Source organism: Acidithiobacillus sp. HP-11 (assembly GCF_015100075.1).
Classification (GTDB): Bacteria; Pseudomonadota; Gammaproteobacteria; order Acidithiobacillales; family Acidithiobacillaceae; genus Acidithiobacillus; species Acidithiobacillus thiooxidans.
Window position 1 is genome coordinate 1 of the sequence record NZ_JACKYY010000011.1, and the last position, 57,671, is coordinate 57,671.

The following is a 57,671-nucleotide window of genomic DNA, read 5'->3' on the forward strand; positions in this document are numbered from 1 at the left end:
GAACCAACCCCAACGCCAAGGTAAACAGCTTGTCTTCGTCCATCATTAACCTTCCCTAGATCAGCAATGCCCTAAGACTACCGTACCCTCGTATCCACTCCAAGTAGCGAGGAGCCGATAAAGAGCATTGGCTACATCTCCGTTATCCAGCGCCAGTTTTGCCTGGCGTGCCAGATGATGTATTTTTTCATGGCGCTGCAAAATCTGTAAAAACTCGGACTGTTCGCCAAAACGCAGAGATCCGTCCCCCTTAAGCCAGCGACCCAGATGGCATTTTTCTTCGGCATCCTGTTCCAATACATGTTGCGGGATGGATTTTTGCTCGCGCATGGCCAGCAGAAAATTCTCGGTCCGTTGTCCATGACCTTCCAGCAAAGTCGGCAAAATATCAATGGAAGCATGGCTGAGCACACTCAAATTCAGATTCTTGAACTGCCGCAACCAGAGGGGAATATCTTCTCCGGGCATGGGCTTGGCAAACAAATATCCCTGCAAGTGACCGCAACCCATTTTCGCCAATAATTTAGCATGGGCTTCTGTTTCCACCCCTTCCGCTATCACATCCAGACCCAACATACGACTGGCAGTAATAACGGCTGCTACAATAGCCAGGTCCTTGGGGTCGTTGATCATGTCGCGGACAAAGCTTTGATCCAGCTTGACGGACTGGGCGGGGAGCTGCTGAAGATAGGTCAATGAAGCGTTCCCCGTTCCAAAGTCATCCAGCGCCACCCGTACTCCCAGATCATTGCAGGCAGCCAGACGCTCCTGAGCATGCAGCAGATCGTTCAGTGGTGCCGATTCGGTAATTTCGATTTCGATCTGCTCAGCAGGTAAATCGGGATATTTTCGTAGAGCTTTTTCCAGATCGTCCAGGAAACGTGCATCCAGTAAATGATGGGCACTGATATTAACGGAAACGCGCAAGGCAAGTCCTTGTTGCTGCCAGATTTGCCCTTGCCGAAAGGCAGCATCCATCACAAAAATACCCACATCCCGGGCATAGCGATGATGATCCAGACCGGCCCAGAAAGCTGCGGGACCCAGCAAACCCCGTTCAGGATCAAGAATCCGAAGTAAAGACTCAACCCCCGATACGCCACCAAAACTGTTGACGATTGGCTGGTAATACAACAGCAACTGATGATTTTTAAGTCCCCTTTCGAGCAGCAGTCGCATATTGGCCGCATTTTGTGCGGCCTCATCCAGAGTCAGACTATACAGGCTGAGCTGATCCCCTCCCTGTTTTTTTGCCGCATATAATGCCATATCCGCATGCGCCAGAAGGGTTTCTACGGATACTTCATCCAGAGGATATAACGTCACGCCCAGACTGGCACTCACATGAATCCACTCGCCATCGATTTCCACGGGCGTACGCACGGTTTCCAAAATCCGGCCACAAATGAAGTCCAGGTCGTCTGTGGAACTCAGCGACGGAAAAAGCAGCCCGAATTCGTCCCCTCCCAACCTTCCCAAGGTATCGCCAGAACGCAAACATTGCCGAATCCGCTGGGTGACAGAAAGCAGCAAACGATCACCGGCACCATGTCCAAAACGGTCATTAACCGGCTTGAAACCATCCAGATCCAGCAGCACCACCCCCAGTAAAGTCTCCTCTCGACTGGCCTGCCGGCGGGCGATTTCCAGGCGATCCATAAATAAAAGGCGGTTGGGTACCTGAGTCAAGGGATCCCGGAGCATGCGATTACGTAATTGCAAAACGATCTCGCCGAGATGGGCAAACGCCTCAAAATAATCTGACCCGATTCTGTTGAAATATCCTTTTGCCCGAGCGCCAATAAAACCTAAACCTTGCAAGTCACCCGACGAAAAGGGCAGAAACACCATCTCCTGAACGCGGGGTCGCAATTTCCGGATCCACTCCGGTGCTGCAGGATCATCACTTGAGTAAACCAGGACCTGGTTTTGTTGCAAGGCCTGCCAACAGGGATCTTCTGCAGAATAAGGGAGATAGGGCATGGACAAGCGCAAACCGGCCGAAGCTTCCAGAGTCAATAGATCATTGACTCTACTGGAGCACAGAAAATAGCCAGCCAGGGTGATATAACGACTTTTACGCGGCAAGCGCTCACATAACACCTGTAAAAGACTGGTGTTATCCGTATCTTTTTCAATACGGGTGCTTGCCAGGGTATCGAGCAATACATCAAAAACGGCGCTTCGCTCACCATCCGTTTCCCGCGCTGCCCGGGCGTAGCCGCTTAACTGACTCATCAAGTCACCCATCAGCAGGCTGATGAGAATTTGTCCCAGACGTGAATGGTGTTCGGTTGGGACGTGCTTTTCCAAAATCGGCTGCCAATGCCGCCAGTAGATGGTGTAGCCACCGGCCAGCCAGGCAGGATCAATGCCTAAATGGTGATGCTTGGCACCCAGTTGCTGCATGGCAATCTGCCAGGATGGGTTCAGTTGGTTGTTCAGAAGACCATATCCATGCTCTGCCTGACGCTGAACCAGGGCTTCAATTTGTGCTTCTGAAAAGTTTCTGAAAGCTGCGGCGGTAGCCGGATGTGAAAACAGATAGTTATAAAAATCCCGGGCCAGCTGTTCTGCACTTTGGGCAAATAAACCCCAATACTGGTCTAGTAAAGTGAAATCTTCACTATCCAGTCCCAAAAAACTGACCAGACTATCAGGCTTTTTAAAGGAGCTATTCATCGCTGCAAAAAGCCGTACAACTCCCCTGTTTAGACAGAACCGCATCCAGCACCAGGCTTTCCAGTGTTTCCGTCGGGCTTACCCCATAGAAAACACTCAGCTCCTTGAGCATTACCCATGCCCACTCTGAGAGTGCCACTTGTTTTATTACCGCCGCTTTTTGCCCGATCTGATCATTATCAGGTTTTATAGTAGACATAAATTTTACTTCAACCTCACTCATTTATTCTGATGACTATTATATTTTTTCCAGAAAACCAGCCTGGACTTGTAACGAAAATGATACAGCTTCTGGGAGGGAAGAGCAAACAGAGAACCCAAGGTTTTTCTTATATATCAAAAATGTAACGATAAGTAACAGCGACACATAATAATATCATTATTTTCTTAATAAAATATTTAAAGAATTCTCAGAAAATATTAAGCACTCAAAATTTTTTATTAAAAAATGCGTGTGTTTCTGGAATATTCCGGTCGCTTCTGAATTTCCTCGGCCTTTTTACATAAATACAAGTGCTCGGCACGTTTTTTTTGATCGCGGGTGAGAGACATCCGGATTCCGACCAGACATTGACCTGCTGGAGCCCCTTCTTCTTGAACGCGAACAACTGTAACCACCGTTTCACAGGTTCCGCAGTCCGCAATGGTAAACTCAGCAAGCACATTATCACCGGGCTTGTATGAATCTCTGGGCGCATAAAAGCTGGCACCGCTGGGACTGAAATCGTGCAGTTGTCCCACCATCTCAGCACCACCCGCCTTGCGTAAGGTAATAGCGCCTTCCAGTCGTACCCGTTTGGCTCTGCGCGAGGCTCTGCGGTAGATCATACGCGGCACATCAAAATAATAGCGACCTTCAAACAAGTATTTCAGATCCGAAAAAAACATAAAAATAAAGTCACCCAATTCAACAAAAATCAGGGCTTTCTTATAGTCTTCCCGAGCCAGGACACCCTTCAAGCGGAAAAGCAGACTCTCCGATTCACAGCCATCAAAATAAAAGTGTGCGCCAGAATCATTACTGTCAGCCGAAAAAATTACGGCGTCTCCCAGCCCCTCCGCAGACCGCTCAGAACAGAGCATCGCCGGGATATTTTCAAAGACAGCTTCACCGAACTCCTCCACTAGAGTTTGCTGATATTCTGCAATACTGAGCCCGCTTCTCAGCGGCAGCATCATACCCAACTCCGTATCGTCAGAAGTCAGTCCCATATACCCTCCAGAAACAAATGGATAGGCCCCATGATCCGGATGAGCAAACACCAGGGCAATCCAGAAAAATCCAATGAAAATTTACGCTAAAAAATTTAGACAGTTTCTTATCAAAAATGTTACACCTAATGTGCTTAGGGAACAAACACCCCAGCTAAAGCAACCTGTCGGGGGGTGTCCACAAGTTCCCTGGTCTGCGCTACACTGCCCCGCAATCAACCCACCACGCTCCCGGATGGAACCCGCCATGGCCCAATATGTATTTACCATGAATCACCTGAGTAAAATCGTACCGCCCAAGCGTGCGCTGCTCAAAGACATCTCTCTGTCTTTTTTCCCCGGAGCGAAAATCGGGGTTTTGGGGCTGAATGGCTCGGGGAAATCCACCTTGATGAAAATCATGGCCGGCGTGGATCGGGAGTTTGAGGGCGAAGCCCTGCCCATGCCGGACCTGAAAATTGGCTATCTGCCTCAGGAGCCCGATGTCGATCCCAACAAGACCGTGCGTCAGGTGGTGGAGGAAGGACTCGGCGAAATCATCGATGCGCAGCAACAGCTCGAAGCTGTCTATGCCGCTTATGCCGAACCGGACGCCGATTTTGATGCCCTGGCCGCCGAGCAGGGACGACTGGAAGCCATTGTCGCCGCCAGTGACGGGCACCAGGCAGAACTGCAGATGGAAGTAGCCGCTGATGCTTTGCGCCTGGCCCCCTGGGATGCGTTGGTGGGCCCGCTTTCCGGTGGGGAAAAGCGCCGTATTGCCCTGTGCCGCCTGCTGATCAGCCGTCCCGACATGCTTCTCCTCGACGAGCCCACCAACCATCTGGATGCCGAGTCAGTCGATTGGCTGGAACAGTATCTGCAGCGCTTCAGCGGGACAGTGGTGGCGGTCACCCATGACCGCTATTTCCTGGACAACGCTGCCGAATGGATTCTGGAGCTGGATCGCGGCCGTGGCTTTCCCTATAAAGGTAATTACTCAGCCTGGCTGGAGCAGAAAGAAAAACGTCTGGAACAGGAAGCACGCAGCGAAGCTTCGCGCCTCAAAGCCATGCAACAGGAACTGGAATGGGTGCGTCAGAATGCCAAGGGCCGGCAAAGCAAGAGCAAGGCGCGCCTGGCCCGATTTGAAGAACTCAGCTCCTACGAATACCAGACGCGCAATGAAACTTCGGAAATTTTCATTCCCGTTGCCGAGCGACTGGGTAATGAAGTCATTGAATTCAAGGAGGTCAGCAAAGGCTTCGGCGACAAGCTCCTGTTTGAGAATCTCAGCTTCAAGATTCCTCCGGGTGCCATCGTCGGCGTGATCGGTCCGAATGGCGCCGGCAAGTCTACTTTTTTCCGGATGATCATCGGTCAGGAACAGGCTGACAGCGGTGAAGTAAGCATCGGCTCTACCGTCAAACTGGCTTACGTGGATCAGTCCCGCGATGCCCTGGCAGCCAAAAACAATGTCTGGGAAGAAATTTCGGGAGGCCTGGATATTCTCACCGTTGGTAAATTCGAGATCCAGTCCCGCGCCTATTGTGGTCGCTTCAATTTCAAGGGGAACGACCAGCAGAAACTGGTGGGCCAGTTGTCGGGTGGGGAGCGCGGTCGCCTGCATCTTGCGAAAACGCTGATTGCCGGTGGCAACGTGCTGCTGCTGGACGAACCGTCTAATGATCTGGATGTGGAAACCTTGCGGGCCCTGGAAGATGCCCTGCTGGAATTTGCCGGTAGCGTCCTGGTCATTTCTCATGATCGCTGGTTTCTGGATCGCATCGCCACCCATATCATCGCCTTTGAGGGCGATGGTCATGTCGAATTTTTTGCCGGCAACTACCATGAATACGAAGCCGACAAAAAGCGTCGCCTGGGTGAAGAGGGGGCCAAACCCCATCGCTTGCGCTTCAAGCCGATTGTTCGCTGAATGGCAGGCTAGACCCAAAGCGCATACAAGCTTCTCAGCGAAGTCTGAGGGCCACATCCCGGAACGAAGCCAATGCGGCTTCCAGATGGTCGATGATCTCCTGCTGCAATACATCCGGCGGTGGCAGTTCGGCCAGGTCGTCCAGGCTGTCGTCCTTCAACCAGAAGATGTCCAGGCTGGCCTTGTCGCGGGCCATCAACTCGTCGTAGCAGAAAAATCTGAACCGCTCTGTGGCAACTCGCTCATGGCGGTTTTCTGGATGGTAGCAAGTGATGAAATCCTGCAAATCTTCCAGCTTCAAGGTGCGGGTTTTCAGGGTGAAATGCTTGTTGGTGCGTAGGTCGTAGAACCACACGCCCTGGGTATGTACCTTACCGTCCTTGGGTTTGGCGTCGAAAAACACCACGTTGGCCTTCACGCCCTGCGCGTAGAAAATGCCCGTCGGCAGGCGCAGGATGGTGTGCACATCGCAGGTTTCCAGCAGCTTGCGACGGATTTTTTCGCCCGCGCCGCCCTCGAACAGCACATTGTCGGGCAGCACTACGGCGGCCTTGCCGTCCAGCTTCAGCATGCTGACGATGTGCTGCAAAAAATTGAGCTGCTTGTTCGAGGTGGTTTCCCAGAAATCCTGGCGCTCGTAGGTCAGTGCGTCGCGGTCCTCCTCGCCTTCCTCGTTGGTGATGGTCATGCTGCTCTTCTTGCCGAAGGGCGGATTGGCCAGCACATAGTCCACCGTGCGCCTGGGCTCGGAAATCAGCGCATCCGAACGCTCCACCAGCGGCTCGCCATCCAGCTCGCCAATGCTGTGCAAGAACAGATTCATCAGGCACATGCGGCGCGTATTGGGCACGATCTCGTTGCCGTGAAAGGTCTGGTCGCGCAGAAACTCTTTTTGCGCCTTGTTCAGTTGCGCGCCCGGGCGCGTCAGCCAGTTGTAGGCACCCAGAAAAAAACCGCCGGTGCCACAGGCCGGGTCGGCAATGGTCTTCATTGGCTCGGGGCGCACGCAGGCCACCATGGCCTCGATCAGCGCACGCGGCGTGAAATACTGCCCCGCACCACTTTTGGTGTCTTCCGCGTTCTTTTGCAGCAACCCTTCGTACAGGTCGCCCTTGGTGTCGGTGTCCAGACTGATCCAGTTTTCCGCGTCGATCATCTGCACCAGGCGTGACAGCTTGGCCGGGTCCTGAATCTTGTTTTGCGCCTTGAAAAAGATCGCACCCAACATACCCGGCTCCTGCCCCAGCTTGTGCAGGGTGGCGAGGTAATGCGCCTCCAGCGGCTCACCCGTCTTGCTGCGCAGGCTGGCCCAGTCGAACCCCGGCGGAATCTGCGTGTCGCGGTTATAAGGCTCTTGCGCGTACTCGTGCGCCAGCTTGAGGAACAGCAGGTAGGTGAGCTGTTCGAGGTAATCGCCATAGCCCACCCCGTCGTCGCGCAGGGTGTGGCAGAAGTTCCAGACTTTCTGGACAAGTGTGGAGGTGTTCATGGTAGAAAGGCCTGTGCAATAGACTTGACTTGTTGATCAAACAACGCAGCTTGCGAGCAATGGGATATAACTTGTGTCCACTGCGCTGTTACTACTCCAGCCAGCTTTCTGTATTGGCGAACACTCTTGCGAATTCTCTGCCCACTGGATAACTGGGCAAGCTGAGTTTCAAGATGCAGATTGCAATCCAGTCCAGTCAGCAACGCGTGATTCGCAGGAAGTGTAGCTGCAGAAAGCCAAGCTTCAGTAGCTTTCGATGGAATGCAAAACAAGCTCTTCGACCCAGTCGCTGAAATGCCCAGCCAACTCCGCAGCACAGCCTCCACTGCAAGCACAGTATCTGAGGGTGGAGGACAAGGCTGAGCGCAGGGCAATGGTTGAAGCGCGAGTGCCGCCTGCACAACGGCATCTCCACAATCCGCATAGCTTTTGTCGGCCACATCTGCATCCAAATGCACCATCACGAGATCAAAATTGCTCAGGGTTGGGTCAGATTCGATGTGTGCCGCACCGCGCTGGCGAAACTCTTGACACCATTTGAAAACGCCGCACCAGCCACCGCCCATTTCTGGCCTTGTTGGTTCCGGCTGTAACTGATTGAGCACAAAGGGGCGTTGCAAAATGGCTTTTAGCGCCGCCTCAATCACGATGAAGTCGGTTGATCCTTCCGCCACCAGCGCAATTCGGGGATCAGACATTCGGCATGGCCCCCAAATTACCCATCAGCCACAATCGTGATAAAGGATATTGCTCATTCATCGCCCGCAATTCGGCACTGATTTCAATTCGGCGCACGACCGTGTACCCCTCACTGTTGCGCTCCACTGCAAACAATCTGATTTCGGAGTCAGTCAAATCCAAACCGTCGAGCACGGCTGGATTGTGCGCGGTGAACAACAATTGCCTCTGCGCATCGCCTCGCGCCAACCAACCGGAAAGCTTGGCCGTCAAACGCCCAACCAGCCGGGGGTTCAATGCCTGATCCAGATTATCGATAGCAAACAATTTGGGGGCATGGGGCGACAGGCACAGAATGGCGCAGAACAACACATATAGCGCCCCCTCACTCGCATCATAAGCCGTCAAAGTATTGCGACTTTTGCGCATGAATCGGTCGGTGAACTTCAGCACCTCCTTGGTGCGTGCCACAGAGGGCGACAAGAGTGATCCGGCAGATGAAGTGGTTTGAATATCGGCGACCCAATCCACCAGTTCGAAGACGCTATCCAATAACTCATCGTCACTGTCGAGCACCGACTTACGAAACTCGGCAAATCCCTCGGCCAAGCGTCCGCCCGCCAGTCCCACTGGATTGCGCGATTGCGGATCGCTTACCATCGCCCGCAAGGTCGGCGTATTAGGCGAGTAAATTGAGAAGTTCTGCAGCCGCTGCATCAATTCGGCAGCTGGACTGTCGGTCGGCACCTCCACCAGTTTCAACGCAGCTAATCCTGCTGTGGGCGTCAGGTTGCGCCTGTTACGCACGCCATCGGAGACAATTTCATCATTCCCGCTGGTCAGTCGCTCAGTTTTGAACGACCAAGCGGGCTCCGGATTATCCAGCGGGTTCAGCAGCGAAACCCGATAGCTGGCCGTATTGGCGTTGCTACCACTTTCCGCACTCAAACCGATATGCACCGGGACGCTCGCCGATTCAAAAGAAGTCTTGTAGAGCCGTGGGACACCTGGGCGAACCCCGCGACGCAGCAGGGATTCATCGTCCACTTTGCCGCTAGCGGCCGCGCCGAGCACACCAATTGCCTCCAGGATATTACTTTTCCCCACCCCATTGGCACCGATAAAACAGTTCACCCGCCCCAGTTCTATGGTTTGCGACACGATGGATTTGAAACCATCAATCTGAACGCTGCGGATCATAGAATTCCTCCGAATGGCAGCTGAGTCTTTGTTGTGTAAAAAATATACCCATCAAAATTTGTATTCACGCTGGCTCCTTCGCCTTGCTTCTGCGTGGCGTTTTCAATGTATCACGCTCCGCCCGCTCGGCGCGGATGCGAGCCAGCAGCACGCTGGCGGGTTCGTCGGCCGGGTCTTGCGGGACGAGTTGGCCAGCAAAGGCGGCGCGGAGGATGTTCTGGCGTTGGGCGGCGGATTGTTTGAGACCTGTCTCCATCGCTGACTCCATTGCCGCGAGTTGCTCAAACTGCTGTGCAAGTGCTTGTCGGATTAGCACCTGTTCAGCGAGTCCCGGCACGGGAACTGTGGCGCTGACGATGTCTGGCTGGGCGATCTTGTAGATGCCCGCCGAAGTTCTGGCACGGCGCTCTAAGTGGCTTCGCACTACATGTGAATCCCAAACCAGACCAATCCAAGCGGGGCTGACCACCGCCTCCACAACTCGCAACCGAATCATGGTGTCCGGATAGGCCACTTGCTCATCGACAGACCCCACGAGCCCTGCGCGGCCAACCAAAGTGAGCGAGCCATTGCCACGCACGATCAGCAAATCCCCTTCACTCACAGCGAACGGAGCAGCTTCCTCCGAAGACCAAGCGCCCAGCTTGTGTTCATGCAGGTCAACCGCACCTGCCTTGATCGCAGTCAGTCTCAGCACCTTCGCGCCATTCTCTGCCGTCGGGACTGATCGCCCGTTAGCCAAGTCATCCGGTGACAACTGATCCACACTCGCCCACACCCACCCCTGCGGCAGTTCCGGCAAACCGCTGGTGTCGGGTTGCACCGGTTCGGGGTATTTTTTTTGCCAGTCTTTGGGCGGGGTTTTGTCTTGTTCCTTGAACTTGGCGAGTTGCTTGGCTTCCCAGCGGGCGCGGCGTTCGGTGAGGATGCGTTGCAGCAGTTGCGCGCCCGTCTCGGTGGGCAGGTGCTGTTGCCGCCACTCGGCGGTGAGCGCGCCTCCCTCGGCGGCCTTGAGCAGCGACTGGCGGTATTGCGCCAGCTTCTTCTGCGCGGCCTTGAGTTCGGCCATGCCGGCATCGAGTTCGGAGAGCAGTTCTTCGAGTTTTTCGACGATGCGGGTTTGCTCTTGGAACGGAGGCAGTGAAATTTCCCATGACTTGACGATGCCCTGCGATATGTTGGGTTGTGCCCCGCCCTTCCCAGCATCAACAAACGCCTTACTTTGGGAGACTAGAAAGTAGTAGAGAAACTTGGTCTTGACTGCATCGGGGATGCCTACCGCACACGCTTGGTTCGTCGCTGCATCGATCCCAAGCATTGAAGCTTTTCCGATAGTTGCGCCATACATCGCAACCGCGACGGATCCCTTCGGAAAAACCTTAGCGCTTGAGTTTGCAACTGCCTCTTCAGAAATGCTCTCTTCAGTTTGAACCACGATTGGCGGCCCAAGCTCGCCGGTTTTCAGCCAGGGAATCGTGCCTGCGTAGTAGCTGGGATTGGACCTCGATGGAGTACCGCCGGAAGACCACTTGGCGACATCTTCTAGGGCTGCAGTTACCCATCCAACCGGCAACTCACTCACGCCACCAACTCCCGATTCATCTCATCCATCAGTCCATCCAGTTCGCTGCCGAACACCTGCCACACGCGCTGCAGCCCGCCTTTGTCGGCCATTTCGGCGTAATCAAAATCGTCGCGGGCGATGCTGCAACTGCTGGCGATGTGGTCTTTCATCAGGCGCAGCCAGTCGGTTTGTTCGGGCGTGAAGGCGGTGGCGCGCTGGGCGTTGTGGCGGAAGATCCAGGTCTGGAAGCGCTTGTCCACCTCGTCGGCGAAGGGTTTGAGTTCGCCGTCCAGCCCGAGGGCAAAGCGCACCAGGCTGATGAGGTCGGTGAGCTGGCGGCGCGATTCGCTGCCCTTCACCTGCCCGGCCTGCACGCGGGCGTAGGCGCTCCACAGGCGTTCGGTGGTGAGCATCAGCGGCGGCTTGCTCAGGCGCTCGTGCAGGTCTTCGATCATGGCGAAGGTGAGGGCGCGGCGCTGGTAGGGCTGCTGGTAGAAAAAATCGAGCGCGGCGATTTCGTCCTTGTGCTGCCGGATGTAGTCGGCAAAGCGTTGAATGACCGCGCGGGCTTCGCCTTCGGCCTGCTCGGAAAAGCCGGAGAAGGTGACTTGATCGAGGTTGATGTGGTCGATGAGCTGCTCGCGCTCGCGGCGGGCGTTGTCGATGGCATCGCGCAGTTCGGGGCGGTCGAAGGGCGCACAGGCGGCGGCCACGCGCTGGGCGCGGGCAGCGTCGATTTCTGCGGGCAGCAGGCTGTCTTCGCTGGCGGTTTTGCCCTGGGCCTGGGCGGTGGCCAGCGCGGTTTGCACGATGGCGTCGGGATCAAGCGCGGCGATCAGTCCTTTGCCGAGTGCGGCCACGGAAGCGCCGCCGCTGGCTTGTTCGATGCGCGCCTGCGCCTTGTCGTCGAGCTGCTTGGCCAGGCGCACGAGGCGGTTGGCGAGGCTGAGCACGGTGTCGTCGTCGCGGCTGCCCATGGCCACGCCTTGCAGCAGGTCTTTGAGCGCCACGCCGGGCTTTTTCTCCAGTGGGCGGCTTTCGGTTTTCAGCGACTTCTCCACGCCCACGGCGTCGATCAGCACAAAGCGGGTTTTGGCACCGTCCGCGCTGTTGCTGACGCGCTTGAGACTGTCGCCGTCGAGGCTGCGCACGCCACGGCCTTTCATCTGTTCGTAATAGCCCTTGCTGCGCACGTCGCGCATGAACAGCAGCACTTCCAGCGGCTTCACATCGGTGCCGGTGGCGATCATGTCCACGGTGACGGCGATGCGCGGGTTGTAGTCGTTGCGAAAGCTGCTGAGGATGCTGTCGGCGTCTTCCTCGGCGCGGTAGGTGACCTTTTTGCAGAAGGCGTTGCCCTGGCCGTAGACCTCGCGCAGGATGTTGATGATGTCGTCGGCGTGACTGTCGGTTTTGGCGAAGATGAGGGTTTTGGGCGTTTCGCGGCGGTTGGGGAAAATCTGCGTTTCCACGGCGGTTTTCATCGCCTGGATGACCTGACGAATCTGGCTCACGTTGACCACCGAACGGTCGAGCTCCTTGCCGGTATAGGCGGTGTCTTCCTCGGTTTCGCTCCAGCGCTTTTTGCGGGTGGCGCGGTCGCGGTGGTCCACCCATTCTTTGGCCTTCAACTCGGCGCCCTTCTGGGTGATGTCGGTTTCGATCTCGTAGACGTCATAGCCGACGTTGACGCCATCGGCCACGGATTGCTCGTAGGTGTATTCGGCGACGATGTTCTCGTTGAAAAAGCCGAAGGTGCGCTTGTCCGGCGTGGCTGTGAGGCCTATGAGGCTGGCGTCGAAGTAGTCGAGCACCTGCTTCCACAGGTTGTAGATGCTGCGGTGGCATTCGTCGATGACGATGAAGTCGAAGGTTTCCACTGGCACGGCGGGGTTGTAGCGCACCAGCTTTTGCTGCGCCGCCGTCTGCTGCACCTCGTTGAGCGACAGGTCTTCGGCGGATTCGTCGATCGGTTCGCCGCTGAGGATGGAATACATACGCTGGATGGTGCTGATGCACACCTGCGCGTGCGGGTCGATGCTGGGGCTGCTGAGACGCTGCACGTTGTACAGCTCGGTGAACTTGCGGCCGTCGTCCGGCGGCGTGTAGGCCATGAATTCCTGATGCGCCTGTTTGCCGAGGTTGCGGGTGTCCACCAGAAACAGGATGCGCTTGGCGCCGCCAAACTTGAGCAACCGATACACGGCGGTGATGGCGGTGAAGGTTTTGCCCGCGCCGGTGGCCATGTGCACCAAGGCGCGGGGCTTGTTCAGCGCCAGCGATTGCTCCAGTCCGGTGACGGCGCTGATCTGGCAATCGCGCAGGTTGCGTTCGGGCAAGACGGGCATGCGCTCGGCCAGGCGGCGGCGCAGGGTTTCCGGCTGACCCAACCATGCGGCGAACGTTTCTGGCTTGAAAAAATGGAAAATTTCCCGAGAACGTGGCGCGGGGTCGGCGTTGTCGGTGAAGCGGATGATCTGGCCGGTAGCCTCGATCAAAAAACGCAGCGGGGTGTTGTCCTTGCGCCATTTGAGGGCGGCGGTGGCATAGCGCTCGGTTTGCTTTTCGGTGACAGTGATATTTTCACCCGCGCTGTCTTTTTTGGCCTCGATGACGCCCACGGCATTACGGTTGACGAACAGCACGTAATCCGCAGGGCCGGTATCGGTAGGGTATTCGCGCACGGCGACACCCACCGCTGCGCCGAGGTTGATCTGCTTCACGTCTTGGATCACCCAACCGGCCTGCTCCAGCTTCTGGTCGATCTGTTGACGTGCCTTAGTTTCTGGAGTCATTGAATTTAGCTGTTTGCCTTTTAAGGTCTAGTGCCCAACTTCTGGTTGAATGCGGATCGTTGTAAAACATATCAATGTGACGCCACGTTAGCCAGCATTAAAGTGCTTAGAGTTCGGCAGCATCTTAAATGGATTTGGTTGAGTTCGACACCTTGACTTTCGGACAGCATCTCCTTATCTTCTCAGCCCTTAGGATTTACTCGCAGGAAGTGTTCCAATGAAGCGTACTTTTCAACCCAGCATTACCCATCGCAAGCGGACTCACGGCTTTCGTGCCCGCATGGCGACCAAGTCCGGGCGTCTTGTTCTGAAACGTCGGCGCGCCAAGGGCCGTCAGCGTCTCTGTCCGTAAGTTTATGCATCCGGCGCAGGCGCATCCTCATCGCTTTACCCGCGAGGATCGCCTCCGTCAGAAAGCGTTGATTCAGCGCACCATTAAACAAGGGCGCAAAAAAGTTTTTCCCGAGTTGGTCATGTATACCCTCCCCAATACTGTTTCTCATCCCCGGCTGGGTTTGGCCGTGAGCCGCAAGGTAGGTAACGCCGTCATTCGTAACCGGGTCAAACGTCGTCTGCGCGAGGCCTTTCGCCTGCAGCAAACGCGCTCGGCAGGACAGGATGTCATGGTGGTTGCCCGGAATGGGGCCAGACAACTCAGTATGCGCGTTATGGGTGGTTATTTCCGGCAACTGCTGGAGAAAGCATGAGCGCGCGCCGCGCAGCCGTGCTGGCGGTTCGTACCTATCAATATGCCATCAGTCCCTTGCTGGGCCATCATTGCCGCTTTTATCCGACCTGCTCCGAATATACCTGTCAGGCCATTGAACGCTATGGCATCGCCAAGGGTTCGTGGCTGGGTATCAAACGCATCGGCCGCTGCCATCCCTGGCACGCGGGCGGTGTTGATCCCGTTCCTTAATACTCTGGGGCTCCATGGAAAATCAGAAAACTTTTCTTGTCATTGCACTTGCCGTGGTTTTTTTTCTGTTGTTTCAGGCCTGGCAGGCGCAAAATGCGCCGAAACCCGTGACGCCCGCAACCAGCACCGTCAGCAAAGCGGTCACTCCCAGGGCCGCTCCCGTCACCGCCCCGACGGTTTCACCCAGTACCATGACAATACCTGCAGCCGTCAGTCAGGCCATGGCTCCGGCGCGCGGTCCCTCCGTGCCTTTCAGCACCAAGGTATTTACCGGTCATATCGGCCTGCATGGTGGAGATATCCAGAATCTTGGCCTGCTTGCCTACCCCGTAGCCACCGATAATCCTGCTCCTTACCCTATTCTGGACACAAGCTCCGCCAAACTGACGACCCAACAAAGCGGGTTTTTGGGAAGCGACGGACAATTACTCATTCCCCAGTTCGCAGAAGAGAAGCCCTCTTCGGATACGGACAGCCCGATCGTACTAAAGGGCAAGGCCGGACCTTTGACGATCACCAAAACCTGGGTTTTCCAGCCCGATAGCTATCTTGCTGAAGAACACATCCAGGTAACCAACAGCGGAACCCAGCCCTGGAACGGCAGCTACTTTGATCAGATTCTGCGCAATGATCGCGCCGAAAGTCACATGTTCATGTCCATTTTTACGGGCGCCGTACTGATGCATGGCGGAAACTTCAGTGAAGTCAGTTTTGGCGACATGCGTGACCACCCCCACACGGAAGCAGGGCCTGGCTGGGCCGGAATGATGGACCATTATTTTCTGGCAGCCGTTCTGCCCGCCGAACAGGCGCAGCATGTGCAGGTTTATGCCCGACCCTCCGGCAGTAATTATGTGGCGGGGGTAAATACGCCTCTACCCACCCTGGCTCCGGGGCAGAGTACCACCATTACTCAGCAGATTTTTCTGGGTCCCAAACAGCAAAGTCGCCTGGCGGCACTGGGTCGGGGTCTGGAGCAGACGGTGGATTATGGCTGGTTTGCCATTATTGCCGAACCCATGCATCTGGTACTCAAATGGTTTCATGGTCTGGTTGGCAACTGGGGTCTGGCCATTATCCTTTTGGTTATTGTCATCAAGGCGATATTTTTCTATCCCTCGGCCATCAGTTACCGGTCTATGGCCAATATGCGCAAGCTTCAGCCCAAACTGGAAAAACTGAAAAAAGAATGTGGTGATGATAAGCAGAAACTGGGCGCGGCCATGATGGAGCTCTACCGTACGGAAAAGGTCAATCCGATGGCGGGTTGTTTGCCGATCCTTCTGCAAATGCCTTTTTTCATTGCCCTTTACTGGGTTCTGGTAGAAAGCGTATCACTCCGCCAGGCACCCTTCATCCTCTGGATTCATGATCTGGCGGTGCCCGATCCTTATTACATCCTGCCGCTGCTCATGGGCATTTCCATGTTTTTTCAGCAGCGTCTCAACCCTGCGCCCGTCGATCCGATGCAGAAAAAAATCATGTCGGCTCTGCCGGTCATTTTTGCGGTGTTTTTCTCTTTTTTCCCGGCAGGTCTGGTACTCTACTGGTTGACCAACAACGTCGTTTCCATTGGTCAGCAATATCTGATCACCCGACACATCATGGCCGCCAAAGACTAGGGCGGCACGGCTTTTCGCAGCCGGGTTGTCTCATCGGTTCCTGAATCGTGGCGAGGTTCTTATAGATGCGCTATCAGCAGGGAGATACCATCGTCGCCATTGCGACGCCGCCCGGAGAGGGGGGCGTCGGCATTTTGCGCCTCTCTGGTCCAGCCGCCCTACGCATTGCCAAGGCCCTCTGCGGACTGGCTCCGGAAAGCCCTCATTGGTCAGCACGACACGCGCATTTCCGGCGTTTTTACGGCCGCGATGGCCAGGGCATAGATCACGGTATTACCCTCTATTTCCCGGCACCGCATAGCTATACCGGTGAAGACGTGGTCGAATTACAGGGACATGGGAGTCCTCTGGCACTGGCCGCCTTAATGCAGGAATCGGTCGCTCATGGCGCCCGTGCAGCGCGGGCAGGTGAGTTTACCGAACGCGCTTTTCTCCATGGCCGTCTGGATCTGGCCCAGGCGGAAGCCGTGGCAGACCTCATTCATGCGCGCAGCGAAGCGCAGGTACGTGCCGCTTCGGCAAGTCTCGAAGGCGCTTTTTCCAAGGCTGTCGACGCCATCTATGGGCAATTATTACAACTTCTTGCCCTGGTGGAGGCCGGGCTGGATTTCAGCGAGGAAGACCTCGGCACTGCGCACGACAGCGCTGTTCATCATGGTCTCGAAACCTTGCAGAAGCAGCTGCTTCACTTGCAACAGCAAGCCCGGCAAGGTGCCCGTCTCGCCCGGGGTGGTCGCGTCATTCTTGCCGGTCGCCCCAATGTTGGCAAATCCAGCCTGATGAATGCGCTGGCCCAACGGGATGCGGCCATTGTTACCCCGGTTCCCGGAACTACCCGTGACCTGCTGCGCGAGGAAATCCTGCTCGACGGCCTGCCCCTAGAACTCATTGATACGGCAGGTCTCAGGGAATCTCAGGATCTGGTTGAGGCAGAAGGTATTTCCCGGGCGCGGCAGATTTTGCAGAGTGCCCAGCTGATATTGCTGGTTGCGGACGCCCACGCTGGCTGGCAAGCAGAAGACCAGGCCATTCTCGATGCCCTGCCATCCATACCCAGATTAATTATCTGGAACAAGCAGGATCTGGTAACCCGCCTCCCCAAAGCACCGGCCCACGAAGCCTGCCTGGCCATTTCTGCGCTGGTCGGAAATGGTTTGGATGCCCTGAAAGCAGAAATCATGCTGCAGATGGGTATGGAAAACAGCGCCTGTGTGTTCAGTGCCCGGCAACGCCACGTGGAGGCACTGGCCGACACGACCGAAAAAGTGGCAGAGGCCGTGCACATGCACCATAGCGCAGCCTCCCCGGAACTGCTGGCTCAGGCGCTGCGGGAAGCGGCCAATGCCCTGGCGCAAATTACCGGAAAAATTGATGTGGAAGATATTCTCGGAGAGATTTTTTCGCGCTTCTGTATCGGTAAATAAATGCAGATCTTCATAATATAAAAAGGGCTGGATAACCCTCCAGCCCTTTTATTTTTTCAACTATTGCTAAACCTCATTCGACGCTGATTTTCCGCCTTTTGGCAGATTCCGCCTTGGGTAAGACCAGCTCCAGAACGCCATCTTTATAGGCTGCCTTACTCTGGCTGGCATCTACATCAACAGGCAACTGTACCGTCCGTGAAAAATCACCATAACGGCGTTCACGATAAATGTACTTACCTTCTTCTTCCGTATTGTTTTCTTCCTTGCTGCCGCTGATATATACCTGGTTACCATGAACCTGGACATCCAGCTTTTCCTTATCCATACCGGGTACTTCGGCGCGAATGACTATTTCGTTATCCCGGTCCAGGACATCAATATGAGCAATATGTGCGCGCACTGAACCATTCTGATTACCGTTATTTACCGGACGAAAAACGCCGGGCAAAAGGGAATCAAAAAACTGCTCTACCGGATCCACCGAACGCACCGACTGTACTGAAGAATTCTTTTCATCAACCATGGAATAATCTCCTTAATTCATCCCGGTGACCTAATCACCATGATCCAGTTAATGGGGCTGAGAAAAACCATTTTCAAGCCCTGAGAGAAATATTGTTGAAGAAATAATTCAGTATGGATAATCCCAGCCCTCCGGCTGATCCTTGAAACGACGATGCACCCACCAGTATTGTTCCGGGGCCTTGCGAATGGCAGTTTCCAGCACGGTATTCATGGCCGTGGCGTCTGCCACCGCTGCACCCGCAGGAAAATTTTCGGGCATGGGCACAAACTCCAGTCGAAATCCCTGACCACGGGGCAGACGGTAGGCAAACAGACCGAATACCGGGCTCTGCCGGCGCAGGGCCAGCCGCCCCAGCAAAGGAGTGGTACAGGCGGGTCGCCCAAAAAAAGGGGCATAGTCTCCTTCCCGGGGATCCACATTCTGGTCCGGCAAAATACCCACCACCTGATGCTGCTGCAAAGTATGCAAAAGAGGACGAATGCCCTCTTCCTTGGACGTCAACCGTGCGCCACTGCGTCCCCGACCTGCAGCCATCAATGCATTTAACGCCGGGTTGCGGGTGTCCATATACAGCACCGTCACCGGCCAGCGATGACCAATATATTGTACGGCCGCTTCCCAGGCCCCCAGGTGGGCGGTAAACAAAATGACACCGCGTCCTTCTGCCAGCGCAGCATCCACCTGTTCCACACCGCGCACCTCACGAATCAGCCGCAAAGCCCGGGGCAGGGGCCAGAACCACAGGGGTCCCAATTCCAAAGCCGCCTGGCCCAATGTGCGAAAATGCTGGCGTTGCAAATCGTGGCGCTGCACCAAAGAAAGATCGGGAAAAGCAATGGCCAGATTTGCGTCAACCACCTGGCGGGGTCGCCGCATAATCCGCCGGGCGACATCGCCGAGCGCAGAACCCAGCACCGCCCGCCATGAACCCGGCAGGATTGCCGCTCCACGCAGTAATGCGACAATAATCCACACCTGCGACTGCTGCCCGAAGCTTCCTTTGGAAGATCCCGTCGATGATTTAGTCACCTGATTCCTGATCTGTTCCGCAAAGCGCACATCATAAACGCGGGACCGGTCTTTTGTCGCTGTCTTCCCCCCACCTCCACCCTTCGTTATATTCGGGGTATGAAGATTTCCACCAACAATGATCTGGTTATTCTGGGGGGGACTTTCGATCCCATCCACTACGGGCATCTGCGCGCCGTAGAGGAAGTCCGTCAGGCCCTCAAGACTGCCGAGGTGATGCTGATTCCTGCAGGTCATCCGCCCCACCGCAAAAGTCCCTGGGCTGCCGCCCAACATCGTCTGGCCATGGCCCGCATTGCCGTCGCCCACCACCCCCGTTTTGCCGTCAGTGATCGGGAGGTGGGACGCGAGGGGCCGTCTTATACTGTGGACACCCTCCGCACTCTGCGTCTGGAACGCCCGGATGCCTTGCTGGCCATGGTCATTGGCATGGATGCCTTTTTGCGTTTTGATACCTGGCGCGACTGGCAACAGATTCTGGAATTAACCCATCTTATCGTCACCGGACGACCGGGCTGGCCAGCTGCCGAGCTCCCCGAAGCCTTGCGGCAAACCCTCTATCAACGGCGTTGCGACGATATCCACCAGCTCCACCAACAACCCGCCGGCTTCATTTTTTTTCAGACCATCACCGCACTGGAAATCTCCGCGACCAGTATTCGCAGCCTGTTGGCCAACGGCCAAAGTCCGCGCTTCCTGTTACCCGACGAAGTATTGGATTATATTGAGAGCAAGGGGCTCTACCAAAGCCCGTAATTCGACACAAAGGATTATTGCACTTGGCGACAGCAGAAAATCTCCGCGACATTATTGTGACTGTTCTTGATGAACACAAAGCCCTCGATATCAAAGCCATCGACGTCCGTAAACAGACCGACATTACGGATTATCTGATTATTGCCTCCGGCACCTCCGACCGTCATCTCAAGGCCCTGGCTGATCATGTCATGGCCCGCATGCGCGAAGAGGGAGTCCGGCCACTAGGAAAAGAAGGGCTCAGCGTGGGTGATTGGGCACTGGTGGATCTCGGCGATGTGGTAGTTCACGTCATGCGCCCTGAGGTGCGCGATTTTTATCAGCTCGAACGGCTCTGGGGAGAACTTCCCCAGATGCGTGGGCAAAACGAACGCCGCTGATTATTGATGCGGCTCCGGATTCTTGCCATCGGCAACAAAATGCCGGCCTGGGTGGAAAGCGGTGTCGCTGAATATGCAGCCAGAATGCCGCCGCAGTGTCGGGTAGAATGGCGCGCCCTGCCAATGGCCAAAAGGGGGCGCAGTGGCGACCCGATCCGGTGGCGGCGTGAAGAAGGCGAGCGAATACGGAGTGCCACGCCTGCAGGGTCCGAGAAAGTCGCTCTGGAAGTGGGTGGCAAAGTTCTGAGCAGTGAAGCCTTGGCGCAGCGGATGGATGCCTGGTTTCTGGGTGGCCGCGACGTCACCTTCTGGATCGGCGGGCCGGATGGACTGGACCCCGAACTACAGGCTGACTGGCAATGGTCACTGTCGGCATTAACCATGGCACATCCTGTTGTGCGGGTAGTTTTAGCGGAACAATTATATCGGGCCTGGAGCATTCAGGCCGGATTACCTTATCATCGTGGCGCAGAGGAGTGACGCTGACGTGAAGCAAATGTGGATAAAACCGGGAGTCATCCGGATAAGTATTGCCCTGACCCTGAGTCTCGGACTGAGCGCCTGTGCGCAAATGGTGGAAGTCAGCCCCCAGCAGAGCAGTTCGGATGCCATTGCCGTGCAGGCAGGGCGGGAGCACATTCTGGCCCTTTCACCCGCCGTCAATGATGCCCAGCTGGCACCGGTTAAAAGCGCATTGACAGCGGCTCAATCCGCGCAGTCCCGGGGCGATTATCTCCTGGCAGAGCGCGAAACCCTGCTGGCGAAAGTATTGCTGGATAATATTCAGGTTCGTCTCAAGAGCTCTCCCGGCAGCAGCCAGCGTCAGGCCCTGCAGAGCCAGATCGCCAATCTGCAAAGCCAGATCGCCGCAACCCACCAGCAAATAGATGCCACCAAGGCACAAATCGCCAAGGAGTCTCAATAATGCGCGCCCACGCTCTGATTGCTGCCGCCCTGTTGTTGTCATTTCCCGCGCTGGCCAGTGCTGATGTCGCAACCACCCGGGTATTACAACAATCCCTGCAACGCCTGCACAATGCCCAGCGCAGCGGCCCGGCCATTCCGCCAGCTACTTTATCGGCCTTGCAGGAATCCCTGCAAATGATGACCCGTGATCAGGTCAATCCGGCAATATTTCAGGTCGACAAAGCCATTTTTGACGCCCGGATGGCGGGCCTGCAGGAACAGCGCCAATCTATTCACCAACAGACCAGCCTGAATAAGCTACAACAGCAGGTGCAGTCCCTGACCAGGCAGCATCAGGCCCTGCAAAATGAATATGCGCAATTGCGCCAGCAATTGGCCAGCAAAACCATGACCGGCGCGCAAACCCAACATTTGCAGGCAGAAATTCAACAACAAAAACAGATGCTACAGGCTGAAGAAAAGCATCTCGCCAGCCTTGCAAAACAAGCGCCAAATTCGCTAAACGGCTTATCTAGCAGTACCGCCATTACCAGCACCACGAGCCTGCCTGCTTATGGCAAGGCTTTGACCGTATATGCCCGGGTACAGGCCACCAGCGATGGGGTGCATGTCTCCATGCCTGCCGATAGTCTTTTTGGCAGCGATAACCGCCTCAGTAGTGATGGTGAACAACGTTTGCAGGCTATTTCCCGCATTCTCAAACAAAGTAATGCCCATGAAATTCTGGTGCGGGTAGCGCCCCAGCCGCTGGGAGCCAATGCGGCCACCCAGCGCGCCGAAGCCATTTTGCGCAATCTGCGGCGTAATGGCGTCCCCGACCAGTCTCTGGCCCTGGCGACGGGTTCCGGCCTGGCAGCGGGAACCGCCGAGCTGCTTCTGGTGAATGCCAGCCCCACTTCGTGAGCAAGCTGATTCTGGCATCGGCTTCTCCCCGGCGACTGGCCCTGCTCCGGCAACTGGGCTATGACCCGCAGGTGCAGGTTGCGGATGTCGATGAAACCGCACAGGCCGGTGAACGCCCGGAAAATCTGGCGCAGCGTCTGGCGCGCAGCAAAGCCACGGCACTGGCCGGAAGTCATCCAGAAAATCTGATCCTTGCCGCCGATACGGTGGTTGCCCTGGCCGGACAAGCATTTGGCAAGGCCCGCGACGCTGCCGACGCCTATGCCATGTACGCGAAACTCGGCGGGAAAGACCATCAGGTACATACGGCAGTTGCCCTGCTGCATGATGGACAGGTCGATGCAATCCTGCACAGCAGCACCGTGCGCCTGCGCAACATGAGCCCCCAGGAAATGGCGGATTACTGGGCCAGCGGGGAACCTGCAGACAAGGCGGGGGCCTATGCCATACAGGGCCTGGGTGCGGTTTTTGTCGAACATCTTCAGGGCTCGTTCAGTGGCGTCATGGGCTTGCCCCTTTTTGAAACGGCCCGGCTTTTAACGCAGTGCGGCTTTCCGCCACCCGCATTTTCAGGATCCACATGAGCGAAGAACTTCTCATCAATGTCACTCCCCAGGAAATCCGCGTCGCCCTGGTAGATAACGGCGTACTCCAGGAACTGCAGGTAGAACGCAGCGGCCATCGCGGACTGGTCGGGAATATATACAAAGGCGTCGTGCGCCGGGTATTACCCGGCATGCAGGCCGCCTTCGTCGATGTCGGACTGGATCGCACCGCCTTTTTGCATGCTGCCGACATTCAGGATGACAGCGAGGAACTGAATGGCGAAACCGACATTGAAACACGCCCCGGTCATCATGAAGTCCGCAATGTCTGTACCCTGTTGCACGAAGGTCAGGAAGTTCTGGTCCAAGTCATCAAGGATCCGGTCGGCAGTAAGGGCGCGCGGCTGACAACGCGGATTACCTTGCCGGGAAGATACCTTGTTTACATGCCCTTTGTGCCCCGTATCGGGGTTTCCACCCGCATTGAGTCGCCGGAAGAACGATCCCGGCTCAAGGACGAACTCAAAGCCGCCATTCCTGCTGATGAAGCCGGTGGCTACATCATCCGTACCCTGGCAGAAGGAGTTGAACATCAGGACTTTGTCGGAGACATTGATTTTCTGCGCCGCCTGTGGAGTTCGATCCGCCGCCAATTGGAAAACAGCAGTGCCCCCTGCCAGATTCACAGTGATTTGAATCTCGCCATGCGCATGATGCGCGATGTCATGTCGGACAACATCGAACGGGTGCGCATTGATTCCCGCGAGACTTATGAGGCGGCAGCGAGTTTTTGCCAGCGCGTCATTCCGGAAGTCGCCGACCGCATGGAGCACTATAGCGGCGAGCGCCCCCTCTTTGATCTCTATAATGTGGAAGATGAAATTGAAAGGGCCTTGCAAAGCCGGGTCACCCTCAAATCCGGCGCTTACCTGATCATTGACCAGACCGAGGCCCTCACAACGGTGGATGTAAATACCGGGGGATTTGTCGGGCGCCGCAATCAGGAAGACACCATTTTCAAAACCAATCTGGAAGCTGCCGCTGCCATTGCCCGACAAATGCGTCTGCGCAATATTGGCGGCATGATCATCATTGATTTCATCGACATGGATGATGAAGAACACAAAAGACGGGTGCAGCGCGCCCTGGAAAAAGCCATTCAGAATGACCGCACCCGCTGCAATATTACCCAGATTTCAGCCTTGGGCCTGGTGGAAATGACCCGCAAGCGCACCCGCGAAAGCCTCCGCCAGACCCTGTGCGAACCCTGCTCTTATTGTCATGGTCGTGGTTTTCTGAAAACGGCAGAAACCATCTGCTACGAAATCCTGCGGGAAATTGTCCGGGAAAGCCGGGCTTATCCTGCCGAGCGCTTTGTCGTATTGGCTTCACCCATGGTTATGGAAAAACTGCTCGACGAAGAAAGCACCAGCCTTGCGGCGCTTGAGGAATTCATCGGCCGCCCCATCAAGGTACAGGCAGAAGCCACCTATACCCAGGAGCAGTACGACATCATTTTGATGTGAATACTAATCCTACCCCCTCAATCTGGACCTTGCGTGATAATCTGTGGCCGCAGGCGGGCAATAATTTTCGGGCTTAATACGGCACCCAGGGCGGCCGGTCCCGGAAAGGGACCATGTGCTTCGCGAAAAGCGACAATGGCCGCAGCACGCTTTTCTCCCACACCTTTCAAACAACGCAACTGTTCAATACCGGCCTGATTGATATTCACTTGGGGTGGACAGTTTTTACCTTTACCCCAGGCCATGTTGACGCCCAGCAAAGTTGTCAGAAACAGCACCAAAACATAGCGCCACAACGACGGCATGCTAGCCTCAGCCCTGTAAGGCCGCCCGAATCTGATCTCCCATGGCAGCCAGCTCCGCTGCCGGCGTATCCGTAGCATGGGCAAAATTCAGGTCCGGAATAGCGTTCATGGGAATCAAATGGACATGGGTATGGGGAACTTCCAGTCCGGCAACCATAATCCCGACCCGTTTGCATCCGGTGACTTTTTCCAGCGCCGGAACCACGCGTTTGGCAAACGGTAATAGTCCGGCGAGGGTCTGATCATCCAGGGTGAAAATATAATCATGCTCCTTTTTGGGAATAACCAGGGTATGTCCGAGACGGACTGGGCGGATATCCAGAAAAGCCAGATAATGTTCGTCTTCCAGCAGCTTCTGGGCAGGGATCTCGCCGGCGATAATACGGGTAAATAAAGTGGTCATGCTTCCTCCTTCAATTGTGCCAAAACCAATTCTGCAGCATCCAGGGTGGCCTTGATTTCAGCATCACCATGCGCCGCAGAAACAAACCCGGCTTCGTAGGCACTGGGTGCCAGATAGACGCCTTGCGCCAAAAGCCCATGAAAAAAACGCGCATAGCGCTGGCTGTCGGCACGCATGACCGCATCAAACCCGCGTACAGGTTCGTCGCTGAAAAACCAGCCAAACATGGCCGGAACCTGATTAATCTGTAACGGAACAGAGGCAGCCTTGGCGCGCTCCGCCAGTCCGTCACATAATTTTCGGGTTTGCACGGCCAGTTTGTCATGAAATCCCGGCTCGCTCAGCAACTGCAAAGTCTTTAGGCCCGCCGCCATCGCCACCGGATTCCCCGACAGGGTCCCCGCCTGATAAACAGGGCCGTTAGGGGCCAGATATTCCATGATTTCCCTGGAACCGCCCAGTGCCCCCACCGGCAATCCGCCGCCGATGATTTTCCCGAAAGTCGTCAAATCCGGGCGCACCCCATAAAGGCTCTGGGCACCTCCCAACGCCACCCGGAAACCGGTCATGACTTCATCAAATATCAGGATCGTTTCATACTGGTCACAAAGCGCTCGTAAGCCTTCCAGAAAACCCGGTTCGGGAGGCACACAACCCATGTTGCCCGCTACCGGCTCGACAATGATGGTGGCCACATCAAAACCATATTGCTGCATCATTTGCTCTACAGCAGACAAATCGTTGTAAGGCAGGACCAGGGTATCCTGACTGACTTCCCGGGGGATCCCGGCACTAGAGGGCTGCCCCAAGGTCAGGGCGCCGGAACCGGCCTTGACCAACAAACTGTCACTATGGCCGTGGTAATTCCCCTCAAACTTGATGATTTTATCCCGGCCGGTATAACCCCGGGCGAGGCGAATAGCCGACATCACAGCTTCGGTGCCACTGGAGGTCATGCGCAGCAACTCAATACCCGGAACCAGACGGCAAACCATTTCGGCCATGTCCACTTCAATAGCGGTGGGGGCACCAAAACCCAAACCCTTGTCCACCTGGGCATGAACGGCGGCCCGGACCTCAGGATGATTATGACCGAGAATCATCGGCCCCCACGAACCTACGTAATCTATATAGCGTTTGCCTTCCACATCCCAAAAATACGCGCCTTCGGAATGGTCCATAAAGATGGGATCTCCGCCCACACCACGAAAAGCCCGTACCGGAGAATTCACACCGCCGGGAATACACTGCCGGGCTGCCTTGAATAAATCGTGAGAAGTCTGGGTCATCATTACTCCTTGGGAATATTCCTGGGATGATCAAATAATACCGCAAAGCGCCGGGCGGCCGCTTCTATCTGTTCCGAGGCAAACACCCCGGAAATCACTGCCAGGGCATCCGCACCTGCAGCAATCAGCGCTCCGCCATTATCCTCGGTAATGCCGCCAATGGCGACCAGTGGAATATTCAGTTCCGCTCGGGCCTTTCGCAAAACCTGCAGATCTACGCGAGGGGCCTGCGGCTTGCTCGGCGAGGCAAAAAAAGCACCAAAAGCCACATAATCCGCCCCTGCCTTCACAGCTTCCCGGGCTTTATCCAGCGAAGCATAGCAGGATACGCCAATGCACAGATCACGACCAAAGGCCTGGCGTAACTCGGCCAAAGGCGCATCTTCCGCGCCGACATGCAGAGCCGGAGCCTGAACCGCTCTCACCAGATCGGGGTCATCATTCACCACAAACAGCGCACCATACTGGGTGCAAAGTTCACGCAAGGCACCCGCCTGCCGTCGTCGCCGCGCATGTTCCTGCCAAGGGTCGCCCTTATCCCGATACTGCAGGATCCTTGCCCCACCCCGTAAAGCGGCTTCGGCTTTGTCCAGGAAAACCGCTTCCGGCATCCAGTGCGGATCGGTAATAGCATATAAACCGGCAATGGCTTTGCGTGTTTTTACAGGCATTTCATGAACTGCTTTCAGGATGATAAAAACGGTTGGGGAAAAACTGGCCACTCCCCAGAGGATAGGCATGCAGCAGCGCGTCATGGGTGAAAGCAAGCGCCGCTTCTATGGCCTGCATCATCTCCTGGCCCTTGGCCAGACCCGCAGCAACCGCTGAAGCCAGGGTACAGCCTGAACCATGATATTGATGCGGGAGGCGTTCCTGAATAACAGTCTGCCGCAAAATGCCCCCCTGAAAAACCAGGTTTTCCAGCTTCGGACCTTCGCCATGCCCCCCGGACAATAAAACCCATTGGGCACCCTGCGCATTGAGCAGGACGGCGGCAGCCCGCACGTCTGCTGCACCCGTCAAAGCCAGCGCCTCAGGACCGTTGGGCGTGATAATGCTGACCTTTGGCAAAAGTTCGCTGCGCATCGCCTCCAGCAATCCTGATCCCGCCAGGGAAGTCCCTCCACCAGCGGCCAGAATCGGGTCCAGCACCACAGGAATCTGCGGGTAAGCATCCAGGAGTCCGGCCAAGGCTCTGACCATCTCAGCGGAGCCCAACATCCCGATCTTGATCACCCGTACAGGAATATCATCCAGAATGACCCGGGCCTGCTGCAGGCATTCCGCCGGGTTCACCAGACTAAAACGCCGAACATTGACTGAGTCCTGAATGGTCAGCGCAGTAATGGCAGTGCAGGCGTGGACACCAAGACGGGCACAAGTTAACAGATCAGCCTGTATGCCTGCGCCAGCACTGGGGTCGGAACCGGCAATACTGAGCACAACGGGAGGTATTTCAGCGCGTTCGGGCATTAATATATTGTGCATGGACAAACCTCAAATCCGGCAGGAAAATTGCTTTCACTTGCCACGCAAATCCTATCCTAACGACATCATTCATGGAGGAAAACCACATGCGGCAATTGCCGGAGTTGAGTCTAGCAGAAAAACTGGTCCATACGGGATTTATTTTCCTGGTGGGGTTGGGCCTTTTGGTCGCAGAAGCCTATGTATACGTTACAGTAGGTGGTAATAATGGCCTTACAGTACATGCTGTTGCCGAACATTATTATGGCAATCGCAGTTCCAGCACGCTGCAAACCGTCCTGCCGCGCATGATGGGTTACGCAGGGATGTCAGCAGCTGATAAACCGAAAATGGTTGCCGCCGTCAATCACTGGATTGCTTCGGGCGAAACCGAGGCGGATTACAATCAGGCCATCAAACCCTTGATCGCCGGAAACTGTTTGAAGTGTCACAGTGTTGCCATGACCAAGGTCCTCCATAACCCGCCTTTGGTTACTTACGGTGACGTCAAAACCGTGGCCAAGGTCGATACGGGCATGAGCCTCAGTACCATGCTGCTGAACGGTATGATTCACCTGACCATGCTCGGCGTAATTTTTTGGGTGGCTGGCTGGATATTCAGCAAATCGCGCTTCCCCAACAGCATCAAATATCCATTAATTGTAATTCCTTTTATTGCCATGCTCGTGGATTTCAGTGGCTGGTTCCTGACCCATCAGAATCCGGCTTTCGTCTGGCTGGTACTGATTGGTGGAGCACTGTCCTGTCCAATTGCCTTGCTGGAAATGCTCCTGAGCCTGATCCAGATGTGGTTTGTGAAGCCGCGACTTCAAGCTGCCTGATCAAATTGTATCCCCCAGAAAGGTCAGCCCCCGCATGGGGGCTTTTTCGTCAGATTGTGCTGTATTTTCTGTGGATAACTTTGTGGATATAAAACATAGAGTCCCGAATTTTCAGGCCTGTTACATTTTTGAAACGGTTTTTCTCCCTTTTTAAATTTATTTTTACATTAAAAACAATATATTAAAAAACATACCGAAAGCATATTAAGAACAAAGCGCCATAAGCTCCTTATAAACACTTTGTGGAAAACTTATTCATCCCGCTGCGGTTTCAGAGTGCCCGCACAGAACTCAAACGCCTTTCGGAGAGCCGCTTTTCCGAGCCTTCCCTGCAACCCGGGCAAACAGGCGGTCATAAAAAGCAATGGGTAAGTGCCGCAAAATCATTCCCACTATCCCCATCTGCCAGGGCACAACCAGCCAGGCCTGACCACGGTCGATGGCCCTGCGCATTCTCTGCGCCGCCTTCTCCGGAGCCATCAGCCAGGGCATGGGATAGTGATTGGCTGCCGTCATCGGGGTGGCAATATAACCTGGAGCGATACAACAGACGCGGATACCCTGAATCCTCAATTCCAGTCGCAGACTTTCCAGATAGGCAATCACCCCCGCCTTGGAGGCACAATAGGCAGCTGCTCCAGGCAGGCCGCGAAACCCGGCGACACTGGCAATTCCGGCAATGCGCCCACCCTGCGCCATATAAGGCAGAAAGGCCGTACAGGTGTTATCCATCCCGAGCAAATTGGTGGTGATGATTTCGGCAAAAACCGGACGATCATTCAGCTCTCTGGCCAGAGTCCCATGACTGATTCCTGCATTGGCAATCAACACCTTGATTTCACCAAATTCATCCGAAAAATTTAACGCGGCCAGATCCAGACTTGTCACATCACCCACATCAACTTTCAGCACCCGCACAATAGCCCCTCGGGACCGCGCCAGAGTCGCCGTAGCTTCGAGGTTCTGCAGACTGCGCCCCAGGAGTAACAGCGGCCGGTCCGGTTCCGCATAAGCCAGTGCCAAGGCCTGTCCGATCCCACTGCCCGCTCCGGTAATTACGACAGATCCCTTCGCCATAAAAATTCTTCCTTTGTAAGATCAGCGAGATACCACAGTTAATGACTTATCCTGTTTCATATGTAAATCGGATCATGAATTATTATTAAAAATATCATAAAAAATTATTTTTATCGCTGTTAATTAATTATATCTTTATAAATCATATAAAACAGAATAAACAAATAAATCATTTAAAAAACATGATGATAAACTATTAATATTGAGCTTTACAGGGATAGATAAAAAAATTTAGCAATGTTCAGTTAACAAATCCCGGCTGGCCAGATTATATACTGGCGCAGATCGTGTCACTTGGCTATACTGCAGCGACTGATTGTCGTGTCCAAACATCACGATTTTACCGCCCAGCACTCGACCAGGTTACGTATGAGCCGTGATTCAAACTTATCCGCGCTGCACAACGGAGATGCCCTTTGGGAAGCGCTCTGCATACAGCTGCAGGAACAGACAACACCTCAGCAGTTCAATACCTGGCTTCGCCCTTTGCGTGGCGAGCTGCATGGTAACGAATTTCATCTGTTTGCCCCCAACCCTTTTGTCATGCAGTGGGTCAGGGAACGGCTGATGGATTTGCTGGAAGCGGTTCTCGCCGAGCTGGCTCCAGGAATGCTGCTCCGCTTCAATCTGGATACGACAGCGGCGGCTCCTGCACCGGAGCCCCAAAGCAGCGCTGCGCCCAGCCCGGTCAGTACAGATCCGCGTAACGGCAATCGCCTCAATCCCGGCTTTTCCTTTCAATCCTACGTTGAGGGCAAGTCCAACCAGCTCGCCGTAGCAGCAGCGCGACAAGTTTCCGAGCATCCGGGTAAATCCTACAATCCCCTGTACATATATGGGGGAGTCGGTCTGGGTAAAACCCATCTCATGCAAGCCGTTGGCAATGCCATCCTCCAGCGCAACGCAGACGCCAAGGTGCTTTATGTCAGCGCCGAAGGTTTCATCATGGACATGGTGCGTTCTCTGCAACATAACACCATCAACGATTTCAAGCAGCGTTATCGCAAACTCGATGCCCTACTTATTGATGATATTCAGTTTTTTGCTGGCAAGGATCGCACCCAGGAAGAATTTTTTCATACCTTCAACGCCCTGTTTGATGGTGGCCGACAAATCATCATTACCTGTGATCGCTACCCCAAGGAAGTCGAACATCTCGAAGAAAGACTCCAGTCGCGTTTCGGTTGGGGTCTCACCGTCGCCATTCAGCCTCATGATCTGGAAACCCGTATGGCGATTGTTCTATGCAAGGCTGAAGAAATTGGCATAGAACTGCCCGAAGAAGTAGCTTTTTTCATTGCCGAAAAAATCCGCTCCCATGTTCGTGAACTGGAAGGGGCGTTAAGGCGGGTCGTCGCCCACGTTAACTTTACCCATAAGCCGTACAATCTGGATACTGCCCGGGAAGCCCTGCGGGATCTCATTGACGTCCAGAAACGCATGGTCAGCCTGGAAAATATCCAGAAAGTAGTTGCCGAATATTTTCATATACGTGGCTCTGACATGCAGTCCAAGCGGCGGAGTCGTAATATTGCCCGCCCCCGCCAAGTCGCCATGTCGCTCACCAAGGAACTCACCAATCACAGCCTGCCGGAAATCGGTGAGGCCTTTGGTGGTCGCGATCACACCACCGTACTGCATGCCTGCCGACAAATTGAAAAACTTCGTCAGGAAGACTCTCAACTCAATGAAGATTATAACAATTTGCTGCGGATACTGGGCGCATGACCGGATTAGGGAACAAGCTGTGGAAAAGCCCATGGAAAAGTACGGTGCTGAGCATGTATGAAAACTACCGCTCATTTTTATCCCCGATCATACCTGCTTATCCACAGCTTGCCGGCGCTTTGTCTAATGCAATAAAAATATGCCTAACAAGGGCTTATATCGGTTTCCCACAGGCCTTCAGGCCCTTAATAATAATAGTAGTTAAAAAGAAGAATATAATTTATTTAGTTAACACCATAAGGAGCATTTCCTGATGAAACTCACCATGGATCGTGAAGACATACTGCCCATTTTGGCGAATATGGCGAATATTGCCGATCGCAGACCCATCCAACCCATTCTTGCCCATGTACTGATCGAAGCTGCCGGACAACATTGCCGTTTCATCGCCACAGATCAGGAAGTACAGCTCAGTGTGGACAAGGATCATCCGGTAGATACTCCCGGAAGCTGCGCGGTTCCTGCCCGTAAACTTTATGATATTTGCCGGGCCTTACCCGAACACACCCCTCTGGAGTTTCACAAGGATGGCGAAAAACTGTTACTGAAAGCAGTTAAAAGCCGCTTTACCCTGCATGTACTCCCCGCTGAACAATTTCCTTATCTCAATATTCACAGCAGTCGCTGCCAGGGTGATTGCGAAGCCACTTTATTTCGGGAAGCACTGGCCGTAACCGCCAACACCATGGCGCAAAATGACGCCCGCATCTTTCTGAATGGGGTGCTTCTCGAAGTACAAGGTCAGGAAATGCGCCTGGTAGCCACGGATGGTCATCGCCTTTCCATGATGACTTTGCCATTTGCCAATAGTCTGGAAGAAGAAAGTTTCCAGTGCATTCTTCCCCGCAAGGCCGTCATGGAATTACTGCGCATTGTCAACGGTGGAAATATTCATCTCTCGCTTTCTGATACCAGTTTTGTACTGGATGATGGTGATCAACAATTTGCCTGTAAACTGATTGATGCCAAGTATCCTGATTATCGGCGGGTTATTCCTCAGGGACATCCTTTTTCCGCAATGCTTGATCGCCAAAACTTCAAAAGCGCCCTGCAACAAAGTGAAGTACTGGTCAGTGATCGTAATCCCACCACCCAGGTCCATCTGGGCAAAAATCTGATGACCTTGAGCAGTCGTAACGAAGAACAGGAAGAAGGAGAAATCGAACTTTCTATAGAATATCAAAATGATGAAATGAACATTGCCTTCAACAGTCGCTATCTCACCGATAGCATCCAGATTTTTTCTCAGGAAAATATTCGCATGCGCATCAAGGACGGCAACAGTGCAGCCGTTTTCACACCGCCGGACTCAGATAATCCGGTTTACATTTTGATGCCGGTGCGGCTCTGATCCAGTCCTGAAAAACCCTGCCTGATGACCCTGGAGACTCTGCAAATTCAGTCGTTGCGTTGTATTCAGAATTTACAACTTTCTACCCATGCCCGGTGGAACTGGTTGATTGGTGCGAACGGCGCAGGAAAAAGTACGGTCCTTGAAGCCCTCCACATTCTGGGTACCGGACAAACCTGGCGGCATGGACCACGCCACGTTCTGCGCGAAGGTGATGCGGAATACCTGCTCACTGCGCGGATGTCTGATCATTTCCTGGCTTTGCGCAGACGTGGCGAAGTGCGGGAAATACGTTATGATGGGGAGTCTGTCCATTCAGCCTGGGAATTGCTGGATATCCTGCCCTTGCAAAGTCTACATGATGATAACAGTCATTTTGTTGCCGGCACGGCGGATGATCGGAGACGGATCATGGATTGGGGAATTTATTATGTGGATCCATACTACGGCACGGTTTTTCGGGAGTATCGTCGAGCCCTGGCACAGCGTAATGCCTGGCTGAAAAAACCCCAAGGCAAAAGTCCCTGGGATTCGGCATTGGCTATGGCCGGAGAAGGTATTCAGCAACGCCGTCAGGATTATCTGACACGCATAGAACCTTATCTGCAGAAACTTTGGACCAGTTGGTCCGGCGCTACTGAGATATTGGGTTTGCATCTGCAGAGCGGCTGGAAAGAAGGATTGGCCTTGCAGGAAAGTTTGCAGCGCGATCTGGGACAGGATCGGGAAATGGGATATACCCATAGTGGACCACACCGGGCCAATCTGGTTTTTCGGGTTCGCCAGAAAATGGCCCTGGATATTCTTTCCCGTGGGCAGTTGCGCATATTGGGTCTTGCCTATCGCATTGCGCAGTTGCTCCTGCTCAGGGAAGCCGGTTTTGCTTTGCCGACCCTATTGATTGATGATTTTGCGGCCGAACTGGATGAATCCGCCAGAAACTGGTGGGTTGAACAACTGAATGTACTGAATGTACAGGTTTTTGCTGCGGTGACTGCAGCCGGACAAATACCGGCAGGTGTTCAAGGCAGTCATTTTTATCTGGCCCAGGGCCAGCTTGAAAAGGAAATAGTAATATGACGCAAAAGTACGATTCTTCCAGTATCCAGGTGTTGAAAGGGCTGGAAGCGGTACGAAAACGCCCGGGCATGTACATTGGCGACACCGATGATGGCAGTGGCTTGCATCATATGGTTTTTGAAGTGGTAGATAATGCCATTGATGAAGCGCTGGGTGGGCATTGCGATACTATTGTGGTCACCATTCATGACGATGATTCGGTCAGTGTCAGTGATAACGGACGGGGTATTCCGGTAGATGTTCATGCCGAAGAAGGTCGTTCCGCCGCTGAAGTCATCATGACCATCCTGCATGCGGGTGGCAAGTTTGACGATAACTCCTACAAAGTCTCGGGTGGATTGCACGGTGTCGGCGTTTCTGTAGTAAATGCCCTGTCCATTTCCCTGCAACTGCGCATTTACCGGGATGGATTTGTCTGGACCCAGTCCTATGCGGATGGCGCCCCTCTGGCGCCTATTGCCCGGGGCGAAGCATCCACCCGGCATGGTACCATCATCCGTTTCAAACCTTCTCCGGAGGTTTTTGCCGATACCCAGTTCCATTTTGAAATTCTCGCCAAGCGCCTGCGCGAACTGGCTTTTCTGAATTCCGGAGTACACATCACGCTCCTGGATGAACGTGTGAACCGGGAAGAAATTTTCCATTACCACGGCGGCATTCGCGCCTTTGTGGAACATCTCAATCGCAGTAAAACCGCCATTCATCCGCATGTAATCAGCCTTGCCGGCGAACGCGACGGGATTGTTGTAGAAGCAGCGCTACAGTGGAATGAGGGCTACAACGAAACGGTGCTGTGCTACACCAACAACATTCCCCAGAACGACGGCGGAACCCATCTGGCTGGATTTCGTGCCGCCCTGACCCGTACCCTCAATCAGTATATGGAAAGAGAAGGAACCCTGGCCAAAGCCAAGGTTTCCGTCACTGGTGACGATGCCCGCGAAGGATTGACGGCGGTACTTTCCGTAAAAGTGCCAGATCCCAAGTTCTCTTCACAAACCAAGGACAAACTGGTTTCCAGTGAAGTGAAACCGGTGGTCGAATCTTCCATGGCCGAGGCCCTCACCATTTTTCTGGATGAACACCCCAAGGAAGCCCAGGCTATTGCTGCGAAAATCGTCGACGCCGCCCGGGCCCGGGAAGCCGCCCGCAAGGCGCGTGAATTGACGCGCCGCAAAGGGGCTCTGGATATTGCCAACCTTCCGGGTAAACTGGCCGATTGTCAGGAAAAAGACCCCAGTCTTTGCGAAATTTATCTGGTGGAAGGAGATTCGGCAGGGGGTTCTGCAAAACAGGGCCGGGATCGTCGTCATCAGGCCATTTTGCCGCTCAAAGGAAAAATTCTGAACGTCGAACGGGCACGTTTCGACAAAATGCTGTCTTCGGATGAAATCGGCACCCTCATTACCGCGCTGGGCACCGGTATCGGCAAGGAAGATTTTAATCTGGCCAAGTTACGTTACCACCGCGTCATCATCATGACCGATGCGGATGTGGATGGTAGTCATATTCGTACCCTGTTGCTGACATTTTTTTACCGGCAGATGCCGGATCTGGTGGATCGTGGTCATGTATATATTGCCCAGCCCCCTTTATACAAGGTTAAAAAAGGTAAAGACGAACGCTATATCAAAGATGATACGGAACTGGCAGCTTATCTGCGTGAAATCGCCATGCATGGTGCTGAATTTCATCTTTCTGCAAATAGTGAAGCCGTCAGTGTGGATCAGCTTGCTGGCATGATGCGGCAATACCAGAATATTGAAGCCCTGGTGCAGCGTCTGGAAAGGCGTTATCCCGCCACCCTGCTCTGGGCGCTGGCAACCTTGCCGCCCATTGCTGCAGAAACCGCCCGTAATGATGACTGGGACCAGTTTGCGGAAGGACTACGAACGGCCCTGAGCGCAACCGCTTTACCCGCAGAACACTATCAAGTCGAGAAAATCGGCGAAGCGGACGGATTACGCCTGGTGGTCCGGCGTGAACATCATGGCAGTCAGGAACTCCGCTTTTTTGACCAGGACTTTTTCGCGGGCGGTGAATACCGGCATCTGGCTGAATATGCCAAAAATATTGAAGGCAGCATGCATCCCGGCGCCGTGATCAAGAGGGGCGAGAAAAATCGCGTGGTTCAGCGTTTCCGGGAGGCGATGGACTGGCTTTTGGCAGATGCCCGCAAGGGCGTGGAAATTCAGCGCTACAAAGGTCTTGGTGAGATGAATCCGGAGCAACTCTGGGAAACCACCATGAATGCGGAAAACCGCAGACTGGTTCGGGTTGATGTGGAAGATGCCATTGCCGCAGATGAAGTATTTTCCATGTTGATGGGGGACGCTGTAGAACCGCGCCGGCGTTTTATAGAAGAAAACGCCCGCTTTGTATCGCGACTGGATATTTAGCCGGTAAACCGGCTTCAGGCGGCGACGTCCTGATCAAAACGCAATGTGATGGGCCAGTGGATAATTTCCATCCGGCCATCCATGTGTTCTACCAGCGCCGTACAGCTTTCCACCCAATCGCCATCATTATAGTAAAGTATGCCCTCAATGCTTTTTTGTTCAGCATGATGAATATGGCCACAAATAACCCCGGCATAACCCCGGCGGGCGGTTTCTTCGGCAAGCAGATGTTCGTAGTCGTTGATAAATTGCACGGCCTTTTTGACCCGGTACTTGATGTAGGCACTCAGGGACCAGTGCCGGCGCAGGCCCAGACGACGGAAGGCGGATTGCAGCAGGCGATTGAGCCAGAGCAACAGGATATAACCATGATCACCGAGATGAATCAGCCAGGTAGCATAACGCATGGCCGCATCAAATTGATCCCCATGAATCACCCAGAGTTTTTTTCCATCGGCGGTTTCATGAACGGTCTCACTGAGAATGGCAATATCGCCCAGGGAAATGCTCTCATCATCCTGACCCTGAACATAATCAGAGAGCAGCTCATAGACGGGGTCATGATTTCCGCGAATATAGCGGACCACGACACCCGAACGCGCCAGACGCAGGATTTTCTGGACGACAGTATTGTGGCTGCGCGGCCAGTACCAGCGTATTTTGAGTCGCCATAAATCAATGATGTCGCCGACCAGATATAATTGCTGGCAGGAATTGTGGCGCAGGAAGTCGAGCAGACTTTCTGCCTGACAGCCTCGGGTCCCGAGGTGGACATCGGACAGGAAAATACTGCGGTAATGAGGCATAGTTTCGTCCTGAAAACGTGACATACGTCTATAATGCCAGCAAAATGTGACAGTTTGATGAAAGTGGATGGCGTGTATGCCTCTGCGCGAATGGGGAGATACGGGTGCTGAATTTGGTTGGTTTTGAATATAAAGAACTTTTTACAGATGAGGGCATTGCGCGCCTAGATCAGGAATTTTTTGCGAGTCTCAATAAATCAGATAGTGCCCTTGCCGAAGCCCTGCATGATTACCGGGCTCAGGGTTTGCTTCCGGCGAGCAAGGCACAAAGCGAATTTCTGCTGCGCCTGGCTCCCCATGTGGAACAGTTTATTACCCGCTTATTCGCCCTGGAAAAAGAAGTGGCCGAACTACAGGCACAAACCCGCAGTCATGATGTGGTCATGGAATTCAAAAAGCATTTTGTGCTGCGTCGCGCCCGGCGTTATCGCGGAGAATTTCCGGAGACTTTTGCGGATTTGGATCAATGGCTGGATAGCCAGATACGCCAACGCGCCTGGCCCGATACGGATCGTGAGTGGGCGATTTCCCGGCTTGGTGAAGATTGGCTCAAGGATGAAAATACCCATGCTGAGGAGATTCAGCGCCTGACCCAATGGTGTGCCCTGATTCTTCAGGACCCCCAGGCAGCTCTGGCGGTTACGGGGTGGTCGAGCTTCCGTTTGCCCCAGCGCGTAGATCATGAGGCCCTCGTGCCACTCAAAAAGCTCGATCAGGTGCCCGGTACGCCATTTGTAGCGCCCGACGGTACCCTGCGTCGCCGCGACAGTTTTCATCTGACGGATTTGCGCATGGACCCGCGCAGTGTGCAGAGCGAAGTCCATTATTGTCTCTATTGTCATGATCATGATGGCGATTTTTGCTCCAGGGGATTCCCCGAGAAAAAAGGGGTACCGGAACTGGGCCTGAAGGTTGATCCTCTGGGCGTGACCCTGACGGGCTGTCCCCTCGAAGAAAAAATTTCGGAAATGCAGATTCTCAAACGGGACGGACTGAATCTGGCGGCATTGGCCATGGCCATGGTCGATAATCCCATGGTTCCCGCTACCGGCCATCGCATCTGCAATGACTGCATGAAAGCCTGTGTGTACCAGAAGCAGGACCCGGTCAACATTCCGCAGGTTGAAACCCGCATTTTGACGGATGTCCTCAACCTCCCCTGGGGGATTGAGCTGTATGATTTGCTGACCCGCTGGAATCCCTTGCGCGCCGTTCAATTTGCGGCACAACCGTATAATGGGCGCAAGGTGCTGGTGGCAGGCATGGGGCCGGCGGGGTTCACCATGGCTCAACACCTGCTGCAGGAAGGCTGTGCGGTAGTGGGTATTGATGGACTGAAAATCGAACCGCTGCCGGAAGCCTGGCTGTCCGCGCCGATTCGTGACTGGAGCACCTTGCAGGAAGACCTGGACGAGCGGATTCTGCTGGGTTTTGGCGGGGTGGCGGAATATGGTATCACCGTGCGTTGGGACAAGAACTTTCTCAAACTCATTTATCTGACTTTAGCCCGGCGTCCCGGCTTTCAGATTTTCGGGGGCGTGCGTTTGGGTGGCACCATCACCCTGGAAGATGCCTGGTCTCTGGGGTTTGATCATGTCTGTATTGCCACGGGTGCGGGTTTGCCCAGGGTGGTTCCTATGGGCGAAAGTCTGGCGCGGGGCATGCGTCAGGCCAGTGATTTCCTCATGGCCCTGCAGCTGACTGGTGCCGGGAAAAAGAGCAGTCTCGCCAATTTGCAGGTACGCTTGCCCGCAGTGGTCATTGGTGGTGGTCTCACAGCGGTGGATACTGCCACCGAAGTGCAGGCCTATTACATTCGTCAGGTTGAAAAAGTCCTTGAGCGTTATGAGCAGATGTCCCAGCGCGGCGGGGAGGAAAAAATGCGTGCCGGACTTTCTGCCGAAGACACGGAAATTCTCGAAGAATTTCTTGCCCACGGGCGCGCCGTTCGCCAGGAAAGGAAACGCGCGCAGGAAAGCGGAGAATCCCCGAATTTTGTCCCCCTGATTCAATCCTGGGGCGGGGTCACGCTGGCTTATCGCAAGGGTATGCGGCAATCCCCGGCTTATACGCGCAACCATGAAGAATTGATCAAGGCCATGGAAGAAGGCCTGTATTACGCAGAGGGTCTGGATCCTCAGCGTGCCGAACTGGATACCTATGGACACATCTCCCACATGGTATTCCGGCAGATGCGTGAAGCCGAAGGTCGTTGGCTGAGCAGTGACCAGGAGTTGCGTTTACCAGCTCGTGCGGTGTTTATTGCGGCGGGAACCGTACCGAATACCATTTATGAAAGAGAGTATCCCGGTACCCTGCTGCTGGATGGGGATCATTTTCAGACCCATGTGGCCCACGGCAAGAGTGCTCTTCAGGCTGTGCAGGTGGCTGAACACTGCAAGGCACCCGAAGCCGGCCCGTTTACTTCCTATACAGATGAGCAGGCGCATCGTGTCAGTTTCATTGGTGATACCCATCCGGTGTTTCATGGCAGCGTGGTCAAGGCCATTGCCTCGGCAAAAGCCAGTTATCCGCAGGTCGTGCACGGTCTTAACGCCCTCGCTCCGGTAACCCAACATAAGCTGCCGGACTTTCAGGAAAACTTGCGGGATTTGCTGACCATGCGCGTGCTGCGCGTGGATCGCAGTAATCCGGCGGTAACCGAAATGTGGATTAAAGCCCCTCTGGCCGCCCGCAATTTCCGGCCGGGCCAGTTTTTCCGTCTGCAGACTTTTGAAAGCCATAGCCCGGTTGTGAATAATACCCGCCTGCAGATTCCGGTTCTGACCGTCAGTGGTGCCGGCGTTGAAGAGGATGCAGTGCGTCTGATGGTACTGCAGTGGGGAACCGGGCCGCGTCTTGTAGGGAGCCTGGAACCCGGTGATCCCTTGATATTAATGGGTCCCACTGGAGCACCGACGGATATTCCCCAGAATAAAACCATTCTGGTGGTGGCAGGACGCTGGGGCGCTGCGGTCATGCTGGATATCGGTCCAGCGCTCCGCGCTGCGGGTAATCGGGTCCTGTATGTCGCCGCTTTGGGTAAAGCCAGCGAACTGGATAATCAGGCGGAACTGGAAGAAGCGGCGGATCAGATTATCTGGTGCACGGGGAGTGGTCCGCTGATTGCAACCCATCGTCCTCAGGACTTGAGTGTCGAAGCCAGTGATATGGTGGAGTTGTTACGTGCTTACGGAGCCGCCGAACTTCCCGGTCAGAGCACGGTGCCGGGGGCGGTAGCCTTGGATCAGGTGGATCGCTTGATGGTCATGGGCTCTACTGGATTATTAAAAGGCTTTCAGCAGGCCCTGAAAGGATCTCTCAGTGCTTATTTCCGCAGTGATCTGGAAGCGGTAGCCACAGTAGGTAGCCCGATGCAGTGTATGCTCAAAGGCGTCTGCGCCCAGTGTTTGCAGTGGCAGATTGATCCGGAAACCGGCAAACGGACCAAAGCGGTATTTTCCTGCGCCGGCCAGGACCAGCCCCTGGCATGGGTGGATCTGGATAATCTGACGGCACGCCAGACCCAGAATCGCTTGCTGGAAAGAATATCCAGTCAGTGGCTGGATCATTTACGCGCTGAGAGTAATTAGCCTAAAAACGGCAGTTGCCGTGGGTGCTTTTTGCTCCATTGTTCCTTGCCTGTTGTACTAAGGCTCATCCTGCTGTCAGGAGAGAACTCGCCTTGCGGGCTCAAACAGCTCTCCTGACGGGCGCAGGATTTCACCAAGAACAACAACGGCTCAAAACAAAAGTCGCTGCAAAGCACCCACGGCAACTGCCGTTTTTAGGATTAAAGCTAATTACAGCCAAAAGCGACAGTTGGCCTTGATGGTATTTTGCAGCGACTTTGACCCGAGCCGCTTTTAGGTTAAATAATAGGTGAAAAAGCAAAAACTACAATTAATTAAGACATGCTGTCATGGTAAGGACCATATACTTCACCGCTGGGTTTACTGGGAAGTATCAGCATGATCAGCAATGCTATGGCTCCTATATAAGGAACCAGATTGATGAGTATCCACCAGCCGGACATCCCAATATCATGCAATCTGCGAATTTGCCCACCCAGCGTAGGCAGCAGTAATGCCAGGTAATAAATACCGATGATTGCGATTGCCAGATCTGTATTTTTCATGGCAGATAGTAAGAGCACAATAAATGTGAGTGCGAGGGCTATCAGGAAATTCATCAAGGTAAACCACCAAAATTCGGCACGAGCCATTCGTCCATGAAACTGAAAATAATTATTTTTGACCACATTCAGATAAGCATTGACCATCTGCATGCACTATTCTCCCTTAGCCTGTTGGTTTTATTGTAAAAAACTTAATGCTGATCAGGAAATAGGATGTTCAGCTCCAGCACCTCAAAGTCGCCTTTGCGTTCCATACTGACCTTGATGTTGTTTTTATCCACGGGAATATACTTGGCGATAACCGTTAGTAATTCTTCTTGCAGGGCAGGTAAAAAATCAGGTCCCCCTTCTTCCCTTTCATGGGCAAGAATAAGTTTTAAACGGTCTTTGGCCACATTGGCCGTTTTTTTCCGGGAACCGAGAATATAATCAAGTATGGACATGTCAGCCTCCAAAAAGCTTTTTGAAAAAACCAACTTTCGGAGCCTGAATAAATCGGAGGGGTTTTTCTTCGCCCAGGAAGCGGGCTACTACATCCTTATAGGCTTCAGCCACATCGGTGTTTCCCATATGCACGGCGGGAATACCCTGGTTGGAAGCCTGCAGCACCACTTCTGACTCGGGAATGACACCCAGCAGTGGTGTCCTCAATAATTCCTTGATGTCTTCCAGGGAAAGCATTTCACCGTCTTCCACCCGCTTGGCGGAATAACGGGTCAACAACAAATGTTCCTTGACGGGTTCTTCTCCCTGTTCGGCTCGACGTGAGCGTGCAGCAAGAATCCCCAGAATCCGATCGGAGTCGCGTACTGAAGAAACTTCCGGGTTGGTGACGACAATCGCCTCATCCGCATGATACAAGGCCATCAGCGCTCCTGATTCAATGCCAGCCGGCGAATCACAGACAATATAATCAAAGTCTTTGCGCAGTTCGTCCATAACCGTAGTAACCCCTTCAACGGTCAAGGCATCCTTATCGCGGGTTTGTGAGGTGGGGAGCACATACAGGTTTTCGCAGTGTTTGTCCTTGATCAGGGCCTGCTGGAGCTTTGCCTCACCCTGAATGACGTTGATGAGATCGTAAACTACCCGACGCTCGCAACCCATGATGAGATCAAGATTGCGTAAGCCCACGTCAAAATCTATGACGACCGTTTTATACCCGCGCAGCGCGAGGCCGCTGGCAAAAGCTGCGCTGGTGGTGGTTTTGCCGACGCCACCTTTTCCTGAAGTTATGACGATTATTTTGGCCACGTTTTTTTCTCCGGATCATTATGAATTTAAGGGGGTAATATGCAGTTGCTCGTCCCGGCTGTAAACCTGCGCAGGCTTTCCCCAAAGGGGGTGGTCCGGTTCGAGGGTCCGATATAATCCTGCGATGGAAACCAGTTCTGCCTCCAGTGCCATGCAAAATATACGGGCATTTTCATCTCCGTTGACTCCGGCCAAAGCGCGACCTCGCAGCGGTCCGTAAACATGAATGTTGCGGTCAGCGATGATTTCCGCTCCGGCGTTGACGGTTGCCATACAGACCAGATCGCCATTACGCGCGTAATTTCGTTGCCCACTGCGCACCGGGTGTTCAATCAGCAGGCCGGCAGATGGTGCTGGGCTGGGAGCAGTGGACGGCTGGCTTAAGGTTGCTTCGGGTTTTGCCGGAGTGCGCTGGGCTTGTCCACGCAATAGCGGAAGGTGAAGGGATGTAGCCAGCAGCTGATGGGTTGTTGCGGCATTGCGAATGCCTACGGGCAGCCAGCCTGCAGCCCTTAATACCGTGATGATTTTTTCGAGAGCCAGTGGGGCTTCTTCAGGAATGCCGCTCAGATCCAAGACCAGCGGTGATTCCTGATGGAATGCCGCAGCAGCAGGATGACGGCGGTGTTCTTCGTCAATGCGCGCCTTGAGCAAGGCCGGGTCATTACTTTCCAACTGTAAAACAGAAAGTGTAAAGACGCTTCCACTCAAGCGTAAGGGGGAAAATTCGGGAGAGCCCGCTTCTGTTTTTTTAGCAGACATGTTTCACGTGAAACATTTCATGATCTCCGATCAGTTTTCTTTCAGCAGTGGGCGTTTATCCGTTTTGCCGTTCCAGGTTTCTGCATCGGGTAGAGCACTTTTCTTGCGCAAAATGACAGGCCATTTTTTGGTGAGTTCAGCATTTATGGCGGTGAAGTCGCGCTGGCCTTCCGGCACCTCGTCTTCGGCAAAAATGGCATCTGCCGGGCATTCGGGAATACAGGCGGCGCAGTCAATACATTCGTCAGGATCAATAACTAGAAAATTGGGGCCTTCATGAAAGCATTCAACAGGACACACTTCTGCGCAATCGGTGTATTTGCACTGGATACAGTTTTCGGTAACGACGTAAGTCATGGGTTGTCTACTTTTTTACTGGCGCGCTTGCGTGCTGCGGGCGCGGGTTTGTCGACGGTAGTTGTTGAGGCCTTGGTGGTTTTTTTGGCTGTGGTTTTCTTTGCAGAAGCCGTTTTTGTGGTCTTTTTAGCGGGACTTTTCACTGTTTTGCTGGCGGCGTTGCGCGCCGGAGCTTTGGCGGGCGCGGCGCGTTTTTCCCGGGGAGGAGGCGGCGTATAGTCAACCAGCAGTGCTGCAATTTCTGCTTCACTGGCAGTCACCTGAAAATGGAATCCACATTCTTGCTGAGGACAGGCAAGTTGTTCTCCCAGTCGTTTTCCACTTTTTTCAATCATGATCGGCCAGGCACAACGTGGACAGGCTTTGGCAACCGGTGGTCCCCAGACGGCGTAAGTGCATTTTGGATAAGTATTGCAGGAATAAAATACTTTGCCATAACGGCTGCGCTTTTCTACCAGTTCGCCTTCTCCACATTGCGGACAGGTGACGCCGGAAGACTTGGGCTGGGTCAACGGTTCAATGTGCTTACATTCCGGATAACCACTACAGGAAATAAAGCGCCCGTAGCGCCCGGTTTTATACACCAGAGGTTTTCCGCAGTCGGGACAGTCGCGTCCAACGGGTTCAGGGGCTTCCCGGGGTCCGTCCACAGGACGGGTGTATTTGCATTCGGGGTATCCTGAACAGGCGACAAAACGACCATGCCGTCCAAGGCGCAGAAATAGTGGCTTTCCACATTCAGGACAATTTTCGTCCATGGCTTCGCTGGTGGCTTCGGCGCGACTGACGTTGGCTTTTTCATCCAGCAAGGAGCGAAATGGTCCCCAAAATTCGTTCAGTACCGGCCGCCATTGCTTTTCGCCACGGGAGATGGCATCCAGCTCATCTTCCATACCTGCGGTAAAGTTGTAGTCCACATAACGCTCAAAATGATTGGACAGAAAGCGTCCAACGACTCTGCCCAGATCGGTGGGCCTAAAGCGACGTTGTTCCGTTTCTACATATTCGCGATTTTGCAGGGTCTGAATAATGCTGGCGTAAGTAGAGGGCCTCCCGATGCCATGGGCTTCCAGAGTTTTTACCAGCGTCGCATCACTGTAGCGGGGTGGCGGTTCGGTAAAATGCTGTTCCGGATCTACGCCCTGGACCTGCGGCTGGTCGCCTTGTTCCAGAGGCGGGAGAATACGATTATTTTCATCTTCGTCCGTATCATCTTTCCCTTCCAGATAAACCGCCATGAAGCCGGGGAAAGTAACGGTCGAACCGTTGGCACGTAGCGTCCAGTGGGTCCCGGCATCCATGTCTACAGCGACCATATCCAGGCGGGCCGGAGCCATCTGACAGGCGACGCTGCGTTTCCAGATCAGATCATATAGCCGCCACAAATCCTTTTCGAGAATACCCTGCAGCATTTCCGGCGTTCGACTGATGTCCGTCGGGCGCACAGCTTCATGCGCTTCCTGGGCATTTTTGGTTTTGGTTTTGTAACGACGTGGGCTTTCAGGGACAAATTCATGACCATAATGCCCGTCGATGAAACCGCGAATATCGGCAATGGCTTCTTCGGAAAGGTTGACGGCATCCGTACGCATGTAACTGATCAGGCCGACGGTTTCACTCCCAATGTTTATGCCTTCATAAAGCTGCTGGGCGACGCGCATGGTGCGGCTGGCGTTGAAACCCAGTTTGCGGGAGGCTTCCTGCTGCAGGGTGGAGGTTGTAAAAGGCGCGGCAGGCTGACGTTGCCGGCTTTTACGCTCCACTTCGCGGACCCGAAGCGCTTGCTGCTGCATATCCGCTTCCATACTACTGCGTATGGATTCTGCCTGGGTTTCATTGTTGATATCAAATTGTTCCAGTTTTTTGTTTTGCCAGTGCGTCAAACGCCCGGAAAACTCGCTATCGGCGTGCAGCAGGCGTGCCGCAATCGTCCAATATTCCTGGCTGACAAATGCTTCAATTTCGTCTTCCCGCTCGCAGATCAGACGCAGGGCGGCGCTTTGCACCCGACCGGCAGAAAGGCCGGGACGCACTTTGCGCCACAGCAGCGGTGACAAATTGAAGCCCACCAGATAGTCCAGGGCGCGCCGGGCCTGTTGGGCATTGACCAGATCCATGGCGATTTCACGGGGATTGGCAATGGCTTCCTGCACGGCCTTTTTGGTGATTTCGTGAAAAACCACGCGCTGGGCGGGCTTGTTTCCCAACTGCTTGCGCTCGCGCAGCAGTTCTACCAAATGCCAGGAAATGGCCTCGCCTTCGCGGTCCGGATCGGTGGCGAGCCATAGTTTATCAGCCTTGCGCAATGCCTTGATAATGGCTTCTACATGTCGTTCATTGCGCTCGATGGCTTCATAACGCATGGCAAAATCCTGCTCAGGATCAACGGCCCCTTCTTTGGGGCGAAGATCACGAACGTGACCATAAGAGGCCAGAACTTCAAAATCATCCCCGAGATATTTCTGGATGGTTTTGGCTTTGGCAGGAGATTCGACAATTACGAGCTGATGGGCCATAGGTCAGTGCAGTATCCGGGTTCCGTCTGTGTCCAGTAAGGCGTCTACCCAGAGTGCTTCCGGGCCGGGATCGTTGGCCATTACCATGAAGGCAACCCAGTCAAGGGTTTCCATATCCATATCCTCAAGGTCGAGGGCCAGTAAACGATCAATGATCCGCTCCCGCATGGCGCCGTTAATGACGCCCAGGCGTTCCCAGTCATGCAGTTGACCGCGTGCTGCCACAGAAAGGTTCTGCAGCTCGTAGGGATGATAGGCGCGCAGCGCTCGGGGACTGGTATCTTCCTGTTCTTCAACAGCAAAACCCTCCATCCAGTCGAGGGCGCGCTGAATGTCCGCGTCGGGAAAACCCACGGCACGAAGATGATCTTCAATGACCGCGTCGTCTTCGTCGTCGAGGTGATCCAGTAGGTATGTAATTATGTCTATGACGTCTTCCATGCCAGAGCCTTCAGGGTGCAGGAGGGAGGCGACAGAACCGGCCGCCGGGGCTGGCCGTGAGGTAACCTGATATTTCCATTTCCAAGAGGATGGCCGAAAGCTCGCCCAGCGTCAATCCACAACGCGCAGCAATTTCTTCTGCTGTCAGCGGATCAAAGTCCATTGCCGCCCAGACTTTCGCCTGATGGGGATCGTCAGGTCGCCAATGATCCGCTGATGTTACCGGTCGGGCCTGGCATAATGCGCCAAATAGCGGCCCCAGCTCGCTCAACACATCCTCGGCACTTTCCACCAGTTTGGCACCGTCACGAATCAGACGATGCGGACCCCGGGACAGCGGTGAGTGGATCGAACCGGGTACCGCAAATACTTCTCGCCCCTGCTCCATAGCCAGGCGGGCAGTAATCAGGGAGCCGCTGTTTTCTGCCGCCTCAACAATCAGTACCCCCAGACTGAGTCCGCTGATGATGCGGTTGCGACGTGGAAACAGGCCACTATGCGGTCCGGTTTCCGGGGCCTGTTCACTGACGAGCAGGCCATGCTCGATAATCTGGTGCGCTAACTGTAAATGCGTGCGCGGATAAATCAGATCGGCACCGGTGCCCAGTACGGCAACAGTGCCGCTGACTAGTGCACCGCGATGGGCGGCAGCGTCAATGCCCAAGGCCAGGCCACTGGTAATGATCAGCCCGGTTTCACCAAGACTACGGGCAAAAGCCTCGGCGGTAGCTGCCCCTACAGCCGTTGCCGAGCGGCTGCCGACAATAGCCAGCATGGGCTGGTTCAGACAGGAACGCTGTCCCCGAATAAATAACAGGGGCGGTGGGTCGGGAATTTGTCGCAGCAAAGGCGGATAATCGGGATCCGTCCAGCGACATAAATCCGTATCGGGACTATTCAGCCAGCGCCGGTCAGCAGGACGGATAAGGTCTTCGGGGTCTTTTTGCAGAGCCTGGATTTGCTTTGCGGACAAACCGAGGTCTTGTAACAGGCCGGCCCCCGTTTGAAAGCAGGCGGCGGCATGGCTAAATCGCTCCAGTAAAGCCTGTTGCCGCTGTGGCCCCAAACCGTTAATTCGGCAAAGTGCCAGCCAGGCGGCATCAGACATTATTTTTGCACAGTGCCATCGGCTGAGGCAGGACTGTGAATTGCATCCCCCAGGCGGATGCTCCGACTGGCCATGGTGATGACTGCATAGGAAACCGAGGGGAAAACCCGGAACACCATGATATCGCCGATGGTTTGGTCCGGCAGTGTAAAGGCCTTGCCGGTAACCGCATTGGTCGTTACCCCGCTACGCTGGATCTGCAGGATATTACCGGGCTTGAGATCATCCCGGGCACCCTGATCAATGATGACTACCTGACCGACGGTCAGCGCCGGGTTCCCATCCAGTTGGCCAATGATATGACCCGCGACAGCATGGAGGGGTGCACTGGGAAAATAATGAGGGATTGCCGTCGTGACGACGGGTACCAGGCGTGCACCAAGATCAATTTCTTTGCGGAGTTTGGTGATTTGCACCGCAGCGTGATGACCACTCTGGGTGACCGTCACTTGCCCCAGGTCTTCCAGAGCATAGCCTAAAGAACGATGGGTTTTGGCCTGGAATAACTCCGGTCCCAGGGTGACGACTTGGTAGCGGCTGCCAACAGAGGCTTTTTCCAGTCCGACTGTGTAGAGCGTATCCCCGGTCACATAGGTGGGTCTTTGCTTGGCGGCTGCAGCCAGATAAGGCAGTTGCGCGAAGACTTTTTTACTGTCGATTACTCCGGGAGTACCGAGAAAGGGCATCACTTCACCAGTAGAAACCGAGGGTACAGCCTCTTTCGACATTTGTGGACGCAGCTCCACAAAATTGCTTCCGTTTTCACTGAAAGACGATGCGAGACCCAGTTCGGGTTCACCATTGGCCCCATAGTGGATGACAATGCGATCGCCGGGATAAATCAGGTTGGGGTTTTGAATGTAGGGATTTTTGTGCCATATCTGTGGCCACTGCCAGGGATGAACCAGAAAATGGCCGGCAATGCCCCAGAGGGTATCTCCAGGTTTTACGGTATAACTTTGTTGTGTGCGCAGTTGAATACCGGCAGGCGCCGCCTGGGCCATTACCGGGGCCAGGGCGCTCAGGCCAAGGGTAAAAACAAGGTTGCGCCATATGTGTTTGTACATGTAATGATCTCCGCTGGACTTCCGCAGGGGATAGTATTAGTCCAAGATACGTTTTTTGCCGGATAGCCCTTCATTAATTTGGTGGTAAAAATGTCGCTCCTGAAAATACTCGAATTTCCCGATCAGCGCCTCAAGAATATGGCGCAGCCTATTGTCCGGGTGGACAAGAAGGTTCAGCAGCTTGCCGATGACATGGCGGAAACCATGTACGATGCTCCGGGGATCGGTTTGGCGGCTCCTCAGGTGGCCGCCGGACAACGCCTGATTGTCGTGGATGTTTCTGAAAATCGCAATGATTTGATGGTGCTGGTGAACCCCGAAATCATCGCCCATAGTGGCGAGGAAGAAATGAAAGAAGGTTGTCTGTCGGTTCCCGGGGTTCTGGAAACGGTTCGGCGGGCCGAAAAAATTACCCTGCGGGCAACGACCGTACAGGGGAAACTCATTGAGCTCGAAGCTGATGGCCTGCTGGCGGTATGCATTCAGCATGAAATTGATCATCTCAATGGCACCTTGTTTGTGGATCATCTGTCGCGCCTGAAACAGAATCTGATCCGTCGCAAGGCGGAAAAGCGGGTGCGTCAGGGTGAGTAAACGCATTGTTTTTGCGGGAACTCCAGAATTCGCCCGCATCGTTCTTGAAGAATTACTGGCCGGTCCAGAGGTTCTGGTGGGGGTGTTGACGCAGCCCGATCGTCCTGCCGGGCGCGGTCGCCATCTGCAGGAAAGCCCGGTCAAGCAATTGGCCAGGGAGGCGGGTATTCCGGTTTTTCAGCCGGAGTCCTGCAAAACTCCCGAGGCTCTGGATTTATTGCGCAGCCTGCAGCCGGATCTCCTGATTGTCGTGGCCTATGGACAGATACTTCCGCAGACAGTTCTCGATACACCCCGCCTTGGCGCCATTAATGTCCACGCCAGTCTGTTACCCGCCTGGCGTGGTGCCGCCCCCATTGCCCGCGCCATTGCTGCCGGAGACGCGGAAAGCGGGGTGGCCATTATGCAAATGGAAGCAGGGCTGGATTCCGGACCGGTGCTGAACGTACTTACCTGTCCCATAAATCCTGAAGACACGGCGGCCAGCCTCCATGATCGTCTGGCACTGCTGGGCAAAGCCGCCTTGCGGCAGGCTCTGGACGCGCTCTGGGCAGGGACCGCAACAGCACTGGTTCAGGATGAAAGCCGGGTAAGCTACGCGCGTAAGCTGAAGAAAGAAGAAGCCTTGCTGGACTGGCAGCTTCCCGCTGCAATGCTGGACCGTCAGGTGCGCGCCTTTAATCCCAGCCCCATTGCGCATACGCTGTTTCGGGAGAAAGGATTGCGCGTCTGGCAAGTCAGACCGATAGCGGCAACGGTGGATATTGCGCCAGGAAGCATCACCGCCATCCACAAGGAGAGTTTCACGGTAGCCTGTGGTGACGGGCAACTCGAATTGTTGCTTTTGCAACCGGCGGGCAAGGGAAAACTCAGCGCGGGAGATTTCATCCGTGGATATCATCCTGTGCAGGGAGAAAAGTTGGGATGAGTAAAAAACCAAATCACCAGGGAAGCCCCGGCATGCCCGGCGGAACCCTGCTGCGGCAAGCGGCCATCAAGGTATTGCAAGCCGTGGATGAAGGAGAAAAAGTCGATCAGGCCCTGGCCGCTACGACAGTCAGCGGCCCGGAGCGCGCCACATTGCAGTGGCTGGTGCTGGGAACCTTGCGGGAATATTTGTTACTGCAGAAATTATCCGGATTACTGCTGCGCAAAAGCTGGCGGGAAGAAGACCAGAATCTGGGTTTTCTTCTGCATCTGGCACTTTTTGAATTGCGGCATGGACAGCGCCCCGCTTTTGCGGTGGTGAACGATTGGGTGGAGATGGTTGAAACACTCCAGAAAACCTGGGCTAAGGGTCTGATGAATGCGGTTTTGCGCCGCTTTCTGCGTGAACGTGAAGCCCTGGAAGCGCAACTAGCGGATCCTGATCTGAGTCATCCGGCCTGGCTGGCCGCGCGCCTCAGGGAAGCCTATCCGGAAGAATGGTCAGCCATAGCCGCCGCCAACAATCGTCCCGCACCCCTCTGGCTGCGCGTCAATACGCAGCGGGTCAGCCCCGAAAACTACCGCGAGTTGCTGCTGGCACAAGGTTTGTCCTGTCATGGAGTGGACTGGAGTGACGCCGCTCTTTGTCTTCCCGAAAGCATTCCGGTCGCCACGCTTCCGGGTTGGGACGCGGGCTGGGTGGCCGTGCAGGATGCGGCAGCCCAGATGGCCGCGCACATTCTGGCTCCCCAATCCGAAGAACGAATACTGGATGCTTGTGCCGCACCGGGAGGAAAAACTGCGCATCTTTGGGCATTGGGCGCACGCCGTCTGGATGCCTTGGACCGCTCTGCAGAACGTCTCCAGAAATTACGGGAAGCGCTATTCCGGCAGGGGGCTATTGCCCATCTGCAGGCTGCCGATGCCGGTGATCCGGAAAGCTGGTGGAATGGTGAACCATATGACGCCATTCTCCTGGATGCGCCCTGTACGGGCGTTGGCGTCATTCGCCGGCATCCCGATATCCGCCTGCGCCGTCAAGCCGAAGATGTCCAGCAGGCCGTGGCCCAACAGCAACGCCTTCTGGAGGCATTATGGGGTTGTTTGCGCCCCGGCGGTCGTCTTCTTTATGCGACCTGTTCGATTCTGCCCGAAGAAAATCTGTTGCAGATTCGGGCGTTTCTGGCACGCCACGAGGATGCCCGCCAGCAGGCCCATCCCCTCACCGGACAACATTTGCCGGGTCAGAACGACATGGATGGTTTTTACTATGCCCTCCTGGTGAAAGCTGAATGACCTCTGTGCCGGTTTTTGCGCAAGCGGGTGGCATGATGCGCAAGCGCGGCGCGGTTTTGCTGGGCCTGATCCTGGTCTTGTGGTGTTTTGTGGGTTCTGGCTGGGCTTTGGCAGGTACCGCGTTTCACGTGGAACAGTTACAGGTCGCGCCGGAAATGAACCGGGTGAAAATCAATGCTCAGGTGCAAATCACTAAAGAAGACCTGCTGCAGGAAATTCTCGATCAGGGCCAGACCCTGATCTGGGTCGTGAAAGCGGAATGGCGGGAACCCGAACCATTTTCCTTTATTACCGGTCTGGGCACCCATGTGCAAAAAGAAACCCGCTGGCAAATTCACTATTATCCGCTGACCAACCAATACGCACTGAAAAATGCAGCAGGCACCCTGCGCTTATTCAATCATTGGCAGGATGTTGTCAGCGTCTTGAAGCAGATTCATGATTTCGAATTGCCTTTGCAACAGGGCGCGGCACGGGGACGGGTAGCGCTGCGGGTTTATGTGGATATACAGGCGCTGCCCGTCCCTCTGCGCCTGCGTGCATTGCTCGATCACTGGAAACTGGAGTCCCCATGGACCGTCAGCGCGCTCCTTTCAAACTGAGAAACTGGTTACGCGCCCTGAGTGCCGGCGCTGCACCGGAGCGCCAGAAGGTTGGCCCCCGCTGGGGCGCCATTTTATTGCTTCTGGCCATTTTAGGCTTTCTGGCGATCAATTTTTTTACCAGCGCGGGCGGACCCCTAAGCCGCTATTTTGTCCCTATGCTGGTCATTTCAGCAGGCATCGTCCTTTTTTTGCTGGTTTTGGTGCTGGTTTCCGTGGTGGCGCTATTGGTCCGGCTGCGTCGGGGAGAAGTAGGCAGTCAGCTCGCCACGCGTTTGGTGATCATCATCACCTTGTTGAGTTTTCTGCCTGCGGCCGTGGTTTTCGGGTTTTCCTGGCAGTACCTGAATCGGGGGGTCGATTCCTGGTTCAGTTCGGCCGTGCAAAGTGCTCTGGACCAGGCTTTGAATGTAGCCAAGGCCGGCATTGACCGTTATCGCAATTCGACGCTGCTTGCCGCCGAGAGCATCGCCCAGGCTTTGGTGGGTGAATCAGACAGTAACGCCATCCTCACCGTCATTGCCTTGCGTGATCAGTACCATTTGAGCAGCGTCACCCTGTTTTCCAGTAATAACCGGATTATTGCCACCAGCAGTAATAATCTGGCCCTGGCACCGCGTCTGCCGCGTCAGGAAATTCTGTCCATGGAAGAAGGACACCCTACCGCAAATATTGAACCGGAAGCCGATGGCAGCCTGCTGGTCAAGGCGCTGATTCCCGTTCTGAGCCCGCATCTGGGTGAAAGTAACCGCATGCTCTATGTGGAGCAGCCCATTCCCGAACAGCTTACCAAGGCGGCAGAAGCCGTACAGGTGGCTTATACCCGGTACCATCAGCTCATGCTGATGCGTGAGCCCATGAAAACGGCTTTTCAGCTCAGTCTGGCCGTAGCGCTGCTCCTGGCGGTTTTGTCTGCGGTGTGGATGGGGCTGCATCTGGCCCGGCGGCTGACGGCCCCTATTGCCCGGCTGGCTGCAGGCACCCAGGCCGTAGCCCGGGGCGAATTTATCCCCCTGCAAACCATTGCCAGTCAGGATGAGTTGGGCGTTTTGCTGCACTCCTTCAACAATATGACGCGCCAGCTTGCCCGCGCCAAACAGCAGGCGGCCGCCGCTCAGGAGCAGGCAGAGCAGCGCCGGCTCTATCTGGAAACCATGTTGGGACAATTATCCAGCGGCATTCTCACCTTTGATGGCGAGCATTGTCTGGCAGAAATCAATGCGGCAGCTGTCCAGATTCTGCAGGAAGATTTACCCAAGGGCCGGGCTTTGCAAGAACTGCAGGACGGGGCCGTTCTCGAACCGCTCTGGAAGCTGGTGACCGAGTGGGTGGAACATCCCCGCACCGGCATGCAAAAAGAGCTGCAGCTGGAACGCAGTGATGGACCGCAAACCCTGATCGTACACGGTGCGCAATTTGCCGACGAAGCGGGCAGCAAGGGCTTTGTTCTGGTGTTTGATGACATCAGCACCCTGGTTTCCGCCCAGCGCAGCGCCGCCTGGAGCGAGGTAGCCCGCCGTCTGGCCCATGAAATCAAAAATCCGCTGACGCCCATCCAGCTTTCAGCCGAACGCCTGCGCCGCAAATATCTGGAGCGTCTGGGTGATGAAGGTGAAACCCTGGATCGGGCGACGCGAACCATTATTCATCAGGTGGATGCCCTGAAAGTGCTGGTAGATGCTTTCTCCGAGTATGCCCGGCAACCGCAAATCGAGCTTCGGCCGCTGGAGATCAATCCTTTGATTCTCGATGTTCTGGACCTCTATCGAGGGCAGGAAAATGGTATTGAAATCCGTGCGGAGCTGGCTGCGGATCTGCCCAGTATTCGCGCGGATGTGCATCGCCTGCGCCAGATTCTCAACAATTTACTGCGTAACGCCATGGATGCCCTGCAAGGTACGGAACAAAGTCCTGCCGGAAAACATATTCTGATTCGCACCGGCTTGACGGACAGCGGCTCGGCAAAGATGCTAGAGTTGAGCGTAATGGATGACGGTCCTGGTTTTCCGGCAGAACTCCTGGCCCGGGTATTTGAGCCCTATGTGACCAGCAAGGTCAAAGGTTCGGGCTTGGGCCTGGCCATTGTCCGCCGCATTGTCGAAGAGCATGGCGGAGTGATTATTGCCGATAATCAGGGCGTTAATGGTGGCGCGCGGATTGTGATGGATTTCCCCCTGGGTTGACCGGGACTTTCTGGAGGTGGCATGGAAGCGGCAAGATTGAAGATTCTGATCGTCGATGATGAACCCGATATCTGCCAGACCCTGGCGGATATTCTCGAAGATGAAGGGTATCAGGTACAAACGGCAGGGAGTGCGGCGGCGGCAGAGGAATTTCTGCGCGACCAGATGGTGGATCTGGTCCTGCTGGATATCTGGATGCCCGGTGAAGATGGCATCACCTTGTTGCGGCGCTGGGCGGATGCGGGTCTGGAGCAGCCCGTGGTGATGATGTCCGGACACGCCACCATTGAAACCGCCGTCCAGGCCACCAAGCTGGGTGCTTATGATTTTGTCGAAAAGCCGCTGTCTTTGGACAAAACCCTGCTGACGGTTGCCCACGCCCTGGAGGCCAGCCGCCTGCAGCGCGAAAATCGCGACCTGCGTGCCCAAACCGGCTGGGTAGAACGGCCCAGTGGGGATAGTCCGGCCATTCGTCAGTTTCGGGAACAGCTCACCCGGGTCGCTGCGGTAGACTCCTGGGCCCTGTTGCTCGGCGAAGCGGGAAGCGGCAAGGAAGTTGCGGCCCGTTATCTGCACCGGCAGAGCCGTCGGGCACAGGGGCCTTTTGTGGACCTGCGTGCTGCCGCCATTGCCCGGCCCAATGTGGCTACGGAACTTTTTGGTAATGAAACCCAGGGCAAACTCATCCGTGGACGTCTGGAAGTCGCCCATGGCGGGACTCTGTTCATCGACGAAATAGCCGATATGGATCTGGAAACCCAGGCCCGTCTGTTTTCAGCCTTGCAGGAAAAACGCATCATCCGGGTGGGGGGCAGTACCCCCGTGCCGGTCGATGTGCGGGTCATTGCCGGCAGTGCCCATGATTTATCCCAGGCTGTACAAAACGGCCAGTTTCGCAGTGACCTGTACTATCGGCTGAGTGCCTTGCCCTTGCGGGTCCCGCCCTTGGCGGCGCGAACGGCGGATATCCCGGTACTCATTGAAGAATTTGTGCGTTTTTATGGTGCCCGGGATGGTCTGCCCGGCCGCCGTTTTGCGCCGGACAGCATGGATGTTCTCAACCACTATCCCTGGCCGGGGAATGTTCGCGAACTGCAAAATCTGGTGGAACGCCTGCTGATTCTGGCTGAAGGTCCGGAAATCAGCGCGGCAGAAATCGAAGGCGCGCTGGGTCTGGATAACCGCATGGCTCTCGCCAACAGCAACTTCGACGAGGACGACTTCGGCGGCACCCTCAAACGGGCCCGCGAACGCTTTGAACGGGCTTTTCTTGAGTATCATCTGGCGCGCAATGACTGGAATATTGCCCGCACCGCTGAAATCGTCGGGCTTGAACGTACCCATCTGTATCGTAAGCTGAAAAATCTCAGCATTGCCCTCAAGGGCGAAAGAAGAGTTGGCGAAGACGGCGAAGAAGAGGATTGAATTCAATACCAAAAACCCGCTCTATTGCGGATTCCTGTGATCCTGCTTAGAGTGGGCGCAATATTTTTAGCTACAGGAAGCCCGTTATGACCCAGCAAAATACTTTGCCCACCAATGCCCCCGAGTTTTGTGCGGGAATGCTCTACTTTGGTGAGAACTGGCCGGATTTCGACGAATACGGCAAATCCTCTGCCATTGCTGCGGATCATAAGGCGATTGCGAACCCCCAGGCACGGGAGGCGGTGTACCAGTCGCTGTTGTTGGCCGATGCTCTGCGTTATTGCACGCTGCAGGTCTGTACCGCCAAGTCGTCCGGCCATCCCGGGGGTTTTGCCTCCAGCGCGGAGGCCTATGCGGCCATGGTCATGCTTGGTCATACCAACATTGTCACGGAAGTGGGGCACCACGCGCCCGGCTTTTACAGTGCCATGTTTCTCGACCGCTCCCTGGAAGCCATGGGTATTCAGAACATGAATGACATGATGGCGCGCTTCCGCGAACAGCATGGTCTGCTGGGTCATCTCTCCGGCGCCATTCCGGGTCTGTTGGCGCCTGCCGGTCCGCTGGGACAGGGGCAACATTTCGCCATGGCCGGTGCGCTGCTGCATCCCGGCACGCTGTTCCCGGTCACCATCGGCGATGGTGGCTTTGGCGAACCGTATGTACTGAGCTCCATGAAACATTTTCACTTTGCCTATCCCCGGGTGACCAACTATCTGCCGATTCTGGTCTGGAATGGTTTCAGCCAGGAACATCATTCCATGGTCTCTCTGATGAGCAACGAGGAAATGATGGCCTACTGGCGGGCGCATGACTTTGATGAGGTCATTCTGGTTGATGCCAAGGATTATGATGATGCCGGACAGGAAGGCGCCTATGTGGATTCCACGCGTTTCTCCTTCGGGCAACGCATGGCTTTCATGGAAGCGGTCCTGAGTGCTGCCGCCAAGGCCGCGCAAAATGCCTTGAATGGTCGTCACACCGCTTTCATCCTCAAACAGTTGAAGGGTGCCGGGGTGCATGTCTCCGGTGCCAAATCCCACAATTTGTATCCCAAGGACACTTTTGAGTCACCGGAAATCAAAGCTGCTTTGCAAAAGCGCGCGCTGAGTCCGGAGGCCTGGGCGCTGGTCCGCGACAATTTCTCCCGTGCCGGAGGGGGTCCTGCTGCCAAAACAGCGGTGACCGAGCATGTGCTGGAAATCGCCCAATTGGGTGAGTTTCCTTTGCAGGATTTTGCCGTCGGAGAACAGGTCGTGCCGGCCACCGCCATGGGCGCACTGGTCGCCTGGCTGGGACAGCAGGACCCGCGCTTTGTGGTGAGCAATGCCGATGGTAATGAAGCTTCGGCCATGAAGAACATTAATGATGCCCTGAAAATCCGCCATCCCACGGAAGATCCGCTCTACAACCAGCAGCCTGGAGGGCAGGTGTACGAGCCCCTCAACGAAGATGCCTGCGCGGGTCTGGCAGCGGGTCTGGCCCTGTTTGGCAGTCGTTCCCTGTGGTTATCCTATGAGTCCTTTGCCATCAACGGCTGGCCGATTATGCAGACAGTGGGTCAGGCGATGGCCGAGCTACGCCGCAAGACTCCCTCTACGGTATGCATGTTCACGGCGGGAGCTCTGGAGCAGGGTCGCAACGGCTGGACTCACCAACGTCCGGAAATCGAAAACTATTTCGCCGCGCAAATGCGCAATGGCAATGTGTTTCTGCTCTATCCCACGGATGCCAACGTCATCCAGGCCGCCTATGAATACGCCGTGAATAGCGTCAACAAGTCGATGATTATCATTGCCTCGAAAAGCCCGCTGCCCGTGCATCTGAGCATGGCCGAAGCGCGTGCGGCAGTCCGCAAGGGCGCGGCAGTTCTATATGAAGGGGCTGGCGGCACGCGCGGCACGGTAACTTTTGCCGTCACCGGTGACATGGTGTTGATGCCGGTGTTCGCCGCCCGCGAGATCCTGGAAAAAGAAGGGTACGGGGTGCGCATTGTTTCCGTCATCAATCCCCGTCAGTTGTATCGCCCCTCGGATGTGGCTGCGCATACCGTATCCGAGCCGGATACGGATTTCATGGCTGATGCGGAATTCCACCAGTTGTTTGCCGGCGACATGTTACTGACCATCGGCGGTGGCGGTTCCGGAGCGCTGGAGCCG

The 57,671-nt window shown here is 54.9% G+C and carries 52 protein-coding genes (1 of these 52 running past the window's edge); 26 read left to right on the plus strand and 26 right to left on the minus strand.

Translation table 11 applies throughout. The features are described 5' to 3' along the window. Positions 1-60: 60 nt before the first annotated feature. The 3 genes from H7F08_RS04905 to H7F08_RS04915 all read right to left on the minus strand — a co-directional run bounded on the left by H7F08_RS04905 (position 61) and on the right by H7F08_RS04915 (position 3,894). Entirely contained in the window at positions 61-2,682 is a 2,622-nt protein-coding gene (locus H7F08_RS04905) for an EAL domain-containing protein (RefSeq protein ID WP_193640004.1), read from the minus strand. After that, complete coding sequence (locus tag H7F08_RS04910) at positions 2,675-2,905, minus strand: hypothetical protein (protein WP_010640965.1); 231 nt, start codon at positions 2,903-2,905, stop codon at positions 2,675-2,677. Before H7F08_RS04910 ends, H7F08_RS04905 begins: the two co-directional genes overlap by 8 nt. 218 nt (positions 2,906-3,123) lie before the next feature. Next, complete coding sequence (locus H7F08_RS04915; protein WP_024894321.1) at positions 3,124-3,894, minus strand: PilZ domain-containing protein; 771 nt, start codon at positions 3,892-3,894, stop codon at positions 3,124-3,126. A gap of 247 nt (positions 3,895-4,141) precedes the next feature. Here H7F08_RS04915 and ettA point away from each other — a divergent pair, with 247 nt between their 5' ends. Beyond that, positions 4,142-5,809 carry an energy-dependent translational throttle protein EttA gene (gene ettA / locus H7F08_RS04920; RefSeq protein WP_193640005.1) on the plus strand — a complete coding sequence of 556 codons (1,668 nt, stop codon included), beginning with the start codon at positions 4,142-4,144 and terminating at the stop codon, positions 5,807-5,809. Positions 5,810-5,843: 34 nt separating this feature from the next. On the opposite strand, the gene H7F08_RS04925 is transcribed toward ettA, so the two are convergent. The 5 genes from H7F08_RS04925 to H7F08_RS04945 form a co-directional block, all read right to left on the minus strand. Next, a complete protein-coding gene (locus tag H7F08_RS04925; protein ID WP_193640006.1) occupies positions 5,844-7,298 on the minus strand; it encodes a class I SAM-dependent DNA methyltransferase in 1,455 nt (484 codons plus the stop codon). Beyond that, positions 7,295-7,972 (minus strand): hypothetical protein, encoded by a 678-nt coding sequence (locus tag H7F08_RS04930; protein ID WP_319803963.1) that lies wholly within the window; start codon positions 7,970-7,972, stop codon positions 7,295-7,297. The genes H7F08_RS04925 and H7F08_RS04930 overlap by 4 nt, the downstream gene beginning before the upstream one ends. 16 nt (positions 7,973-7,988) lie before the next feature. Further along, positions 7,989-9,176 (minus strand): AAA family ATPase, encoded by a 1,188-nt coding sequence (locus tag H7F08_RS04935; RefSeq protein WP_024894325.1) that lies wholly within the window; start codon positions 9,174-9,176, stop codon positions 7,989-7,991. 64 nt (positions 9,177-9,240) lie between these two features. Then, positions 9,241-10,758 carry a restriction endonuclease subunit S gene (locus H7F08_RS04940; protein ID WP_193640008.1) on the minus strand — a complete coding sequence of 506 codons (1,518 nt, stop codon included), beginning with the start codon at positions 10,756-10,758 and terminating at the stop codon, positions 9,241-9,243. Further along, positions 10,755-13,535, minus strand: coding sequence for a type I restriction-modification enzyme R subunit C-terminal domain-containing protein (locus H7F08_RS04945; RefSeq protein WP_193640009.1), 2,781 nt, complete (start codon positions 13,533-13,535; stop codon positions 10,755-10,757). Before H7F08_RS04945 ends, H7F08_RS04940 begins: the two co-directional genes overlap by 4 nt. Before the next feature lie 217 nt (positions 13,536-13,752). Between H7F08_RS04945 and rpmH the strand changes: the two genes are divergently transcribed. From rpmH to mnmE, 5 genes are all read left to right on the plus strand, one after another. Continuing rightward, a complete protein-coding gene (gene rpmH / locus H7F08_RS04950; protein ID WP_024894327.1) occupies positions 13,753-13,887 on the plus strand; it encodes a 50S ribosomal protein L34 in 135 nt (44 codons plus the stop codon). 4 nt (positions 13,888-13,891) lie between these two features. Beyond that, positions 13,892-14,242, plus strand: a complete 351-nt coding sequence (gene rnpA / locus H7F08_RS04955) for a ribonuclease P protein component (RefSeq protein WP_075323504.1) — start codon at positions 13,892-13,894, stop codon at positions 14,240-14,242. After that, positions 14,239-14,454 (plus strand): membrane protein insertion efficiency factor YidD, encoded by a 216-nt coding sequence (gene yidD / locus H7F08_RS04960; RefSeq protein ID WP_010640496.1) that lies wholly within the window; start codon positions 14,239-14,241, stop codon positions 14,452-14,454. Before rnpA ends, yidD begins: the two co-directional genes overlap by 4 nt. 14 nt (positions 14,455-14,468) lie before the next feature. Next, the gene (yidC, locus tag H7F08_RS04965) at positions 14,469-16,076 is read left to right on the plus strand and encodes a membrane protein insertase YidC (RefSeq protein ID WP_193640010.1); all 1,608 of its coding nucleotides are present in this window, start codon (positions 14,469-14,471) and stop codon (positions 16,074-16,076) included. 65 nt (positions 16,077-16,141) lie between these two features. After that, positions 16,142-17,500 (plus strand): tRNA uridine-5-carboxymethylaminomethyl(34) synthesis GTPase MnmE, encoded by a 1,359-nt coding sequence (mnmE, locus tag H7F08_RS04970; RefSeq protein ID WP_193640011.1) that lies wholly within the window; start codon positions 16,142-16,144, stop codon positions 17,498-17,500. Between the two features lie 73 nt (positions 17,501-17,573). On the opposite strand, the gene H7F08_RS04975 is transcribed toward mnmE, so the two are convergent. Together H7F08_RS04975 and H7F08_RS04980 are read right to left on the minus strand one after the other, a co-directional pair. Continuing rightward, a complete protein-coding gene (locus H7F08_RS04975) occupies positions 17,574-18,026 on the minus strand; it encodes an Hsp20/alpha crystallin family protein (RefSeq protein WP_010640479.1) in 453 nt (150 codons plus the stop codon). Between the two features lie 108 nt (positions 18,027-18,134). Continuing rightward, positions 18,135-19,058, minus strand: coding sequence for a lysophospholipid acyltransferase family protein (locus H7F08_RS04980; protein ID WP_319026059.1), 924 nt, complete (start codon positions 19,056-19,058; stop codon positions 18,135-18,137). Positions 19,059-19,157: 99 nt separating this feature from the next. Between H7F08_RS04980 and nadD the strand changes: the two genes are divergently transcribed. From nadD to rng, 7 genes are read left to right on the plus strand one after another with little or no spacing between them, the layout of a single operon-like run. Beyond that, positions 19,158-19,814, plus strand: a complete 657-nt coding sequence (gene nadD / locus H7F08_RS04985; RefSeq protein ID WP_193640012.1) for a nicotinate-nucleotide adenylyltransferase — start codon at positions 19,158-19,160, stop codon at positions 19,812-19,814. 23 nt (positions 19,815-19,837) lie between these two features. Next, complete coding sequence (rsfS, locus tag H7F08_RS04990) at positions 19,838-20,194, plus strand: ribosome silencing factor (RefSeq protein WP_010640473.1); 357 nt, start codon at positions 19,838-19,840, stop codon at positions 20,192-20,194. 6 nt (positions 20,195-20,200) lie between these two features. Next, entirely contained in the window at positions 20,201-20,674 is a 474-nt protein-coding gene (gene rlmH / locus H7F08_RS04995) for a 23S rRNA (pseudouridine(1915)-N(3))-methyltransferase RlmH (protein WP_010640471.1), read from the plus strand. A 16-nt stretch (positions 20,675-20,690) separates the two neighbouring features. Beyond that, entirely contained in the window at positions 20,691-21,119 is a 429-nt protein-coding gene (locus H7F08_RS05000; protein ID WP_075323508.1) for a hypothetical protein, read from the plus strand. Next, positions 21,119-22,024 carry a hypothetical protein gene (locus H7F08_RS05005; protein WP_024894335.1) on the plus strand — a complete coding sequence of 302 codons (906 nt, stop codon included), beginning with the start codon at positions 21,119-21,121 and terminating at the stop codon, positions 22,022-22,024. The genes H7F08_RS05000 and H7F08_RS05005 overlap by 1 nt, the downstream gene beginning before the upstream one ends. Continuing rightward, positions 22,021-22,608, plus strand: a complete 588-nt coding sequence (locus H7F08_RS05010) for a Maf family protein (protein WP_031572663.1) — start codon at positions 22,021-22,023, stop codon at positions 22,606-22,608. Before H7F08_RS05005 ends, H7F08_RS05010 begins: the two co-directional genes overlap by 4 nt. Beyond that, on the plus strand, positions 22,605-24,095 hold the full coding sequence (rng, locus tag H7F08_RS05015) for a ribonuclease G (RefSeq protein WP_010640463.1): 1,491 nt from the start codon (positions 22,605-22,607) through the stop codon (positions 24,093-24,095). Before H7F08_RS05010 ends, rng begins: the two co-directional genes overlap by 4 nt. Before the next feature lie 17 nt (positions 24,096-24,112). Here the strand turns inward: rng and H7F08_RS05020 are convergent, their stop codons facing one another. The 5 genes from H7F08_RS05020 to thiD are packed head-to-tail and all read right to left on the minus strand — an operon-like array spanning position 24,113 to position 27,580. After that, the gene (locus tag H7F08_RS05020) at positions 24,113-24,400 is read right to left on the minus strand and encodes a ComEA family DNA-binding protein (RefSeq protein WP_010640461.1); all 288 of its coding nucleotides are present in this window, start codon (positions 24,398-24,400) and stop codon (positions 24,113-24,115) included. A 7-nt stretch (positions 24,401-24,407) separates the two neighbouring features. Next, positions 24,408-24,803, minus strand: a complete 396-nt coding sequence (locus H7F08_RS05025) for an HIT family protein (protein WP_193640013.1) — start codon at positions 24,801-24,803, stop codon at positions 24,408-24,410. Beyond that, positions 24,800-26,092, minus strand: a complete 1,293-nt coding sequence (hemL, locus tag H7F08_RS05030; RefSeq protein WP_075323512.1) for a glutamate-1-semialdehyde 2,1-aminomutase — start codon at positions 26,090-26,092, stop codon at positions 24,800-24,802. The genes H7F08_RS05025 and hemL overlap by 4 nt, the downstream gene beginning before the upstream one ends. A 2-nt stretch (positions 26,093-26,094) precedes the next feature. Next, on the minus strand, positions 26,095-26,763 hold the full coding sequence (gene thiE / locus H7F08_RS05035; RefSeq protein ID WP_193640014.1) for a thiamine phosphate synthase: 669 nt from the start codon (positions 26,761-26,763) through the stop codon (positions 26,095-26,097). Between the two features lies 1 nt (position 26,764). After that, positions 26,765-27,580, minus strand: coding sequence for a bifunctional hydroxymethylpyrimidine kinase/phosphomethylpyrimidine kinase (thiD, locus tag H7F08_RS05040; RefSeq protein WP_193640015.1), 816 nt, complete (start codon positions 27,578-27,580; stop codon positions 26,765-26,767). Between the two features lie 86 nt (positions 27,581-27,666). On the opposite strand from thiD, the gene H7F08_RS05045 reads away from it, so the two are divergent. Then, positions 27,667-28,401 carry a hypothetical protein gene (locus tag H7F08_RS05045; protein WP_193640016.1) on the plus strand — a complete coding sequence of 245 codons (735 nt, stop codon included), beginning with the start codon at positions 27,667-27,669 and terminating at the stop codon, positions 28,399-28,401. A gap of 291 nt (positions 28,402-28,692) precedes the next feature. Here the strand turns inward: H7F08_RS05045 and H7F08_RS05050 are convergent, their stop codons facing one another. Then, complete coding sequence (locus H7F08_RS05050; protein ID WP_031572681.1) at positions 28,693-29,478, minus strand: SDR family oxidoreductase; 786 nt, start codon at positions 29,476-29,478, stop codon at positions 28,693-28,695. A 294-nt stretch (positions 29,479-29,772) separates the two neighbouring features. Here H7F08_RS05050 and dnaA point away from each other — a divergent pair, with 294 nt between their 5' ends. The 4 genes from dnaA to gyrB all read left to right on the plus strand — a co-directional run bounded on the left by dnaA (position 29,773) and on the right by gyrB (position 36,036). After that, the gene (gene dnaA / locus H7F08_RS05055) at positions 29,773-31,206 is read left to right on the plus strand and encodes a chromosomal replication initiator protein DnaA (protein WP_226831360.1); all 1,434 of its coding nucleotides are present in this window, start codon (positions 29,773-29,775) and stop codon (positions 31,204-31,206) included. A 253-nt stretch (positions 31,207-31,459) separates the two neighbouring features. Next, positions 31,460-32,557 (plus strand): DNA polymerase III subunit beta, encoded by a 1,098-nt coding sequence (gene dnaN / locus H7F08_RS05060; RefSeq protein ID WP_024894343.1) that lies wholly within the window; start codon positions 31,460-31,462, stop codon positions 32,555-32,557. A gap of 24 nt (positions 32,558-32,581) precedes the next feature. After that, positions 32,582-33,637: a DNA replication/repair protein RecF gene (gene recF, locus H7F08_RS05065; protein WP_024894344.1), complete on the plus strand. Its 1,056-nt coding sequence runs from the start codon at positions 32,582-32,584 to the stop codon at positions 33,635-33,637. Beyond that, entirely contained in the window at positions 33,634-36,036 is a 2,403-nt protein-coding gene (gene gyrB, locus H7F08_RS05070) for a DNA topoisomerase (ATP-hydrolyzing) subunit B (RefSeq protein WP_010640934.1), read from the plus strand. The genes recF and gyrB overlap by 4 nt, the downstream gene beginning before the upstream one ends. Before the next feature lie 14 nt (positions 36,037-36,050). Here the strand turns inward: gyrB and H7F08_RS05075 are convergent, their stop codons facing one another. Further along, positions 36,051-36,842, minus strand: coding sequence for a UDP-2,3-diacylglucosamine diphosphatase (locus tag H7F08_RS05075; protein ID WP_226831356.1), 792 nt, complete (start codon positions 36,840-36,842; stop codon positions 36,051-36,053). Between the two features lie 104 nt (positions 36,843-36,946). Here H7F08_RS05075 and H7F08_RS05080 point away from each other — a divergent pair, with 104 nt between their 5' ends. Next, on the plus strand, positions 36,947-40,435 hold the full coding sequence (locus H7F08_RS05080) for an FAD-dependent oxidoreductase (protein ID WP_193640018.1): 3,489 nt from the start codon (positions 36,947-36,949) through the stop codon (positions 40,433-40,435). Positions 40,436-40,749: 314 nt separating this feature from the next. Here the strand turns inward: H7F08_RS05080 and H7F08_RS05085 are convergent, their stop codons facing one another. From H7F08_RS05085 to H7F08_RS05125, 9 genes are read right to left on the minus strand one after another with little or no spacing between them, the layout of a single operon-like run. Next, a complete protein-coding gene (locus H7F08_RS05085) occupies positions 40,750-41,130 on the minus strand; it encodes a DUF805 domain-containing protein (protein ID WP_215866812.1) in 381 nt (126 codons plus the stop codon). Positions 41,131-41,171: 41 nt separating this feature from the next. After that, positions 41,172-41,423: a cell division topological specificity factor MinE gene (gene minE / locus H7F08_RS05090; RefSeq protein WP_010640915.1), complete on the minus strand. Its 252-nt coding sequence runs from the start codon at positions 41,421-41,423 to the stop codon at positions 41,172-41,174. A 1-nt stretch (position 41,424) separates the two neighbouring features. Then, entirely contained in the window at positions 41,425-42,234 is an 810-nt protein-coding gene (gene minD / locus H7F08_RS05095) for a septum site-determining protein MinD (RefSeq protein ID WP_193640019.1), read from the minus strand. A gap of 18 nt (positions 42,235-42,252) precedes the next feature. After that, a complete protein-coding gene (gene minC, locus H7F08_RS05100; protein ID WP_193640020.1) occupies positions 42,253-42,996 on the minus strand; it encodes a septum site-determining protein MinC in 744 nt (247 codons plus the stop codon). Between the two features lie 30 nt (positions 42,997-43,026). Continuing rightward, on the minus strand, positions 43,027-43,353 hold the full coding sequence (gene fdxA, locus H7F08_RS05105) for a ferredoxin FdxA (RefSeq protein ID WP_193640021.1): 327 nt from the start codon (positions 43,351-43,353) through the stop codon (positions 43,027-43,029). Further along, positions 43,350-45,869: a type I DNA topoisomerase gene (gene topA, locus H7F08_RS05110; protein WP_193640022.1), complete on the minus strand. Its 2,520-nt coding sequence runs from the start codon at positions 45,867-45,869 to the stop codon at positions 43,350-43,352. Before topA ends, fdxA begins: the two co-directional genes overlap by 4 nt. 3 nt (positions 45,870-45,872) lie before the next feature. Further along, positions 45,873-46,310 carry a DUF494 domain-containing protein gene (locus H7F08_RS05115; protein WP_024894351.1) on the minus strand — a complete coding sequence of 146 codons (438 nt, stop codon included), beginning with the start codon at positions 46,308-46,310 and terminating at the stop codon, positions 45,873-45,875. Between the two features lie 10 nt (positions 46,311-46,320). After that, positions 46,321-47,418, minus strand: a complete 1,098-nt coding sequence (dprA, locus tag H7F08_RS05120; protein WP_193640023.1) for a DNA-processing protein DprA — start codon at positions 47,416-47,418, stop codon at positions 46,321-46,323. Continuing rightward, positions 47,418-48,485, minus strand: a complete 1,068-nt coding sequence (locus H7F08_RS05125; protein WP_193640024.1) for a LysM peptidoglycan-binding domain-containing protein — start codon at positions 48,483-48,485, stop codon at positions 47,418-47,420. Before H7F08_RS05125 ends, dprA begins: the two co-directional genes overlap by 1 nt. Positions 48,486-48,575: 90 nt before the next feature. Between H7F08_RS05125 and def the strand changes: the two genes are divergently transcribed. The 7 genes from def to H7F08_RS05160 all read left to right on the plus strand — a co-directional run. After that, on the plus strand, positions 48,576-49,079 hold the full coding sequence (def, locus tag H7F08_RS05130) for a peptide deformylase (protein WP_031572699.1): 504 nt from the start codon (positions 48,576-48,578) through the stop codon (positions 49,077-49,079). Beyond that, positions 49,072-50,007 carry a methionyl-tRNA formyltransferase gene (fmt, locus tag H7F08_RS05135; protein WP_193640025.1) on the plus strand — a complete coding sequence of 312 codons (936 nt, stop codon included), beginning with the start codon at positions 49,072-49,074 and terminating at the stop codon, positions 50,005-50,007. The genes def and fmt overlap by 8 nt, the downstream gene beginning before the upstream one ends. Continuing rightward, the gene (gene rsmB / locus H7F08_RS05140; RefSeq protein ID WP_010640900.1) at positions 50,004-51,302 is read left to right on the plus strand and encodes a 16S rRNA (cytosine(967)-C(5))-methyltransferase RsmB; all 1,299 of its coding nucleotides are present in this window, start codon (positions 50,004-50,006) and stop codon (positions 51,300-51,302) included. The genes fmt and rsmB overlap by 4 nt, the downstream gene beginning before the upstream one ends. Next, positions 51,299-51,904 carry a DUF4390 domain-containing protein gene (locus tag H7F08_RS05145; RefSeq protein ID WP_193640026.1) on the plus strand — a complete coding sequence of 202 codons (606 nt, stop codon included), beginning with the start codon at positions 51,299-51,301 and terminating at the stop codon, positions 51,902-51,904. The genes rsmB and H7F08_RS05145 overlap by 4 nt, the downstream gene beginning before the upstream one ends. Beyond that, positions 51,874-54,087, plus strand: coding sequence for a sensor histidine kinase (locus H7F08_RS05150; protein WP_031572710.1), 2,214 nt, complete (start codon positions 51,874-51,876; stop codon positions 54,085-54,087). Before H7F08_RS05145 ends, H7F08_RS05150 begins: the two co-directional genes overlap by 31 nt. 21 nt (positions 54,088-54,108) lie before the next feature. Next, positions 54,109-55,512, plus strand: a complete 1,404-nt coding sequence (locus tag H7F08_RS05155) for a sigma-54-dependent transcriptional regulator (RefSeq protein WP_010640895.1) — start codon at positions 54,109-54,111, stop codon at positions 55,510-55,512. 86 nt (positions 55,513-55,598) lie between these two features. Next, positions 55,599-57,671 carry the 5' portion of a phosphoketolase gene (locus H7F08_RS05160; RefSeq protein ID WP_193640027.1) on the plus strand. Its footprint extends 147 nt past the window's final position, so 2,073 of the gene's 2,220 nt are visible here — the first part of the coding sequence; the start codon lies at positions 55,599-55,601; its stop codon lies beyond the right edge, outside the window.

Coding starts and splice junctions, on each gene's coding strand:
- H7F08_RS04905 (WP_193640004.1), bottom strand. CDS start 2,682: ATGAATAGCTCCTTTAAAAAGCCTGATAGTCTGGTCAGTTTTTTGGGA.
- H7F08_RS04910 (WP_010640965.1), bottom strand. CDS start 2,905: ATGAGTGAGGTTGAAGTAAAATTTATGTCTACTATAAAACCTGATAAT.
- H7F08_RS04915 (WP_024894321.1), bottom strand. CDS start 3,894: ATGGGACTGACTTCTGACGATACGGAGTTGGGTATGATGCTGCCGCTG.
- ettA (WP_193640005.1), top strand. CDS start 4,142: ATGGCCCAATATGTATTTACCATGAATCACCTGAGTAAAATCGTACCG.
- H7F08_RS04925 (WP_193640006.1), bottom strand. CDS start 7,298: ATGAACACCTCCACACTTGTCCAGAAAGTCTGGAACTTCTGCCACACC.
- H7F08_RS04935 (WP_024894325.1), bottom strand. CDS start 9,176: ATGATCCGCAGCGTTCAGATTGATGGTTTCAAATCCATCGTGTCGCAA.
- H7F08_RS04945 (WP_193640009.1), bottom strand. CDS start 13,535: ATGACTCCAGAAACTAAGGCACGTCAACAGATCGACCAGAAGCTGGAG.
- rpmH (WP_024894327.1), top strand. CDS start 13,753: ATGAAGCGTACTTTTCAACCCAGCATTACCCATCGCAAGCGGACTCAC.
- rnpA (WP_075323504.1), top strand. CDS start 13,892: ATGCATCCGGCGCAGGCGCATCCTCATCGCTTTACCCGCGAGGATCGC.
- yidD (WP_010640496.1), top strand. CDS start 14,239: ATGAGCGCGCGCCGCGCAGCCGTGCTGGCGGTTCGTACCTATCAATAT.
- yidC (WP_193640010.1), top strand. CDS start 14,469: ATGGAAAATCAGAAAACTTTTCTTGTCATTGCACTTGCCGTGGTTTTT.
- mnmE (WP_193640011.1), top strand. CDS start 16,142: ATGCGCTATCAGCAGGGAGATACCATCGTCGCCATTGCGACGCCGCCC.
- H7F08_RS04975 (WP_010640479.1), bottom strand. CDS start 18,026: ATGGTTGATGAAAAGAATTCTTCAGTACAGTCGGTGCGTTCGGTGGAT.
- nadD (WP_193640012.1), top strand. CDS start 19,158: ATGAAGATTTCCACCAACAATGATCTGGTTATTCTGGGGGGGACTTTC.
- rlmH (WP_010640471.1), top strand. CDS start 20,201: ATGCGGCTCCGGATTCTTGCCATCGGCAACAAAATGCCGGCCTGGGTG.
- H7F08_RS05000 (WP_075323508.1), top strand. CDS start 20,691: ATGTGGATAAAACCGGGAGTCATCCGGATAAGTATTGCCCTGACCCTG.
- H7F08_RS05005 (WP_024894335.1), top strand. CDS start 21,119: ATGCGCGCCCACGCTCTGATTGCTGCCGCCCTGTTGTTGTCATTTCCC.
- rng (WP_010640463.1), top strand. CDS start 22,605: ATGAGCGAAGAACTTCTCATCAATGTCACTCCCCAGGAAATCCGCGTC.
- H7F08_RS05020 (WP_010640461.1), bottom strand. CDS start 24,400: ATGCCGTCGTTGTGGCGCTATGTTTTGGTGCTGTTTCTGACAACTTTG.
- H7F08_RS05025 (WP_193640013.1), bottom strand. CDS start 24,803: ATGACCACTTTATTTACCCGTATTATCGCCGGCGAGATCCCTGCCCAG.
- hemL (WP_075323512.1), bottom strand. CDS start 26,092: ATGACCCAGACTTCTCACGATTTATTCAAGGCAGCCCGGCAGTGTATT.
- thiE (WP_193640014.1), bottom strand. CDS start 26,763: ATGCCTGTAAAAACACGCAAAGCCATTGCCGGTTTATATGCTATTACC.
- thiD (WP_193640015.1), bottom strand. CDS start 27,580: ATGCACAATATATTAATGCCCGAACGCGCTGAAATACCTCCCGTTGTG.
- H7F08_RS05045 (WP_193640016.1), top strand. CDS start 27,667: ATGCGGCAATTGCCGGAGTTGAGTCTAGCAGAAAAACTGGTCCATACG.
- H7F08_RS05050 (WP_031572681.1), bottom strand. CDS start 29,478: ATGGCGAAGGGATCTGTCGTAATTACCGGAGCGGGCAGTGGGATCGGA.
- dnaN (WP_024894343.1), top strand. CDS start 31,460: ATGAAACTCACCATGGATCGTGAAGACATACTGCCCATTTTGGCGAAT.
- recF (WP_024894344.1), top strand. CDS start 32,582: ATGACCCTGGAGACTCTGCAAATTCAGTCGTTGCGTTGTATTCAGAAT.
- gyrB (WP_010640934.1), top strand. CDS start 33,634: ATGACGCAAAAGTACGATTCTTCCAGTATCCAGGTGTTGAAAGGGCTG.
- H7F08_RS05075 (WP_226831356.1), bottom strand. CDS start 36,842: ATGCCTCATTACCGCAGTATTTTCCTGTCCGATGTCCACCTCGGGACC.
- H7F08_RS05085 (WP_215866812.1), bottom strand. CDS start 41,130: ATGCAGATGGTCAATGCTTATCTGAATGTGGTCAAAAATAATTATTTT.
- minE (WP_010640915.1), bottom strand. CDS start 41,423: ATGTCCATACTTGATTATATTCTCGGTTCCCGGAAAAAAACGGCCAAT.
- minC (WP_193640020.1), bottom strand. CDS start 42,996: ATGTCTGCTAAAAAAACAGAAGCGGGCTCTCCCGAATTTTCCCCCTTA.
- fdxA (WP_193640021.1), bottom strand. CDS start 43,353: ATGACTTACGTCGTTACCGAAAACTGTATCCAGTGCAAATACACCGAT.
- topA (WP_193640022.1), bottom strand. CDS start 45,869: ATGGCCCATCAGCTCGTAATTGTCGAATCTCCTGCCAAAGCCAAAACC.
- H7F08_RS05115 (WP_024894351.1), bottom strand. CDS start 46,310: ATGGAAGACGTCATAGACATAATTACATACCTACTGGATCACCTCGAC.
- dprA (WP_193640023.1), bottom strand. CDS start 47,418: ATGTCTGATGCCGCCTGGCTGGCACTTTGCCGAATTAACGGTTTGGGG.
- H7F08_RS05125 (WP_193640024.1), bottom strand. CDS start 48,485: ATGTACAAACACATATGGCGCAACCTTGTTTTTACCCTTGGCCTGAGC.
- def (WP_031572699.1), top strand. CDS start 48,576: ATGTCGCTCCTGAAAATACTCGAATTTCCCGATCAGCGCCTCAAGAAT.
- rsmB (WP_010640900.1), top strand. CDS start 50,004: ATGAGTAAAAAACCAAATCACCAGGGAAGCCCCGGCATGCCCGGCGGA.
- H7F08_RS05145 (WP_193640026.1), top strand. CDS start 51,299: ATGACCTCTGTGCCGGTTTTTGCGCAAGCGGGTGGCATGATGCGCAAG.
- H7F08_RS05150 (WP_031572710.1), top strand. CDS start 51,874: ATGGACCGTCAGCGCGCTCCTTTCAAACTGAGAAACTGGTTACGCGCC.
- H7F08_RS05155 (WP_010640895.1), top strand. CDS start 54,109: ATGGAAGCGGCAAGATTGAAGATTCTGATCGTCGATGATGAACCCGAT.